The following is a 57,038-nucleotide window of genomic DNA, read 5'->3' on the forward strand; positions in this document are numbered from 1 at the left end:
CCGTAATAGTCTCGCACTGATTTTTATGCGTGCAGCGTGTGATACAGAGTAGGCGTGCAGCATGTGATACAGCCTACCCGTGCACCATGTGATACAGCTTCGGAAGATGACTTGGCTGGACGCTTACGTTGAGCTCTCGCCCATGGCCAAACGTTACGCACCGGCAGGTTGGCGCTGAGCATGGCGAAGCCCAACGGGTACGGCATGAATGTGTCGGGCTTGGCCGCTTCGCGCCTCAGCTAACTCCCTGCCCCGACCTACTGCGCATGCAGCAGGCTATCGGGGCATAACCGACTCAGAATCGCTCGATATCCGCCTCGGCATGCAGCTTCTGGCGATAGGACGCGAAATCCTGCTGCCCGATACGCGAAGCCAGGAAGCGGCGATAGTTCTGCTTCTCCGCCTCCGACAGCGCCGCCTCGGGCTCGTTGACGCCGCTCAGACGCACCACGACATAGTCACCATTGCCCAGGGACACACCGGCATAGCTCGGCTTGTCCTGTTGCTCGGGACGGGGCATGCGAAATACGGCCTGGAGCAACGCCGGGGCGACACCCTCCTGGCTGCGGGTAGCTGCTTCGACAGCCTGCCATTGCCCCTCGGGCTGCTGTCCCTCACGGAGTTGCGCCAGCAGCTCTTCGCCTGCGCTGCGAGCTTTCTCGGCAGCCTGGGCGCGCTGTAGTTGCTGGACGATGCTGTCGCGCACGTCGGCCAATGGTATCGGCGCAGGCTCCAGGTGCTCCTTGACGCGCAGCGCGATGGCGGTATCGGGGTCCAGTTCGATGACGCCGCTGTTGGCCCCATCCACCAGTACCTCCTCGCTGAACGCCGCCTGGATGACCTGGCGGTTGGCGGCAATGCCGTCGCCACCCTCGCGCCCGAAGGCTGTCGTGGTCTGCACCTCTAGCCCCAGTTCCTGGGCCGGCTGGGCCAGGTCGGAAGCTTCGAATGCGGAGTCTTCCAACTGCTTGCTGACTTCGACGAAACGCTGCTCGACCTGCTGGGCCTTGAGTTCGCGTACCAGCTCCGGCTTCATGCTCTCGAACGAGGGGACTTCCGGCGACTGGACGCCCAGCAGCTTGATGATATGCCAGCCGAACTCCGACTGTACCGGCGCGGAAACCTCACCCTCCTGCAGCGCATAAAGCGCCTCTTCGAACGCCGGATCGTAGACACCCGGGCCGGCGAAGCCCAGATCCCCTCCTTCGTTGGCAGAACCCGGATCCTGGGAATACTGCTTGGCCAGCGCGGCGAAGTCTTCACCAGCCTGAACCTTCGCGGCAATCTCCTCGATCTTCGCCTTGGCCTCGGCGTCGCTCAGTTCGCCGCCGGTCTCGACGAGAATGTGCGCGGCCCGGCGTTGCTCGGCCAGGTTGGCGATCTGCTTCTGATAGAGTTCCTGCAGCTCCTCGTCCGAGGTCTCGACCTGGTCGAAGAAGGCTTCTTTCTTCAGCTCGACGTATTCGACGACGACCTGTTCCGGCGTACGGAAACGCTCGGCATTCGCCTCGTAATACTCGCGAATCTGCTCATCGCCGACTTCCACCGCCTCATGCCGGGCCGGCACGGTCAGCGTGGCGAAATCACGGGTCTGCATTTCCAGGCGGGCAAAGTCCTCGACCTGCTGATCGGTCACGAAACCGGTGCCGGAGATACCGGCACGCAGCTGCCCGATCAGCATTTCCTGTTCGAGCAGCTGACGGAACTGCAGACGCGAGTAGCCCATCTGCTGGATCACCTGATCGAAGCGCGCCGAATTGAACGTCCCATCGACCTGGAACTCGGGCGTCTGCAGGATCAGCTGATCCAGTGCCTCACGAGAGAATGCAAAATCTGCGCGCTTGGCGCCTTGCAGGAGCAGCATGCGATCGACCAGCGAACCCAATGCCGAATCACGCAGCATTTTGTCATCCAGCAAGGAGGGATCGAAGTCCCTGCCCAGTTGCTGGGCCAACTGGCGACGCTGCATGTTCATGGCCTGCTCGAGGTCATAGCGGGAGATTTCCTCTCCATTGACCTCTGCGGCATTCTGGCCATTGCTGACGGCGTTGAAGATGGCGTCGAAACCGGTCAGCGCCAACAGCACCACAATGACGCCGATGATGGTTTTGGCAATCCAGCCTTGTGAATTGTCCCTGATGTTCTGAAGCATGCGACCCCCAGGAGTCTGCGGCGCGTGCGCAACGCGGGTGGAAACCGGATAAAAGAAAGGCGCATCCAGGGATGCGCCTTCTCGGAGCTTTTGGAGCGGTTGGGCTTATTCCCCCAAGCCGGACTGAACAGGCGAGCCTGCTCGACAACCGCCCCGCCAGAGCAGCGCTAGCTGACTGGCCGGGTAGAAAAACGCTTAGTTGACAGCGTCTTTCAGAGCCTTGCCAGCTTTGAAACCCGGGATCTTGGCGGCAGCGATGTTGATCGGCTTGCCGGTCTGCGGGTTGCGGCCGGTGCGTGCAGCGCGCTCCTTGACGGCGAAAGTACCGAAACCAACCAGTACCACGGAATCACCAGCCTTCAGGGCGCCGGTGACGGATTCGATCACTGCATCCAGCGCGCGGCCAGCAACAGCTTTTGGGATATCAGCAGATGCAGCGATGGCATCGATCAGTTCCGACTTGTTCACTCTAAGTCCCCTTAATTTCTGTTGAGTCGTATCTTTAATTTTCGGGTGTAAGCAAAGCGGTGCTGGAATGGCACTGACACAAGAGGCCGATTAAACAAGGGCCTCGAAAATGTGTCAACGATACCTTCCAGACTAATGCGTGCTGATTCGCTCCTTGGAATCAGGCTCGCGCTTGTCGTCCTTTGCAACAATCTCAGGAGCCGCATCGGGCAAGGGCTCCGGCGCGTATTGCAGCGCAATTTGCAGGACCTCGTCAATCCACTTCACCGGTTTAATCTGCAGGTCCTGCTTAATATTTTCAGGAATCTCTTTCAGATCACGCTGATTTTCTTCCGGGATGATCACCGTCTTGATACCGCCACGATGCGCGGCAAGTAATTTTTCCTTTAATCCGCCAATGGCCAGGACTTGCCCACGCAAGGTGATTTCGCCTGTCATTGCGACATCGGCGCGCACCGGAATCTGGGTCAACGCAGAAACCAGCGCGGTACACATGCCGATACCCGCGCTCGGCCCATCCTTCGGGGTGGCCCCTTCGGGAACATGAATGTGGATGTCCTGCTTTTCATGGAAATCCACGGCAATTCCCAGGCTCGTCGCGCGACTGCGCACCACGGTCAGCGCCGCAGTGATCGATTCGCCCATGACTTCACCGAGCGAGCCGGTCTTGGTCAGCCGCCCCTTGCCAGGCACCACCGCCGCCTCGATGGTGAGCAGTTCGCCACCAACCTGGGTCCAGGCCAGTCCGGTCACCTGCCCCACCTGATCCTGAAGCTCGGCAAGCCCATAGCGGAACTTGCGCACACCAAGGAAATGCTCCAGCGAGTCGGCACCCACCGTCACCTGGAAGCGCTTCTGCGCAGCATGTTCCTTGACCACCTTGCGGCAGACCTTGGCGAGCTGGCGTTCCAGGCTGCGCACACCGGCCTCGCGCGTGTAGTAGCGGATGATGTCGCGAATCGCCGCTTCCTCGAACTCCACCTCCCCCTTCTTCAGGCCGTTGGCCTGGATCTGCTTGGGCGCCAGGTAGCGGGTGGCGATGTTGACCTTCTCGTCCTCGGTGTAGCCCGGCAGGCGAATGACTTCCATGCGATCGAGCAACGGCGCCGGAATGTTCATCGAGTTGGCGGTACAGAGGAACATGACATCCGAAAGGTCGTAATCGACCTCCAGATAGTGGTCGTTGAAATTGTGGTTCTGCTCCGGATCGAGCACCTCGAGCAGCGCCGAGGCGGGATCGCCACGCATGTCGCTGCCCATCTTGTCGATCTCGTCGAGCAGGAACAGCGGGTTGCGCACGCCGACCTTGGTCATCTTCTGGATCAGGCGCCCCGGCATGGAGCCGATATAAGTGCGCCGGTGCCCGCGGATCTCGGCCTCGTCACGCACGCCACCCAAGGCCATGCGCACGAACTTGCGATTGGTCGAACGCGCGATGGATTCGGCCAGCGAGGTCTTGCCGACACCGGGCGGGCCGACCAGGCAGAGCACCGGCCCCTTGAGCTTCTTGACCCGCTTCTGCACCGCGAGGTATTCGAGGATGCGATCCTTGACCTCTTCCAGGCCGTAGTGGTCGGCATCGAGCACTTCCTCGGCCTTGCCCAAGTCCAGGCGTACCTTGCTCGCTGCCTTCCACGGCACGTTCACCAGCCAGTCGATATAGGTGCGGACCACCGTGGCTTCGGCCGACATCGGCGACATCTGCTTGAGCTTGTTGAGCTCGGCCTGGGCCTTGGCGTAGGCATCCTTGCTCAAGCCGGCATTCTCGATGCGCTTCTTGAGATCATCGATCTCGTTGTGGCCTTCGTCGATGTCGCCCAGCTCCTTCTGAATGGCCTTCATCTGCTCATTCAGGTAGTACTCGCGCTGGCTGCGCTCCATCTGCTTCTTCACGCGCCCGCGAATGCGCTTTTCGACCTGCAGCAAGTCGATCTCGGCATCCAGCAACGCCAGGACATGCTCGACACGAGCGGGCAGCTCGGTAATCTCGAGGATTTCCTGCTTCTGCTCGATCTTCAGCGCCATGTGCGCCGCCATGGTATCCACCAGGCGCGCGGGTTCGTCGATGCTGCTGAGGGACGACAGCACCTCGGCCGGAACCTTCTTGCCCAGCTGCACGTACTGCTCGAACTGGCTGAGCAGGCTGCGAGTGAAGACCTCGGACTCGCGCGCCTCGACCTCGGACTCCTCGATCAACGCCACTTCCGCACGGCAATGGTCGTCCACCTCGAGGAAACGCTCGATGACGCCGCGCTGCTCGCCCTCGACCAGCACCTTGACCGTGCCATCGGGCAGCTTGAGCAGTTGCAGCACGGTGGCCACCGTACCGACACGGTACAACGCGTCCTCGGCGGGATCATCGTCGGCCGGGTTCTTCTGGGCCAGCAGGAGGATCTGCTTATCGCCGGCCATGGCGGATTCGAGCGCTTCGATGGATTTTTCACGGCCAACGAAAAGCGGTATCACCATGTGTGGATAGACCACCACATCGCGCAGCGGCAAGAGGGGCAATTCGATGGTTGTCTTCATAAATTCTGCTCTACGACGGCCATACGGCGGTAAACGGACGGAACACCCTTGCTGCAAAGATGAGGGCATGCCCTGCAAAAAACAAGGAGACGGTACAAATGCAAAGGGGCCCGCAGGCCCCTTCGTTCTATCACGCCTCAGGCGCAGCCTTGGCGGGCGGTTCGCTGTTCTCGTAAATCAGCAGGGGCTGGGACGTGCCCTCGATCACGCTTTCATCGATGACCACCTTGCTGACATCCTTCTGCGAAGGAATGTCGTACATGGTATCCAGCAGCACGCCCTCGAGAATCGAACGCAGGCCACGAGCACCGGTCTTGCGTTCCAGCGCACGCTGGGCCACGGCCTTGAGCGCGTCCGGGCGGAACTCCAGGTCCACACCCTCGAGCTCGAACAGCTTGGCATACTGCTTGGTCAGCGCGTTCTTCGGCTCGGTAAGGATCTGGATCAATGCCGCCTCGTCGAGTTCGTCGAGCGTGGCGATCACCGGCAGGCGGCCGACGAATTCCGGGATCAGGCCGAACTTGACCAGGTCGTCCGGCTCGACGGAACGCAGCGCCTCGCCGATCTTCTTGCCCGGGTCCTTGCTGCGCACCTCGGCATTGAAACCGATGCCACCCTGGGTCGAACGCCCCTGGATCACCTTCTCCAGGCCAGCGAAGGCACCGCCACAGATGAACAGGATGTTGCGCGTATCGACCTGCAGGAACTCCTGCTGGGGATGCTTGCGCCCGCCCTGCGGCGGAACGGAAGCCACGGTGCCCTCGATCAGCTTGAGCAATGCCTGCTGCACGCCTTCGCCCGAGACGTCGCGGGTGATCGAGGGGTTGTCGGACTTGCGTGAGATCTTGTCGATTTCATCGATGTAGACGATGCCCATCTGGGCTTTCTCGACATCGTAGTCGCACTTCTGCAGCAGCTTCTGGATGATGTTCTCGACATCCTCGCCCACGTAGCCCGCCTCGGTGAGGGTGGTCGCATCGGCGATAGTGAACGGAACGTTGAGCAGGCGAGCCAGTGTTTCGGCCAACAGCGTCTTGCCCGAACCGGTAGGACCGATCAGCAGGATGTTGCTCTTGCCCAGCTCGACTTCTTCTTTCTTGTCGCGCTGGTTCAGGCGCTTGTAATGGTTGTAAACGGCCACCGCCAGGATCTTCTTCGCGCGTTCCTGACCAATGACGTACTGGTCGAGAATGCCGCTGATCTCCTTGGGCGCGGGCAGTTTGTGCGCGCTGCTCTCGGCCTGTGCCTCCTGCACCTCCTCGCGGATGATGTCGTTGCACAGGTCGACGCACTCGTCGCAGATGAAAACGGAGGGCCCGGCGATCAACTTGCGTACTTCATGCTGGCTTTTGCCGCAAAAAGAGCAATAGAGCAGTTTGCCGGAATCCTCGCCGTTGCGGGTGTCAGTCATTCGATCGATCCAATCGGGAAGGCTTGAAACACAAGATGAAGGCAATCGTGGGCTTTTTCAAGCCCACGGGGCAGCCGGATATCGCAGGCTGTGGAGATCAGACGGCCAGTTGGCGCTGCGTCAGGACCTGGTCGATCAGCCCGTACTTGACGGCCTCGTCGCCACTCATGAAGTTGTCGCGGTCGGTATCGCGGGCGATCACGTCCAGCGGCTGACCGGTGTGATGGGCCAGCACCTTGTTCAGCCGCTCGCGGATGGTGAGGATTTCACGCGCATGGATTTCGATGTCCGAAGCCTGGCCCTGGAAGCCACCCAGCGGCTGGTGGATCATCATGCGCGAGTGCGGCAGGCAGTAGCGCTTGCCGGCTGCACCACCGGCCAGCAGCAAGGCACCCATGGAGCAGGCCTGGCCGATGCAGATGGTCGACACGTCCGGCTTGATGAACTGCATGGTGTCGTAGACCGACATGCCGGCAGTCACCGAGCCGCCCGGGGAGTTGATGTAGAGGTGAATGTCCTTCTCGGGGTTTTCCGCCTCGAGGAACAGCATCTGCGCGACGATCAGGTTGGCCATGTAGTCTTCGACCTGGCCGACCATGAAGATCACCCGCTCCTTCAGGAGACGGGAGTAGATGTCATAGGCGCGCTCACCACGTGCGGACTGCTCGATCACCATCGGGACCAGGCCACCGGCGGCCTGAATGTCCGGAGCTTGCATAAAAGGATTGCGGGACATGTTCCAACGATACTCCCTATGTCATGCCTCAAAAGACATAAGCCAGCGCGAGGCTGGCTTATGTTTGTGCACTCGAACGTTTGAAGAAATCAGGCTGCTTGCGGGGCTTCCGCAGGCTTGACGGCTTCCTCGTAGGAGACCGACTTGTCGGTCACCTTGGCCTGCTGCAGAACAGTATCCACAACTTGTTCTTCGAGCACAACAGAACGGACTTCGTTCAGTTGCTCGTCGTTCTTGTAGTACCAGGCGATGACCTGTTCCGGCTCCTGATAGGCCGAAGCCATTTCCTCGATCAGCTCACGAACACGCGCCTCGTCGGGCTTGAGTTCCTTCTGCTTGACCACTTCGGCGACGATCAGGCCGAGCACCACACGGCGCTTGGCCTGTTCCTGGAAGAGGTCGGCCGGCAGCTGGTCGGGCTTGATGTTGCCACCGAACTGCTGAACAGCCTGTGCGCGCAGACGGTTGACCTCGTTGTCGATGAGCGCCTTGGGCACTTCGATCGGGTTGCCGGCGACCAGCCCTTCCATCACCTGGTTCTTCACCTTGGTCTTGATGGCCTGGCGCAGTTCGCGCTCCATGTTCTTCTTCACTTCGGCCCGGAAGCCTTCGACGCCGCCTTCCTGAACGCCGAACTGGGTGAAGAAGTCGTCATTCAGTTCCGGCAGCTGGGGAGCCGCGACGCTGTTGACGGTCACAGTGAACTCGGCGGTCTTGCCGGCCAGGTCGAGGTTCTGGTAATCCTCGGGGAAAGTCGGGGTGATCACGCGCTCTTCGCCGGTCTTGGCGCCGACCAGCGCTTCTTCGAAACCGGGGATCATGCGCCCCGAGCCCAGCACCAGCTGGGTGCCCTTGGCCGAACCACCGGCGAAGACCTCACCGTCGATTTTGCCAACGAAGTCGATGTTCACCTGGTCGCCGTTTTCGGCGGCACGCTCGACGTTCTCGAAGCGGGTGTTCTGCTTGCGCAGGATTTCCAGCATGTTGTCGACGTCGGCGTCGACCACCTCGGCCTGCAGACGCTCGATCTCGATGGCCTCGAAGCCTGCGACTTCGAATTCGGGGAACACTTCGAAAGTCGCGACGTACTCGAGATCCTTGCCCTTCTCGAACACCTTCGGTTCGACGGACGGTGCACCGGCCGGGTTCAGCTTCTCGGCAACGATGGCTTCATAGAAGGTCGCCTGGATCAGATCACCCAGGGCTTCCTGACGAGCGGCCTCTTCGTAACGCTGGCGAATCACGCTCATCGGCACCTTGCCGGGGCGGAAACCTGGAATCTTGGCACGGCTGGCGGTCTGTTGCAGACGCTTGTTGACTTCGGTCTCGATGCGCTCGACCGGCACGCCAATGGTCATGCGGCGCTCAAGAGCGGAGGTGCTTTCAACAGAAACTTGCATGGATTTTCCTCGTTGCACAGACATAAGCCGGGCGTTCCGGCCCCAGAATGGGCAAGCATTCTAGTAGCTCGATTGACAGAAGTCACCCCGCCCGGAGAAGAACGAAGAGAGCCCGCCGACAGGCTCGACAAGGCCGCGCGCCGCGCAAAAGCGGCTCACCGCCCCTGCCGAGCGAACCGCGACACCCTCCAGACCCATTCGCCTGCCCCAGAAACGCGAAAGCCCCGGAATCCGGGGCTTTCAGCTGATTACATGGTGCGGACGGAGAGACTCGAACTCTCACACCTTGCGGCGCCAGAACCTAAATCTGGTGTGTCTACCAATTTCACCACGTCCGCCAAGCGGGGTTTCAAACGAAAACGCCAGGCAGCGCCTGGCGTTTTCTGGAATATGGGGTGGACGAAGGGGATCGAACCCTCGACACCAGGAGCCACAATCCTGTGCTCTACCAACTGAGCTACGCCCACCATATTTCACTTTGCTTGTGCCAGAGCCCGAAATGGCGCACCCGGCAGGACTCGAACCTGCGACCATCCACTTAGAAGGCGGATGCTCTATCCAGCTGAGCTACGGGCGCTCTTATCTGCATTCTGTGCGGAGCGCAGACTTGAAGCTCCGGCCGCAGAAGAAGTCACCCCCTTCGAAAGCCATCTTACCCAGCAGCAGGCTGTGCTCGACAAGCGGGGCGAATGTTATAGAGGCGGCGCACACTCGTCAACACCAGAATTAAAAAAATTTCAGTTAGATAAAGGAGTTACGAATGCTACCCAGCGCTTCGCCTTTGCCGTCTCGCCACGGCATGCGAGAATACGCGTCCTTTCTAAATCCTTTCCGGTGGTTAACCAAGCGTCATGACCGCACAACTGATCGACGGTAAAACGATCGCTGCCAATATTCGCCAACAAATCTCCAGCCGTGTTGCCGAGCGCCGCGCTCAGGGGCTTCGCGCGCCGGGCCTGGCGGTGATCCTGGTAGGTAGCGACCCAGCCTCCCAGGTATACGTAGCGCACAAGCGCAAGGACTGCGAAGAAGTGGGCTTCAACTCCATCGCCCACGACCTTCCCGCCGATACCCGCCAGGAAGACCTGCTGGCACTGATCGATCGGCTCAACGACGACCCGACCATCGACGGCATCCTCGTTCAACTGCCACTGCCCCGGCAGCTCGACGCCTCGCAACTGCTGGAGCGTATCCGCCCCGACAAGGACGTGGACGGTTTCCATCCCTACAACGTCGGTCGCCTCGCCCAGCGCATGCCACTGCTGCGCCCCTGCACGCCGAAAGGCATCATGACCCTGCTGGAAAGCACCGGGATCGACCTGCATGGCCTGGACGCGGTCGTTGTCGGTGCTTCGAACATCGTCGGCCGGCCCATGGCGCTGGAGCTGCTGCTGGCCGGCTGCACCACCACCGTAACCCATCGCTTCACCCGCGACCTTGCCGAGCACGTCAAGCGTGCCGACCTGGTCGTGGTGGCCACCGGCATCACCGGTCTGGTCAAGGGTGAATGGATCAAGCCTGGCGCCATCGTCATCGACGTCGGCATCAACCGCCAGGCCGATGGCCGCCTGCTGGGCGACGTGGAGTTCGAGCCGGCCCGTGAGCGCGCCGCCTGGATCACGCCGGTGCCGGGCGGTGTCGGCCCGATGACCCGCGCCTGCCTACTGGAAAACACTCTGCACGCAGCCGAGCACCTGCACGGCTAAACCGGCGCCAGACGCCAGAAACAAGAACGGCACCTTTCGGTGCCGTTCTTGTTTGCATTCAACTCATTCGGCCAGGCGCCAGGTCGTTCCGCCCTTGCCGTCTTCCAGCACCACGCCCATGGCGGCGAGCTGGTCGCGAATACGGTCGGATTCCGCCCAGTTCTTCTCGGCACGCGCCTGCAGGCGCGCAGCGATCAGTGCCTCGACCTCGGCCGCATCGACCCTCCCTGTCGCACCGGCCTGCAGGAAAGCCTCCGGCTCGAGCTGCAGCACACCGAGCACGCCGGCCAGTTCCTTGAGGCGCGCGGCCAGCGCGGCGGCGGCGGCGAGGTCGCTCTCGCGCAGGCGGTTGACCTCGCGGATCATCTCGAACAGCACCGCACAGGCTTCCGGCGAGTTGAAGTCATCGTCCATCGCCGCGGCGAAGCGCGCGACGAACTCCTCACCCCCGGCAGGCATCGCGTCCGGCAGGCCCTTGAGGCCGTTGTAGAAGCGCTCCAGGGCGCCCCTGGCCTCGCGCAGGCTGTCCTCGGAGTAGTTGATCGGGCTGCGGTAGTGGCTGGACACCAGCAGGTAGCGCACCACCTCGGGGTGGTACTTCTCCAGCACCTCGCGGATGGTGAAGAAGTTGCCGAGGCTCTTGGACATCTTCTCGCCGTCGACGCGCACCGCGCCGGCGTGCATCCAGGCGTTGGCATACAACTTGCCGGTAGCCGCCTCGCTCTGGGCGATCTCATTCTCGTGGTGCGGGAACACCAGGTCCGGGCCGCCGCCATGGATGTCGAAGGTCTCGCCCAGGCAGCAGGTGGACATCACCGAGCACTCGATATGCCAGCCCGGCCGACCGAGCCCCCAGGGCGACTGCCAGCTCGGCTCGCCCGGCTTGGCGCCCTTCCACAGGACGAAATCAAGCGGATCCTCCTTGGCCTCGTCGACCTCGATGCGCGCGCCGATCTTCAGGTCCTCGATCCTGCGCCGCGACAGCTTGCCGTAGCCGGCGAACTTGCCGACGCGATAGTAGACGTCGCCATTGCCCGGCGCATAGGCATAGCCCTTGTCGATCAGGGTCTGGATCATAGTGAACATGCCGCCGATATGAGCCGTGGCTCGCGGCTCGAGGTCCGGGCGCAGCACGTTGAGGCGCGCCTCGTCCTCGTGCATGGCGGCGATCATGCGTTCGACCAGCGCCTCGAACGGCTCGCCGTTCTCGTTGGCACGGCGGATGATCTTGTCATCGATGTCGGTGATATTGCGCACATAGGTGACGTCGTAGCCGCGATGGCGCAGCCAGCGAGTGACCACATCGAAAGCCACCATCACCCGCGCGTGGCCGATGTGGCAAAAGTCGTAGACGGTCATGCCACACACATACATACGCACCCGGTTATCTTCCAGCGGCTTGAAGACTTCCTTGTTCTTGCTCAGGGTGTTGTAGATCGTCAACGCCATCATTGACCCCAGGAGTCACGCAGCGTGACGGTGCGGTTGAACACGGGAGCGCCGGGCCGGCTGTCCTTGAGGTCGGCGCAGAAGTAGCCTTCGCGCTCGAACTGGAAGCGCTCTTCCGGGGCGGCATTGGCCAGCGACGGCTCGGCGCGGCAGCCGCGCAGCAGCACCAGCGACTCGGGGTTGATGTTATCGAGGAAGCTGCCGCCCTCCTCGTCCTTCTCCGGATTGGCGGAACGGAACAGCCGATCGTACAGGCGCACCTCGCACTCGACGCTCTCGGCGGCCGGCACCCAGTGGATCACGCCCTTGACCTTGCGCCCCTCGGGGTTCTTGCCCAGGGTGTTCTCGTCATAGCTGCAGCGCAGCTCGACGATATTGCCTTCGGCATCCTTGATCGCCTCGTCGGCGCGAATCACGTAGCTGCCGCGCAGGCGTACCTCGCCGCCCGGGACCAGGCGCTTGTAGCCGGCCGGCGGGACCTCTTCGAAGTCGCCGGCGTCGATGTAGATCTCGCGACCGAACGGCAGCACGCGCACCCCCATGTCCTGCTTGGGATGACGCGGCAGCTCGAGGCTCTCGACCTGGCCCTCGGGATAGTTGGTGATCACCACCTTCAGCGGCCTGAGCACGCACATGGCGCGCGCCGCATTGGCGTCGAGGTCTTCGCGGATGGCGAACTCCAGCATGCCGATATCCACCACGCCGCCGGCGCGGTTCACGCCGATCATGTCGCAGAAATTGCGGATCGAGGCCGGCGTATAGCCGCGGCGGCGGAAACCCGACAGCGTCGACATGCGCGGATCGTCCCAGCCGCTCACGTGCTTCTCGTCGACCAGTTGCTTGAGCTTGCGCTTGCTGGTGATGGTGTAGTTCAGGTTGAGCCGGGCGAATTCGTACTGGCGCGGCTGGGCCGGCACCGGCAGGTTGGCCAGGAACCATTCATAGAGCGGACGGTGATCCTCGAACTCCAGGGTGCAGATCGAGTGGGTGACGCCCTCGATGGCGTCCGACTGGCCATGGGTGAAGTCGTAGCTCGGATAGATGCACCACTTGTCGCCGGTCTGGTGGTGATGGGCGTGGCGAATGCGGTAGAGGATCGGGTCGCGCAGGTTCATGTTGGGCGAGGCCATGTCGATCTTCGCCCGCAGCGCCCTGGCGCCATCCGGGAACTCGCCGGCCTTCATCCGCGCGAACAGGTCGAGGTTCTCCGCCACGCTGCGCTCGCGGAACGGACTGTTCTTGCCCGGCTCGGTCAGGCTGCCGCGGTACTCGCGCGCCTGTTCGGGCGTCAGGTCGCAGACGTAGGCCTTGCCGGTCTCGATCAGGTGAACCGCCCACGCGTGCAACTGATCGAAATAATCGGAGGCGTAACGCTCCTCACCCGCCCACTGGAAGCCCAGCCACTGCACGTCGCTCTTGATCGCGTCGATGTACTCCTGGTCTTCCTTGGCCGGATTGGTGTCGTCGAAGCGCAGGTTGCACTCGCCACCGAACTCCTGTGCCAGGCCGAAGTTCAGGCAGATCGACTTGGCATGGCCGATGTGCAGGTAGCCGTTGGGCTCCGGCGGAAAGCGGGTGACGATCTTGGCGTGCTTGCCGGAATCCAGGTCGGCCTGGACGATCGGACGAAGAAAGTTGCTTGCGGCAGGAGTCTCGGGCTTGCTCATGGTGTCCTTAACGATCAGCGAGTGTGCGGCTTGGAGAGGTTTTACACAAAGTAGCGAGCGATGGTCAGGCAAGGCGCAACGATCAACGGGAGTAACAGCCGAAGGGCGAGCGCTGGCGAGTCAATCAGCCGAAAAGGCGGAATGCACAAAGTTGTACATGAGCATTTCGAGGCTGGGTTCAACGCCGCATGGCCGAGCACAGTAGCTTGCAAATACTCTCTCAGGGTAGGCCGACCAAATCAAAGCGCCTATCATAGCGGACCCGTCACCCCCCTGACAGAGCAAAGCGCCCACCAGCGAATGCCATCAGCGGCTGACGGCACCCGCTATCGACGACCCTTGCAGCGGCCCATCCCGCACTTGGCCTGCCCAACGAAAACGGAATCCCTCCCCGATGATCAAACTGCACACCAACTACGGCGTAATCACCGTCCAGCTGTTCGAAGACAAGGCCCCGGAAACCACCGCCAACTTCAAGGAATACGTGAAGAGCGGCCACTACGACGGCACCATCTTCCACCGCGTGATCAGCAACTTCATGATCCAGGGCGGCGGTTTCGAGCCCGGCATGAAGCAGAAGGCAACCCGCGCACCGATCAAGAACGAGGCCAACAACGGCCTGTCGAACAAGACCGGCACCCTGGCCATGGCCCGTACCATGGAGCCGCACTCGGCCTCCGCGCAGTTCTTCATCAACGTCAAGGACAACGACTTCCTCGACCACAGCGCGCCCACCGTCCAGGGCTGGGGCTACGCGGTGTTCGGCGAAGTGACCGACGGCATGGACGTGGTCGAGAAGATCAAGGGCGTGGCCACCACCATGAAGTCCGGCCACCAGGACGTTCCGGTGGACGACGTGGTGATCGAGAAGGCCGAGATCGTCGAGTGACCTGCGAGTGATCCTGCTGATCTCGGATCTGCATCTCGAAGAGGAACGCCCGGACATCACCCGGGCGTTTCTGCATTTTCTCGAGGCACGTGCCAGCCAGGCCGAAGCGCTGTACATCCTCGGCGACTTCTTCGAAGTCTGGATCGGCGACGACGCCATGACGCCCTTCCAGCGCTCGATCGCCCAGGCGCTGCGCGCCCTGAGCGATCGCGGCACGCGCATCTACCTGATGCACGGCAATCGCGACTTCATGCTCGGCAAGGGCTTCTGCCGCGAGGCCGGTTGCGAACTGCTGGCCGACCCCACGGTGGTCGAGCTCGATGGCGAGCGCGTCCTGCTGATGCATGGCGACAGCCTGTGTACCCGCGACCTGGGTTACATGCGCCTGCGCCGCCTGCTGCGCAACCCGCTCAGTCTGTTCATCCTGCGCAACCTGCCGTTGGCCACGCGCAAGAAACTGGCACGCAAGCTGCGCAACGAAAGCCGTACGCAAACCCGCATGAAGGCCAGCGACATCGTCGACGTCACGCCCGACGAGATTCCACGCACCCTGAACAAATACGGTGTCCGCACGCTGATCCACGGCCACACCCATCGTCCGGCAGTGCATGAGCTGGAACTCGACGGACAGCCGGCCCGGCGCATCGTGCTCGGCGACTGGGACCGGCAAGGCTGGGCGCTGCAGGTGGATGCCAGCGGCTTTCACCAGGCGCCGTTCGAGCTGGATGTCACTTAGAGCCGCTCCCATCCATCGCGCGCACGAAACGGGAACAGCCCCTAGACCGCCAGCGGCACTCCGCTATGGAAGCGGAACTCGCTGTCGGGGCTTTCGATGAGTTCACGCTCGCGCTCGCGCACCTTCAGGATAGTCGCGTCCACATCCGTCGCAGCGCCATAAAGGTAGGCCAGCTTCAGGTAATCCTGGAAGTGCCGCGCCTCGGACTTGAGCAAGCCGCTGTAGAACTTGCCCAGCTCTTCATCCAGATGCGGCACCAGCATGGCGAAGCGCTCGCAGGAGCGCGCCTCGATGAAGGCGCCGATCACCAGGGTATCGCTCAGCCGATAGGGTTCATGATTGCGCACCAACTCGCGCAACCCCGCCGCATAGCGGGAAGAGCCGACGTTGCGCAGGACGATCGCACGCTTGCGAATGATCGCCAGCACCTGCTCGAAATGGCGCAGCTCCTCGCGCGCCAGGCGCGACATCTTGTTCTGCAGGTCGGGCTTGTCGACATAGCGGAACATCAACTGGAATGCCGTGCCGGCGGCCTTCTTCTCGCAATTGCCGTGATCGATCAGCATCACGTCCTGGTTCTGCAACGCAGCATCCACCCAGGCGGCGGGCGTGGCACAACCGAGAAAATCGTTCAGATCGGAGAACATGGCGAATCCTTGGTATTCACAAACAAAATAAGCCAGCGCGAACATGAGGGGATTCGCCGCGGGCGGGCATTATACGAATGCCGCGCGTCCCGGCCAGCCTGGTTTGATTTACATCACGGCCCGTGTCGCAGGCTTGTCTATAGTTGAGCAACCCGTAAAGGAAATGGAGCCGATCATGCAAGCCATTCGCTGCATCCTCGTGGTAATCGACCCGAACCAGCCGCAAGCGCTGGCCCTGAAGCGCGCACGCCTGATTTCCAGCGTGAGCCAGTCTCGCCTGCACCTGCTGGTGTGCGACGGCAAGCATGATCACGACGCCTACCTGGACTCGCTGCGCGAGCAGCTGGAAAGCGAAGGGCATCAGGTCACCACACAACAGGCCTGGCATGACAATCTCCACCAGACCATCATCACCGTGCAACAGGAGGAAGGCTGCGGCCTGGTGATCAAGCAGCACGTGCCGGACAACCCGCTGAAGCGCGCCCTGCTCACCCCCGAGGACTGGAAGCTGCTGCGCTACTGCCCGTGCCCGGTGTTGATGGTGAAAACCGATACCCCTTGGACGGGCGGCAATATCCTCGCGGCAGTCGATGTCGGCAACTCCGACCTGGAACATCGCACCCTGCATGCCACCATCGTCAACCACGGCTATGAAATAGCCAGCCTGGCCGATGGCAAGCTGCACGTCATCAGCGCCCATCCCTCCGCCATGCTTTCGGCGGCCGACCCGGCCTTCCAGCTCAAGGAAACCATCGAGGCGCGCTATCGCGAGGCCTGCAAGCAGTTCCAGGCCGAGTACGGCATTCCCGATGCGCAACTGCATGTCGAGGAAGGCCCGGCCGATGCCCTGATCCCCCGGGTCTGCCAACGGCTCAAGGCGGTGGTGACGGTCATCGGCACCGTGGCCCGTACCGGCTTCTCCGGTGCGTTGATGGGCAATACCGCGGAAGTGGTGCTCGATACGCTGGAAAGCGATGTCCTGGTGCTGAAACCCGACGACATCATCGATCACCTGGAAGACCTGGTTCGCCACTGACCTGCTGGGCGGAAGCTTCCGGCGGCTTGCGCCCTCAGCCGAGGGTCCCCTTGCCCTCGGCGAGGAATCGCGGCGCCATGTAGCGTTCGTAGTGCGCCTCGGAAAGCAGGAAGAACTCGCGATCGATGGCATCCCTCAGCCGTGGCAGCGGCCATCCACGGAATTCAGGAAGCAGCATCACCCCGTAGGCGTCCAATTGCTGGATGACCCGGGCGCCACGGGCGATCAGCTGGTAGGCCCAGCAATAGGGGGACTGTTCGAGCACGAAGCGGACCTGCCGCGCTTCCAGCTGCTGGCGCAGCAACTGGGCATCGAAGACCTCCAGCTTCGCCGCCATCACCTGCGCCAGCAGAATCTCCAGGCGCCGCCATACCGCGCGCTTCTCCTCGTCGCCATAGCCGTTCCAGTTCACCACCTCATGATGGAAGCGCTTGCAGCCGCGGCAGACGTTGTCGCCATAAACGGTCGAGCAGAGGCCGATGCAGGGGGTCTGTATGCGCTGGTTGGACATGGGCAGGACGGGCTATTGATCAGCCGCGCATCTTAGACTTTTGTCCAACCAGGGTCACCCGCCTTCATCCTCGATGACCAACCGCGACCGCCTGCAGCCCAGCCCAGCCGGCCTCCAGACCTTACCCGCAGCAGCCCTGCGTAGCGAGACGGCGCCAGCCGATGCGGGTGCTCGACTTAACTTTACGGGCCCATTCCAGTAGAATCGGCCCGCCGTTTTTGGCGCCACATTCCATACGAAGCTGTTTTCAAAGCGTCACGAGCACAGTTGAACCGGCCGCGTGCCGGGTGCGCGGAACCGCCCGTTCCCTGCCCATCCGGCCTCGCCCATCCGGCGTAAAACTTTGAAAACAGCTTCCGGATGCGCGTCCCGAAACACCCATGGGACCAATGATGAGGGTAAAAACTGTGCTTGAAGCCTATCGCAAACACGTAGAAGAGCGTGCCGCCCAGGGCGTCGTGCCCCAGCCGCTGAACGCCGAGCAAACCGCAGGCCTGGTCGAGCTGCTGAAGAACCCGCCGGCCGGCGAAGAAGAATTCCTCGTTGACCTGATCACCAACCGCGTCCCCGCAGGCGTCGACGAAGCTGCCTACGTCAAGGCCGGCTTCCTGTCCGCCCTGGCCAAAGGTGAAACCTCCTCCCCGCTGCTGAGCAAGCAGCGCGCCGTGGAACTGCTGGGTACCATGCAGGGCGGCTACAACATCGCCACCCTGGTCGAACTGCTGGACAGCGCCGAACTGGGCGCCGTGGCCGCCGAGCAGCTGAAGCACACCCTGCTGATGTTCGACGCCTTCCACGATGTCGCCGAGAAGGCCAAGGCCGGCAACCAGCATGCCAAGGCCGTGATGCAGTCCTGGGCCGAAGGCGAATGGTTCACCAACCGTCCGGCCGTTGCCGAGAAAGTGACTCTGTCGGTCTTCAAGGTGACCGGCGAAACCAACACCGACGACCTGTCGCCGGCTCCGGACGCCTGGTCGCGCCCCGACATCCCGCTGCACGCCCTGGCCATGCTGAAGATGGCCCGCGACGGCATCAACCCGGACGCTCCGGGCTCGGTCGGCCCGATCAAGCAGATGGAAGAACTGAAAGCCAAGGGCTTCCCGGTTGCCTACGTCGGTGACGTCGTCGGTACCGGTTCTTCGCGCAAGTCCGCCACCAACTCGGTACTGTGGTTCTTCGGCGACGACATCCCCTTCGTTCCGAACAAGCGCGCCGGTGGTTTCTGCTTCGGCACCAAGATCGCCCCGATCTTCTACAACACCATGGAAGACGCCGGCGCCCTGCCGATCGAATTCGACTGCACCAACCTGGCCATGGGCGACGTCATCGACGTCTACCCGTACGCCGGCAAGGTCTGCAAGCACGGCACCGATGAAGTCATCACCACCTTCGAACTGAAGACCGAAGTCCTGCTGGACGAAGTCCGCGCCGGCGGCCGCATCCCGCTGATCATCGGTCGTGGCCTGACCGAGAAGGCTCGTGCCGAGCTGGGCCTGGCGCCGTCCACCCTGTTCAAGAAGCCGGAAGCGCCGGCCGACAGCGGCAAGGGCTTCACCCTCGCACAGAAGATGGTCGGTCGTGCCTGCGGCCTGCCGGAAGGCCAGGGCGTGCGCCCGGGTACCTACTGCGAGCCGAAGATGACCACCGTGGGCTCCCAGGACACCACCGGCCCGATGACCCGCGACGAGCTGAAGGACCTGGCTTGCCTGGGCTTCTCCGCCGACCTGGTGATGCAGTCGTTCTGCCACACCGCGGCCTACCCGAAGCCGATCGACGTCAACACCCACCACACCCTGCCGGACTTCATCATGACCCGCGGCGGCGTGTCCCTGCGTCCGGGCGACGGCATCATCCACAGCTGGCTGAACCGCATGCTGCTGCCGGACACCGTCGGTACCGGTGGTGACTCGCACACCCGCTTCCCGATCGGCATCTCCTTCCCGGCCGGTTCCGGCCTGGTCGCCTTCGCCGCTGCCACCGGCGTCATGCCGCTGGACATGCCGGAATCCGTCCTGGTGCGCTTCAAGGGCCAGATGCAGCCGGGCATCACCCTGCGTGACCTGGTCCATGCCATCCCCTACTACGCCATCCAGCAGGGCCTGTTGACCGTCGAGAAGAAGGGCAAGAAGAACATCTTCTCCGGCCGCATCCTCGAGATCGAAGGCCTGAACCAGCTGACCGTCGAGCAGGCATTCGAACTGTCCGATGCCTCCGCCGAGCGTTCGGCTGCCGGCTGCACCATCAAGCTGCCGGAAGACTCTATCGCCGAGTACCTGAAGTCGAATATCACCATGCTGCGCTGGATGATCAGCGAAGGCTATGGCGATGCCCGCACCCTGGAGCGCCGCGCCCAGGCCATGGAAGCCTGGCTGGCCAACCCGCAACTGCTGGAAGCCGACAAGGACGCCGAATACGCGGCCGTGATCGAGATCGACCTGGCCGACGTGAAGGAGCCCGTGCTCTGCGCGCCGAACGACCCGGACGACGCCCGCCTGCTGTCCACCGTTGCCGGCGAGAAGATCGACGAGGTCTTCATCGGCTCCTGCATGACCAACATCGGCCACTTCCGCGCTGCCGGCAAGCTGCTGGACAAGGTCAAGGGCGGCATCCCGACCCGCCTGTGGCTGGCTCCGCCGACCAAGATGGACGCTCACCAGCTGACCGAAGAAGGCTACTACGGCATCTACGGCAAGGCCGGTGCGCGCATGGAAATGCCGGGCTGCTCGCTGTGCATGGGTAACCAGGCTCGCGTGCAGACCGGTTCGACCGTGGTTTCCACCTCGACCCGTAACTTCCCGAACCGCCTGGGTGACGCCACCAACGTCTACCTCGCCTCTGCCGAACTGGCGGCCGTAGCCTCCATCATCGGCAAGCTGCCGACCGTCGAGGAGTACATGGCCTACGCGCAGAACATCGACAGCATGGCTGCCGATATCTATCGCTACCTGTCCTTCGACCAGATCGCCGAGTTCCGTGAAGCTGCGGAAAAGGCCAAGATCCAGGTCGTCGAAGTCGTCTGACGGTGACGCAATGAAAGAACCCCGCTTCGGCGGGGTTTTTTATGCACAACACTTTTCCACCAATGCTCAAGGCGCGGTGGCGACCTCTTCAGCCAGCAGAAAACGTACCCGTTCCTGCGAGCGGATCGGTTTTCCTGCAGACAAAGAAAAACCCGGCCAAGGCCGGGTTTTTCTCGCAGCGGAATTCTCGGGTTACTGAACCTGAGCTTCCACTTCGGCTTCCACGCGACGGTTGATCTGACGACCTTCCTCGGTGGAGTTGTCGGCCACCGGACGGGATTCACCGTAACCTACCGAATTCACGCGACCGCCTTCCACGCCATACTCGTTGACCAGAACGTTGCGCACAGCTTCGGCACGACGCTCGGACAGGCGCTGGTTGTACTGGTCGGTACCGACGGAGTCGGTGTGACCTTCAACCACGGTGGTGGTCTGCGGGTACTGCTGCATGAAGTCAGCGAGGTTGCGGATGTCGCTGTAGCTTTCTTCACGGACACGCGACTTGTCGAAGTCGAACTTGACGTCCAGCTCGACACGGACCACTTCCGGAGCCGGTTCCGGCTCGGTGTCGACGATCGGTGCCGGAGCCGGCTCCGGAGTCGGCTCGACGGCTGCAACCTGACGGGCGCCGCCGCCGAAGTTCAGACCAACGCCAACACCTGCCATCCATTCGGCTTCGTCGGCATCGATGTTGTACATGCCGTCGACGCTGGCCTTGGCGAAGAAGTTCTCGGTGAAGTAGTACTTCAGGCCGGTACCGACGTTGGCGAAGGTGCTGCTGTCACGGCCGCTACGGGCAGCCTGGCCGATGCTCTGGTGCGCGACACCGGCGGAGACGTACGGACGCAGGCCGACACCCGGAGCGCCGAAGTGGTAAGCGGCATCCAGGGAGGTCAGGCTGCCCTTGATGTTCTTGTGGCCGTCCGCGCCAACCGGATCCTCGGAGGTCAGGTCGTGGTATTCGCCATAGGAAAGGCCCAGCGAGACGTCATCGGTGAGGAAGTAGCTGACGCCTGCGCCATAGAGTTCACCGTCGCGCTGTACATCACGCGAGCTATCGGTGAAGTAGTGCTTGCCGAACGCTTCCACTTCAACGGCGCCCTGCCCTTGGGCCAGCGCGCCGACAGAAGTGGCGGCAACCATCGAACCGATTACAACGCCTAAAGTGTTTTTAAGTTTCATCCGTAAATCCCCATCTGGTGGTTGATATCAGAACAATCTAAGGAAACCGGCTGTCTGTATGCCCAAGCTGTTCGTCTGGCATAAGACAGCTTCTTGTCATTAAGTTTCAATCTTCTCGGAAAATTTTTCCCGGAGCTTATCGAGCGCACGTTTGTAACGCATCTTCGTTGCGCTTAGCCCCATATGCATGATGTCGGCAATTTCCTGGAACTCTAATTCGGCGACGAAACGCAACACCAATATCTCCCGATCGATCGGATTGACATGGACCAGCCAGCGATCCAGCCCGCCTTTATCCTCGATCTTAGGCGTCTTCTCCTCGGAAGCCTCCTCAAGCGGATCGAGGCTCAGGGCATCGAGCAAACGCCTCTTGCGACGCTCCTTGCGATATTGAGTGATGCACTCGTTATAAGTGATGCTGTAGAGCCAGGTCTTGAATTTGGATTTACCTTCGAAGTTCTTCAAGCCATAAAGAACCTTGAGCATTACTTCCTGACATACATCGTCGGCGTCACGCTCGTTCCCCAGATAACGCGCACATACATTGAACAACGTGCGCTGATAGCGCCGCATGAGCTCTTCATACGCGCGGGTAATATGAAATAGTTCGCCATGGGCATGCTGCACCAGCTCCTCATCGGTGAGCTGGCGAGGGTCGTAGCGCGGAATGGACGTTTGGGTTTTAGTCAAGACGCTTCGAGCCGGCAGACATGGTCACGGCCGCCAAATCATGGAAACCGAAAAAAGGCGACGTACTTTACCAGAAATGCAGGGCTAACGGCTGGCAACACGCTGTTCCAGCAGCACTTTGTTGGCTACCGAAGCGAGCTCGCCATCATCGGTAAGCAGCAGGGTCTTGACCGTCCCGATTTCCTCGATCTGCCCTTCGACATCCGCCAGTTTCACATACTGCCCCACCTCGTAAAGCTCGCGCACGTAGATGCCGGCAAGAATCTGCCCAACCAGCTCGCGACTGCCCAAACCGAATGCCAGCGCGACCGCCAGGCCAACGGTGATCAGCACGATCGCGATCACATAGTTCAGCAGCTCGGTCTTGACCTCGAGTTGCCCGATGGCCACGGAGATGCTGATGATGATGACCAGCCCCTGCGCTATCCGGGCGAGCCCGTTCGCATAATCCAGCCCTACCCCTTCCGCGGCGCCGCGCACCAGCCCGCTGAGCAACTGCGCGAGCAGCACGCCCGCCAGCAGAATCAACGCCGCACCGAGCACCTTGGGCACGTAGAGGGTCAGCATGTCGAGCGTTGCGGAAACACGCTCCAACCCCAGAGATTCGGCAGCCGAGACCAGGAAGATCAGCAGCACGAACCAGTAGACGACCTTGCCGATCAAGGCGGAAACCGGGATACGGATGCCCGCCCGCCCCAGCAGCTTGGTGAGCCCCGTGCCGGCCATCAATCGATCGAGGCCGACCTTGGCGAGTACCTTGGAAAGCAGCGTATCGAGCAGCTTGGCCACCACGAAGCCAAGCAGTACCACGACCAGGGCGCCGAACAGACGAGGAATGAAGGCCGCGACAGAAGCCCAGAGCGAGCTCATCGCCGACAGCAGACTTTGAGTCCAGGGATCGAATTCCATGATCAATCAGCCTTATCGAACGAAGGGTTGGATGGTTCTCGGCGCGAAACCGGGGAGAGATGCCGCGAGCCGCTATTGAACGCCATCATCAGCGCCGGCAGCCACTGGCCGATCAGGCCGAACAGATCACCGGCTCCCACCTGCCGGTTGGCCGTTTTGAGGACGCGCCCCAGACAAGCATCGTCATCGTGAATCGATGGCTTGTTGAGGAGATCTCGCAGGGATTCTTCGAAGGGATCGCGCATGCAAACCTCGCTGGAGTATTCCGTCTAGACGGCCTGTGGGCGGTTGAGAGTCACATTCAGAGCCAGCGCAGACGGCGGAACACCCACCACTGGCACAGTGCAACGGTACCGATGATCAGGCAGGCCAGGATGAACCCATAGGGATTCTCGGCTCCCGGAATGCCGCCAACGTTGATGCCGAGCAGGCCGGTCAGAAAGCTCATGGGCAGGAAGAAGCCGGTGATGATCGCCAGAAGGTACATCGTCCGGTTCATCCGTTCGCTGAGCCTGCGCTGCTCCGACTCCAGCACCAGATTGATCCGTTCGCGAACCAGGTCGAGCTCTTCGAGATAGCGCATCAGGCGGTTGCTCAGCTCGTTCCAATACTCGGCATCGTCGTCAGCGAACCAGCTCAGGCGACTGCGCGTCAGCTGGCCGTAGAGTTCGCGCTGGGGGAGCAGAAAGCGCCGCAGGCCGGCGGCACGCCGCCGCAAAGCGAGCATCGAATCATGCTCCGGCGTATAACGCTCGTTGCCCTCCAGCTCTTCCTCTTCCGCATCGACCCGCTCGGCCAGTTGGGCAACCAGGTCGTCGACACGATCGGTCATCGATTCGGCCAGGTACAGCAGAAGCTCGGAGGCGGTCTTCGGCCCCCTGCCCTCCGCCAGCAGCTGGATCACCACCTCGATGGAACGCAACGGCCTGAGTCGCAGGGAAATCACGCGACGCGGATCGGCGAACACCCGCACCGACACCATGTCTTCCGGCTCAGCATCCGGGTTCAGGTTCACCCCGCGCAGGAACAACAACAGCTCCTCGCGCGGCAAGGTCAGCATGCGTGGACGGGTATTTTCCTCGAGCAGCACGTCGCAGGCGAACGCGCTCAGGCCACTTTGCGTACGCAACCAGGCTTGCGCCTTTTCATGGCTGCGATCCCAGTGCAACCAGAGACTCTCGTTCTCGGAGAGTTGCAGGCCAGCCAGGTCATCGTAGGCGATAACCCGGGCGCCACCACTGCCGTCGAGGAGGAAGGCATGAATCAGCCCCCGCTGCTCGCTGTCAGTCACCAGCATCAGTCTGTTCCGTCGATGTTCACGAAAAGCCCGGCAGGGCCGGGCTCAGAAGTACAGCGAACGCCCCCGCTGTTGCCGAAGGCAGTTACTCCGGCATGGACAGTGGCTGGGGCGACACGATGATTCCATTGTTGTCGGCGTATACGTATTCGCCGGGGCGGAACGTCACGCCGCAGAAGGTCACCGGCACGTCGAGATCGCCGATACCACGCTTGTCGGTCTTCATCGGATGGCTGGCCAGCGCCTGGACGCCCAGTTCGGTCTGCGCGATGACATCGACGTCACGGATGCAGCCATAGATGATCAGTCCTTCCCAGCCGTTGCGCGCCGCTTTCTCGGCCAGCATGTCGCCCAGCAGGGCACGCCGCAATGAGCCGCCACCATCGACCACCAGCACCTTGCCGGCACCATCGACTTCGACCTGTTCCTTGACCAGGGAATTGTCCTCGAAGCATTTGATGGTGACGATTTGCCCACCGAAGGAATCGCGTCCACCGAAGTTGCTGAACAGCGGCTCGACCACCTGTACCAGGTCCGGATAGGCATCGCACAGATCAGGGGTGACGTATTGCATGGGAAGCTCCTTTGCTTGGGAAAACGGCTCGAATACCGGTTCATGCATGCGCGTCATGATACAGCGCATGCGCCCGGAGAAGGCAGGCGACGCCTCATCACTAGCGAAAACGGGGCCTGAGGCCCCGTTTTCGCTTAACGCTTATCGATAATCAGATTTGACGATCGGCCAGGAAGAACCAGGTATCGAGCACCGAATCCGGGTTCAGGGACACGCTTTCGATGCCCTGTTCCATCAGCCATTTGGCCAGATCCGGATGATCGGACGGGCCCTGGCCGCAGATGCCGATGTACTTGCCGGCCTTGGTGCATGCCTGGATGGCATTGGCCAGCAGCTTCTTCACCGCCGGATTACGCTCGTCGAACAGGTGCGCGATGATGCCGGAGTCGCGGTCCAGGCCCAGCGTCAACTGGGTCATGTCGTTGGAACCGATGGAGAAGCCGTCGAAGTATTCGAGGAACTCATCGGCCAGCAGCGCGTTGGACGGCAGTTCGCACATCATGATGACGCGCAGGCCGTTCTCGCCACGCTTGAGGCCGTACTTGGCCAGCAGGTCGACCACCTGCGAGGCTTCGCCCAGGGTACGCACGAAGGGCACCATCAGCTCGACGTTGGTCAGGCCCATGACGTCGCGGACCTTCTTCATCGCCCGGCATTCGAGCTCGAAACAGTCGCGGAACGAGTCGCTGATGTAGCGCGAGGCGCCACGGAAGCCGAGCATCGGGTTCTCTTCTTCCGGTTCGTAGAGCTTACCGCCGATCAGGTTGGCGTATTCGTTGGACTTGAAGTCCGACAGACGCACGATGACCTTCTTCGGCCAGAAGGCCGCAGCCAGGGTGCTGACGCCCTCGACCAGCTTCTCGACGTAGAAGTCGACCGGATCGCTGTAGCCGGCGATGCGCTTCTCGACGCTGCTCTTGACGTCGGGCGGCAGGCCGTCGAAGTTCAGCAGCGCCTTGGGGTGTACGCCGATCATGCGGTTGATGATGAATTCCAGGCGGGCCAGGCCCACCCCTTCGTTCGGCAGATGGGCGAAGTCGAAGGCGCGATCCGGGTTACCGACGTTCATCATGATCTTGAACGGCAGTTCCGGCATGGCATCGATGGAGTTCTGGCGCACGTCGAAGCCCAGCTCGCCGTCGAAGATCAGGCCGGTGTCGCCTTCGGCGCAGGAAACGGTCACGCGCTGGCCATCCTTCAGTTGCTCGGTGGCATTGCCACAGCCGACGACGGCCGGGATGCCCAGCTCGCGGGCGATGATCGCCGCATGGCAGGTGCGGCCGCCACGGTTGGTGACGATGGCGCTGGCGCGCTTCATCACCGGCTCCCAGTCCGGGTCGGTCATGTCGGAAACCAGCACGTCGCCCGGCTGCACCTTGTCCATCTCGGTCACATCGTGGATCACCTTGACCGGGCCGGCGCCGATGCGCTGGCCGATGGCGCGCCCCTCGACCAGCACGGTGCCTTTTTCCTTCAACAGGTAACGCTCCATGACGTTGGCGCTGCTGCGGCTCTTCACGGTTTCCGGACGCGCCTGGACGATGTACAGCTGGCCGTCGTCACCGTCCTTGGCCCACTCGATGTCCATCGGGCGGCCGTAGTGCTTCTCGATGATCATCGCCTGCTTGGCGAGGTTGGTGACTTCCTCGTCGCTCAGGCAGAAACGCGCGCGATCGGCGGCGTCGACTTCCACGGTCTTGACCGACTTGCCGGCCTTGGCTTCGTCGCCGTAGACCATCTTGATCGCCTTGCTGCCCAGGTTACGGCGCAGGATCGCCGGGCGGCCGGCCTGCAGCGTCTGCTTGTGGACGTAGAACTCATCGGGGTTGACCGCGCCCTGGACGACGGTCTCGCCGAGGCCGTAGGCGCCGGTGATGAAGACCACGTCGCGGAAACCGGACTCGGTATCCAGGGTGAACATCACGCCGGCGGTACCGGTTTCCGAGCGCACCATGCGCTGCACGCCGGCGGACAGGGCGACCAGCTTGTGGTCGAAGCCCTGGTGCACGCGGTAGGCGATGGCACGGTCATTGAACAGCGAAGCGAAGACTTCCTTGGCGGCACGGATCACGTTGTCCACGCCACGGATGTTGAGGAAGGTTTCCTGCTGGCCGGCGAAGGAGGCATCCGGCAGGTCTTCGGCGGTAGCCGAGGAACGTACCGCGACGGCCATGTTGTCGTTGCCGCCGGACATTTCGGCGAAGGCCTTGCGGATGTCGGCGTCGAGCTGCGGCGGGAACTCGGCATCCATGACCCATTGGCGGATCTGCGCGCCGGCCTTGGCCAGGGCATTGACGTCATCCACGTCCAGCGAGTCGAGCAGCGCATGAATCTGGTCGTTCAGGCCGCTCAATTCGAGAAAGTCGCGATAGGCCTGGGCCGTAGTGGCGAAACCGCCCGGTACGGAAACGCCGGCACCGGCGAGGTTGCTGATCATCTCGCCCAGGGAGGCGTTCTTGCCCCCTACACGCTCAACGTCATGATTGCCGAGCTTATCGAGGGAAACTACGTACTCTACCAAGGTGATCTCTCCACATTAGTGTTGGAAACTCGACCGGAGCCAGCCCGTACGGCTGTGGCCTGGCCCTGCAAAATAAGTAACAATGCCCGCCAACCGGGCTCGGCGAAGGGCCTACTATAGCTGGGAACCGTTCTCGACTTAAGGCCCAAGGTACATGAAACGAACCGCTTTCTTCATTTCAGACGGCACAGGCATTACTGCGGAAACCTTGGGCCAGAGCCTTCTGGCCCAGTTCGAGAACATCACCTTCACCAAACTGACCCGCCCGTACATCGACACCGCGGAAAAAGCGCGGGCCATGGTACAGCAAATCAACCATGCCGCGGAGAAGGACGGCGGCCGGCCGATCATCTTCGACACGCTGGTGAACCAGGAAATCCGCGACATCCTCGCCGAATCCAATGGTTTCATGATCGACATCTTCTCCTCGTTCCTCGCGCCGCTGGAGCATGAACTGATGTCGCGCTCCTCGTATTCCGTCGGCAAATCCCATTCCATCGGCCACAACACCAACTACATGGAGCGGATCGAGGCGGTGAACTTCGCCCTCGACAACGACGACGGTGCCCGCACCCGTTATTACGATAAGGCCGACCTGATCCTGGTCGGCGTGTCCCGCTGCGGCAAGACGCCGACCTGCCTCTACATGGCGATGCAGTACGGCATCCGCGCCGCCAACTACCCGCTGACCGAGGACGACATGGAGCGCCTGCAGCTACCCAGCGCCCTCAAGGACTACAAGGACAAGCTGTTCGGCCTCACCATCGACCCCGATCGCCTGGCCGCCATCCGCAACGAGCGCAAACCCAACAGCCGTTACGCCAGCTTCGCCCAGTGCGAATTCGAGGTCCGCGAGGTGGAAAACCTGTTCCGCCGCGAGAACATCAACTACATCAACTCGACGCACTTCTCCGTGGAGGAAATTTCCGCCAAGATCCTGGTGGAGAAAGGCGTCGAGCGTCGACTCAAGTAACCGCCGCTTCGCTAGACAACAAAAAGTCCGCTTGGTGCGGACTTTTTGCCTTTTCAGCCACGGGAATTCACGGCTCGGCCCAAACGCGATTCATCGGCACCGCGCATCAGAGCGTATCGGCCGGCACGCGCACCCAGCCCTCCATCAGCACCCGGGCGCTGCGGCTCATGATCGCCTTGGTCACCGTCCATTCTCCGTCGACCTGCTTCGCCTCGGCGCCGACGCGCAGCGTGCCGGAAGGATGCCCGAAACGCACGGCCTGACGCTCGCCACCACCGGCGGCCAGGTTCACCAGCGTGCCGGGGACCGCGGCGGCCGTGCCGATGGCCACCGCACAGGTTCCCATCATGGCGTGGTGCAGCTTGCCCATGGACAGTGCACGGACGAGCAGATCCACTTCACCCGCGTCGATGGTCTTGCCGCTGGAGGCACGGTAGCTTTTCGGTGGCGACACGAAAGCGATCTTCGGCGTGTGCTGGCGGGTCAGCGCTTCTTCGGGCGTCTTGATCAGGCCCATGCGCAACGCGCCGGCAACGCGAATCGCCTCGAAGCGAGCGAGCTGCGCAGGGTCGCCGTTGATGTCGTCGCGCAATTCGGTGCCCTGATAGCCGATCTCCTCGGCATTGACGAACACCGTCGGAATACCCGCGCTGATCATGGTCGCCGCGAACGTGCCGACACCCGGCACCTCCAGCTCGTCAACCAGATTGCCGGTGGGGAACATCGAACCGTCGCCGTCATCGGACGGATCGAGGAACTCCAGCACGATCTCGGCGGCCGGGAAGGTGACGCCGTCCAGCTCGAAATCACCGATCTCCTGCACCTGGCCGTTGACCACCGGCACGTGGGCGATGATGGTCTTGCCGATATTGGCCTGCCAGATGCGCACCACGCAGGTACCGTTGTCCGGGATACGTGCAGGGTCGACCAGTCCGGCGTGCAGGGCGAACGCGCCGGCGCCGGTGGACAGGTTGCCGCAATTGCCGCTCCAGTCGACGAAGGGCTTGTCGATGGACACCTGACCGTAGAGGTATTCCACGTCATGCTCCGGTCGGCTGCTTTTCGACAGAATCACGCACTTGCTGGTGCTGGACGTCGCGCCGCCCATGCCGTCGATCTGCGCCGAGTAGGGATCGGGGCTGCCGATCACGCGCATGAACAGCTTGTCACGCGCGGCCCCCGGCACCTGGCAGCTTTGCGGCAGGTCCTGCAGGCGGAAGAACACGCCCTTGCTGGTGCCGCCGCGCATGTAGGTGGCGGGGATCCTGATCTGGGGAAGGTGAGCCATGGGAATCTTGTCCTCATGAAGCTGCGCCACCGGACGGCAGCGCAGGAATGAAATGTCGCTGCTCCGCACGCGCCCCACGGACAAGCCGCGGAGCGCGTGCTGAGCGGGCGTGACTCAGGCCTGGCCGAGGAAATCCTTGGCAAACCGCTGCAGCACGCCACCGGCCTGGTAGACGCTGACTTCGGCTGCGGTGTCGAGACGGCAAGTGACTGGCACGCGGGTCTCTTCACCGTTCTTGTGGTGAATGACCAGGGTCAGGTCGCAACGCGGCGACAACGCACCCTCGATGTCGTAGGTCTCGGTACCGTCCAGGCCGAGGGTCAGGCGGGTGGTGCCCGGCTTGAACTCGACCGGCAGCACACCCATGCCGACCAGGTTGGTGCGGTGGATGCGCTCGAAGCCTTCGGCGACGATCACCTCCACACCGGCCAGGCGTACGCCCTTGGCCGCCCAGTCGCGCGAGGAGCCCTGGCCGTAGTCGGCACCGGCGACGATGATCAGGTTCTGCTTGCGGTTCATGTAGGTTTCAATGGCTTCCCACATGCGCATGACCTGGCCTTCCGGCTCGACGCGCGCCAGCGAACCCTTCTTCACCTCGCCGTCGACCACGGCCATCTCGTTGACCAGCTGCGGGTTGGCGAACGTGGCGCGCTGGGCGGTCAGGTGGTCGCCGCGGTGGGTGGCGTAGGAGTTGAAGTCCTCCTCCGGCAGGCCCATCTTCGCCAGGTATTCGCCGGCCGCGGAGCTGGCCAGGATGGCGTTGGACGGCGACAGGTGGTCGGTGGTGATGTTGTCCGGCAGGATCGCCAGCGGGCGCATGCCCTTGAGCGTGCGTTCGCCAGCCAGCGCGCCTTCCCAGTACGGCGGGCGGCGGATGTAGGTGGACATCGGGCGCCAGTCGTACAGCGGGCTCTTGGCTTCCTCGATGCTACCCAGGTCGAACATCGGGATGTAGACCTGCTTGAACTGCTCCGGCTTGACCGAGGCGGCGACGATGGCGTCGATCTCCTCGTCGCTCGGCCAGAGGTCCTTCAGGGTGACCGGGTGGCCGTTCTTGTCGGTGCCCAGCACGTCCTGCTCGATATCGAAGCGCACGGTGCCAGCGATGGCATAGGCCACCACCAGCGGCGGCGAGGCCAGGAAGGCCTGCTTGGCGTACGGGTGGATACGGCCGTCGAAGTTGCGGTTGCCCGACAGTACCGCCGTGGCATACAGGTCCCGATCGATGATCTCCTGTTGGATCTTCGGATCCAGTGCACCGGACATGCCGTTACAGGTGGTGCAGGCATAGGCGACGATGCCGAAGCCGAGCTTCTCCAGTTCCGGCAGCAGGCCGGCTTCCTCCAGGTACAGCTTGGCCACCTTGGAGCCCGGGGCGAAGGAGGTCTTCACCCACGGCTTGCGTACCAGGCCCAGCTCGTTGGCCTTCTTCGCCAGCAGACCGGCGGCGACCACGTTGCGCGGGTTGGAGGTATTGGTGCAGCTGGTGATGGCGGCGATGATCACCGCGCCATCCGGCAACAGGCCTTCGGCCTCTTCGGCACGCGCGGCGGCCAGCTTGGACTCGTCCGCGATGCCGCGCTCGTGCAGTGCCGAGGTCGGCAGGCGCTTGTGCGGGTTGCTCGGGCCGGCCATGTTGCGCACGACGCTGGACAGGTCGAATTCGAGCACGCGCTCGTACTCGGCGCCTTCCAGGGCAGTCGCCCACAGCCCGGTTTCCTTGGCGTACTGTTCGACCAGGGCAACCTGCTCCGGCTCGCGACCGGTCAGCCTGAGGTAGTCGAGGGTCTGCTGGTCGATGTAGAACATCGCCGCGGTGGCGCCGTATTCCGGGCACATGTTGGAGATGGTCGCGCGGTCGCCGATGGACAGGCTGTCGGCGCCTTCGCCGAAGAACTCGACCCAGGCCCCGACCACACGCTCCTTGCGCAGGAACTCGGTCAGCGCCAGGACGATATCGGTGGCGGTGATGCCCGGCTGGCGCTTGCCAGTCAGCCGCACACCGATTATGTCGGGCAGGCGCATCATCGAAGGCAGGCCGAGCATCACGGTCTCGGCCTCGAGGCCGCCGACGCCGATGGCGATCACGCCCAGTGCATCGACGTGCGGCGTGTGTGAATCGGTGCCCACGCAGGTGTCCGGGAAGGCTACGCCGCCGCGGGCCTGGATCACCGGGGACATCTTCTCCAGGTTGATCTGGTGCATGATGCCGTTGCCGGCGGGGATCACGTCGACGTTCTTGAACGCGGTCTTGGTCCACTCGATGAAGTGGAAACGATCCTCGTTGCGGCGCTCCTCGACGGCACGGTTCTTCTCGAAAGCCTGCGGATCGAAGCCGGCATATTCCACCGCCAGCGAGTGGTCGACGATCAGCTGGGTCGGCACCACCGGATTGACCTTGGCCGGGTCGCCGCCCTGCTCGGCGATCGCGTCACGCAGGCCGGCGAGATCGACCAGCGCGGTCTGCCCGAGGATGTCATGGCAGACCACGCGCGCCGGGTACCAGGGGAAGTCCAGATCGCGCTTGCGCTCGATGATCTGCTTGAGCGAATCGGTCAGCGCGGCCGGCTCGCAGCGCCGCACCAGCTGTTCGGCCAGCACGCGGGAGGTATAGGGCAGCTTGTCGTAGGCGCCCGGCTGGATCGCTTCGACCGCCTCGCGGGTGTCGAAGTAGTCAAGCTGGGTGCCGGGCAGAGGTTTGCGGTGTTCTGTATTCATGCCGGAAGAACTCAATCCAGTAATGTTCCGAGGAGCAAGGCAGGGGGCGTCCGCTCACGGGCGCCCCTCTTCCGATCAGCGTTCGGCGATCGGCACGACCTTGCGCTGCTCCGGACCGATGTAATCGGCGCTCGGCCGAATGATCCGGTTGTTGCTGCGTTGTTCGAACACATGGGACGCCCAACCGGTAACGCGCGAGCAGACGAAGATCGGCGTGAACAGCTTGGTGGGGATGCCCATGAAGTGGTAGGCGGAGGCGTGGTAGAAGTCGGCGTTGGGGAACAGCTTCTTCTGCTCCCACATGGTCTCGTCGACGGCAACCGACACCGGATAGAGCACGCTGTCGCCCACTTCGTCGGCGAGCTTCTTGGCCCAGACCTTGATCACCTCGTTGCGCGGATCGGAGACGCTGTAGATCGCGTGACCGAAGCCCATGATCTTGTCCTTGCGCGCCAGCATGCCAAGGATGCCTTCGCGAGCCTCTTCCGGGCTCTTCCACTGCTCGATCATGTCCATCGCCGCTTCGTTGGCGCCGCCGTGCAGCGGGCCGCGCAGCGAGCCGATGGCACCGGTCACGCAGGAATAGAGATCGGACAGGGTCGAGGCACAGACCCGCGAGGTGAAGGTCGAGGCGTTGAACTCGTGCTCGGCGTAGAGGATCAGCGAGACGTTCATCACCTTGACGTGCAGGTCGCTCGGCTTCTTGCCATGCAGCAGCGCGAGGAAGTGCCCGCCCAGGGTGTCTTCGTCGCTGGTGCAATCGATGCGCACACCCTCGTGGGTGAAGCGGTACCAGTAGCACATGATCGCCGGGAAGGCGGACATCAGGCGCTCGGCGACGTCACGCTGCTGGTCGAAGCTGAGCTCCGGCTCCAGCGTGCCGAGCACGGAAGCGCCGGTCCGCATGACGTCCATCGGGTGGGCGCTGGCCGGGATGCGCTCGAGCACTTCCTTCAATGCCTGCGGCAGGTCGCGCATGGTCTTCAGGCGATTCTTGTAGGCCGCCAGTTGCTCCACGGTGGGCAGTTCACCGTAGAACAGCAGATAGGCAACCTCTTCGAAATCGCACTCGGCCGCCAGGTCGCGGACGTCGTAGCCACGGTACGTCAGCCCGGCGCCGGTCTTGCCGACGGTGCACAGGGCGGTCTGTCCAGCAATCTGACCGCGCAGGCCCGCACCGCTCAATACTTTTGCTTCAGCCATTGCTATCTCCTTCTTGGATTTGTTGTGGATACTGCAAATCACGTCGAAAAATGGATCGGAAAAAACCCGAGGGCAAATCGGGATTGGCTCAGTCAGCTTTTCTTCTGGGCGAACAGCGCATCGAGATGCTGCTCGAAGGCGTGGTAGTTGATGCGATCGTAGAGTTCCATGCGGGTCTGCATGGTATCGATCACGTTCTTCTGGGTGCCGTCACGGCGCAGCGCGGTATAGACATTCTCGGCCGCCTTGTTCATGGCGCGGAAGGCCGACAGCGGATACAGCACCAGCGACACATCGACGCTGGCCAGCTCCTCGGTGGTATACAGCGGCGTCGCGCCGAACTCGGTGATGTTGGCCAGGATCGGCGCCTTCACACGGTCGGCGAAGGTCTTGTACATGGCCAGTTCGGTGATGGCCTCCGGGAAGATCATGTCGGCGCCCGCCTCGATGCAGGCGGCGGCGCGATCCAGCGCGGCGTTCAGGCCTTCCACGGCCAGCGCGTCGGTGCGCGCCATGATCACGAAGCTGTCGTCGGTGCGCGCATCCACCGCCGCCTTGATGCGGTCGACCATCTCCTGCTGGGAGACGATCTCCTTGTTCGGGCGATGGCCGCAGCGCTTGGCGCCGACCTGATCCTCGATGTGGATCGCCGCCGCGCCGAACTTGATCATCGACTTGACGGTACGCGCCACGTTGAACGCCGAGGAGCCGAAACCGGTGTCCACGTCCACCAGCAGCGGCAGATCGCAGACGTCGGTGATGCGGCGCACATCGGTCAGCACGTCGTCGAGCCCGGTGATACCCAGGTCAGGCAGGCCCAGCGAACCGGCCGCGACACCGCCGCCGGACAGGTAGATAGCCTTGAAGCCGGCGCGCTTGGCCAGCAGCGCATGATTGGCATTGATCGCACCGACGACCTGCAGCGGATGCTCACTGGCCACGGCGTCACGGAAACGCTGACCGGCGGTAGGAAGAGTCATGCATTACCCCTTTATGTGTGGTGTTTGCTCTAGAGCGCTACTGAAGTGGCGCTCGACGTTGCGCTTGGAAGCGGCGATATGGCGGCGCATCAGCAGCTCCGCCAGCTCGCCATCGCGGTCGGCGATGGCGTCGAGGATTCGATGGTGTTCGGCGAAGGCCTGATGCGGCCGGTTCGGCGTGGTGGAGAACTGGATGCGGTACATGCGCACCAGTTGATAGAGCTCGTCGCAGAGCAGCTTGGCCAGCGTGCGATTGCCGCTGCCCTGGATGATCCGGTAGTGGAAATCGAAATCGCCTTCCTGCTGGTAATAGCCGACACCGGCCTGGAACGCTTCATCGCGCTCGTGCGTGCTCAGCACACGGCGCAGGTCGTCGATCTCGGCCTCGCTCATACGCTCGGCCGCGAGGCGACAGGCCATGCCCTCCAGGGATTCGCGGATCTCGTAGAGCTCGATCAGCTCGGCATGGCTGAGCGAAACCACCCGCGCCCCCACATGGGGCACGCGCACCAGCAGCTTCTGGCCTTCCAGCCGATGGATCGCCTCGCGCAGCGGCCCACGGCTGATGCCATAGGTCCGCGCCAGCTCCGGCTCGGAGATCTTGCTACCCGGGGCGATGTCACCCTTGACGATCGCCGCCTGGATCAGGCGAAACACGTGCTCGGATAGCGTTCCGCTGTCCAGCTGCTGCGTGCTCGGTGGGAGTTCGAGTGAATCCAGCATGATTGTCGACACTTGAGCTTCTCGATGCGGTGAAATTACGCCACGAATCCCGTATCGTCAATTCATCACCCCATGGATTGTCGACAATATAACTAAAGTCGTAGCCGAACCCATTGGCAGCATGCAGCAGGATGGCAGGCTCCGATGCTGTCGCGACCCCGAAACTGCCATGCTAGAATGCCGGCCTTTCGCAGCGTCGGCGCCCGCCTGCTGCCGCAATCAAAGCGCATGGGCCGAGCTCCGGCCACTCCGATCCTCACTCCTCAAGACATCAGGTTTCATGAGAGTCAAAGCCTACTCCCTGCTGCTCTGCGCACTTCTCTTGCCTGTTACCAGCCCGGCTGCCGAGAAAGCCATCTATGGCCTGACGGAACATGTGGCGCTGCCGGATTTCGGTCTCGAGGTAGCCGCCAAGCTCGATACCGGCGCACAGACCGCCTCGCTGAGTGCGCGCGACGTCACCCGCTTCAAGCGCGGCGGCGAATCCTGGGTGCGTTTCTATCTGGCCCTGGACAGCGCCCATACCCACCCTATAGAACGTCCGCTGGCACGCATCAGCAAGATCAAGCGCCGCGCCGGCGACTTCGATCCGGAAGAAGAAAAGACCTACACCGCACGGCCGGTCATCGAACTCGATCTGTGCATGGGCAAGGCAAAACGCACCATAGAAGTGAACCTCACGGACCGTACCGCTTTCCAATACCCGCTCCTGATCGGTTCCGACGCGCTTAGCCGCTTCGGCGCCCTGGTCGATCCAAGTCGCACCTACATTGCCGGCAAGCCCGGCTGCCTCAACGAATCCGACGCTGACGAGTAATACCCATGCGCGCTCTCACTCTGCATCTGAAAATCCTGATCTTCCTGCTCGTCGCCCTGGGAATTTCGATCACGGCCTACCAGATCTTCATCCTCGGCATTCCGGTCACCGAGGATGAAACCGATGACCTGTGGAACATCGACGCCAAGGTCGAGTTCCAGGCCAGCCCGCGCGAGCCGGTCAAGCTGCAGATGTACGTGCCGCCGCTGAACCAGGAATTCGTCAGCCTCAACGAAAGCTTCATTTCCAACAACTACGGCGTCAGCGTCAACCGCGTCGACGGCAACCGACGCGTGACCTGGTCGGCGCGTCGCGCCAGCGGCAACCAGACGCTCTACTACCGCCTGGTGCTGACCAAGCGCTACAGTGGCGAGCAGACCAAGGCCAGCGGCCCGATCTTCCGCGACAGCATCCCGGTCGAAGGCGCCGAGAAGATCGCCGCCGAAGCCCTGCTCTCCCCCATCCGCCAGCACTCGGCGGACGTCGAAACCTTCATCAGCGAAGCCATCAAGCGAGCCAACAACCCGAACGACGACAACGTCAAGCTGCTGCTGGGCGGCGACGCCTCCATCGCGAACAAGGCACGCGTCGTCGAGCTGCTGTTGTCCATCGCGCACGTGCCGATGGAGCGCGTGCACACCATCCGCCTGAACGCCGATCAGCCGCAAACGCCGGAGCTCTGGCTGCGCAGCTTCAACGGTGACAAATGGCTGTACTTCAATCCCGGCACCGGCGAACAGGGCCTGCCGACCGATCGCCTGGTCTGGTGGACCGGCGACGAGCCGCTGGTCACGCTGGAAGGCGGCCGCAACCAGCAGGTCACCTTCACCCTGAACAACAGCGAGATGAACGCCATCCGCCTGGCGAAGCTGACCGACGAGAATACCGACGCGGACTTCCTCGAATACTCGCTCTATGGCCTGCCGCTGCAGACCCAGCAGACCTACCAGATCATGATCATGATCCCGATCGGCGTGCTGGTGATCCTGATCCTGCGCAACCTCGGCGGCCTGCAGACCCTCGGCACCTTCACCCCGGTGCTGATCGCCCTGGCCTTCCGCGAAACCCAGATCGGTTTCGGCATCATCCTGTTCACGCTGATCACCGCACTCGGCCTGTCGCTGCGCTCGTACCTGGAACACCTCAAGCTGCAGATGCTGCCACGCCTGTCGGTGGTGCTGACCTTCGTCGTGGTGCTGATCGCGGTGATCAGCCTGCTCAGCCACAAGCTCGGCCTCGAGCGCGGGCTGTCGGTGTCGCTGTTCCCGATGGTGATCCTGACCATGACCATCGAGCGCCTGTCCATCACCTGGGAAGAGCGTGGCGGCGGCCATGCCTTCAAGGTCGCGGTCGGCACGCTGATCGCCGCAAGCCTGGCCTTCATGCTGATGAACATCCGGGAGCTGACTTACTTCATCTTCACCTTCCCGGCCGTGCTGCTGATCATGGTGGGCTTCATGCTGGCGATGGGTCGCTACCGCGGCTACCGCCTGACCGAGCTGTTCCGCTTCAAAGCCTTTCTGAAGGATTGAGCCATGTTCGGTCTGATCAAGACGTGGAAGGCCCTGGAAGCCAAGGGCATCATGGGCATCAACCGCCGCAACGCGGATTACGTGCTCAAGTACAACAAGCGCAGCCTGTACCCGATCGTCGATGACAAGATCATCACCAAGCAGCGCGCGATCGAGGCCGGCATTCACGTGCCGGAGATGTACGGCATCATCGAGACCGAAAAGGACATCGACAAGCTCAAGGACATCGTCAAGGACCACACCGACTTCGTCGTCAAGCCGGCCCAGGGCGCTGGCGGCGACGGTATCCTGGTGATCGCCGACCGCTTCGAGGGGCGCTACAAGACCGTCTCCGGGAAGATCATGACCCACGAGGAGATCGAGCATCAGATCTCCAACATCCTCACCGGCCTGTACTCCCTCGGCGGCCACCGCGACCGTGCGCTGATCGAGTACCGCGTGACGCCCGACCCGATCTTCAAGAGCATCAGCTACGAAGGCGTACCGGACATCCGCATCATCGTGCTGATGGGCTACCCGGTCATGGCCATGCTGCGCCTGCCCACCCGCCAGTCCGGCGGCAAGGCCAACCTGCACCAGGGCGCCATCGGCGTCGGCGTGGACCTGGCCACCGGCATCACCCTACGCGGCACCTGGCTGAACAACAAGATCTCCAAGCACCCCGACACCACCAATGCCGTGGACGGCGTACAGCTGCCCAACTGGGACGGCTTCATGAAGCTGGCCGCCGGTTGCTACGAGCTGTGCGGGCTCGGCTACATCGGCGTCGACATGGTGCTCGACCAGGACAAGGGCCCGCTGATCCTCGAACTCAACGCGCGCCCCGGCCTGAACATCCAGATCGCCAACGACTGCGGCCTCACCCACCGGGCGCACGCGGTGGAAAACCGGTTGGCGGAGCTCAAGGCGAAAGGTATCCAGGAAACGGTCGAGGAGCGGGTGAAATTCGCCCAGGAGCTCTTCGGACATATTCCGGCGCATGCCTGAATGACTCGCAGCGAGCTGGGCCCGATTTCTGCAATGGAACGGGCCTTCGAGCGTAGGAGCCCGGAGGAACGCCGAGTCCTTGCCGGCGATCGACGGGCGTCATTGCAACTGGATCGCCAGCAAGCTGGCTCCTACAACAAGCGCTTATGCTTCACAAACACCTAGACCCCAGCCCATGCCCACCTGCACGCTGCACGCCCTGCCCTATCGAGCCGACCCCGGCCACTGGTTCGAGCGCATACGTCACGCGCCCGGCGCGGTGCTGCTGGACTCGGGCCGCCCCAATGCCGAACGCGGCCGCTTCGACATCCTGAGCGCCTGGCCGCTGGAGCTGCTCGAACCAGGCCCCGCTGAACCCGCCAGCGCATACTTTCAGCGCCTGCGCCAGGCCCTGCAGCGACTCGGCCCGGCCAGCGTTCCCGAAAGCTGTGAAGTACCCTTCGCCGGCGGCCTGATCGGGCTGCTGAGCTACGATTTCGGCAAGCGCTTGGAAACCCTGCCGCATCAGGCGAAGAACGACACCGGCCTGCCTTTGGCACGCCTCGGGCTCTATGGCTGGGCACTGATCAGCGATCACCATCGGCAAAGCAGCCAGCTGGTGTTCCATCCGGCGACGACAGCAGCCGAGCGCCAGCGCCTGATCGACGTGTTCGATTCAGCCGTCGCCGGCGAGCACGCGCCGTTCGAGCTGCGCGGTCGTTTCACCGCCGACCTCTCGGCCGACGACTATCGCCGCGCCATCGAACGTATCCAGGCCTACATCCAGGCCGGCGACTGCTATCAGGTCAATTTCACCCAGCGCTTTCGCGCCGCGTGCAGCGGCGACGCCTGGACGGCCTATCGTGCACTGCGGGCGGCCTGTCCGACACCCTACGCCGGCTTCGTCACGCTGGAGGATGGCGCCATCGCCAGCCTCTCCCCCGAGCGCTTCCTGCGCCTGAGCCGCGGCGAAGTGGAGACCCGCCCGATCAAGGGCACCCGCCCCCGCGGCCACGACGAGCGCAGCGACGCCGCACAGGCACAGGCGCTGCTTACCAGCGAAAAGGATCGCGCCGAAAACCTGATGATCGTCGACCTGTTGCGCAATGATCTCGGCCGCAGCTGCCGGATCGGCAGCGTACGCGTGCCGGAGCTGTTCACACTGGAAAGCTACCCCAACGTGCATCATCTGGTGAGCTGCGTCACCGGGCAGCTGGCCGACGGCAAGGACGCCTTCGACCTGCTGGCAGGCAGCTTCCCCGGCGGCTCGATCACCGGGGCGCCGAAGATTCGCGCCATGCAGATCATCGACGAACTGGAGCCCACCTGCCGCTCCATCTATTGCGGCTCGCTGCTGTATGTCGATGTCAGGGGCGAAATGGACAGCTCCATCGCCATTCGCACGCTGCTCATCCAGAAGGAGCACGCCAGCTGCTGGGGCGGCGGCGGCATCGTCGCCGACTCCGACTGGCAGGCGGAATACCAGGAGTCGATCGACAAGGTGAGCATTCTGCTGAGAACGCTGGAGGCGCTTTAAGCTGGAAGCTGTGAGCGTCAGGTTTGCAGAGGCCTGGGTCAAGGCTTAGCTTCAGGCTTCCAGCTGCTTTTTTAAAGCGCCAGCTTGCGGTTGGAGGCCTTGATGAACTCCTGCTTGAGCGCGTCGAAGGTGTGCACCGCCGGGAACTGCGGGAATTCGGCGATGACATTGTCCGGCGCATGGAACAGGATGCCGGCATGGGCTTCGCCGAGCATGGTGGTGTCGTTGTAGGAGTCGCCAGCTGCGATCACACGGTAGTACAGGCTCTTCAGGGCGATGACCGACTGGCGCTTGGGGTCCTTCTGGCGCAGCTGGTAATCCACCACGCGGTCCGATTCGTCGGTGATCAGGCGATGGCAGAGCAGCGTCGGGAACCCCAGCTGGCGCATCAGCGGTTGCGAGAATTCGTAGAAGGTGTCCGACAGGATCACCACCTGGAAGCGTTCGCGCAGCCAGCCGACGAACTCCACCGCGCCCTCCAGCGGCTTCAAGGTGGCGATGACCTGCTGGATGTCGGACAGCTTCAGGCCATGCTCGTCGAGGATACGCAGGCGCTGCTTCATCAGCACGTCATAGTCGGGAATGTCCCGCGTGGTCGCCCGCAGCGACTCGATTCCGGTGGCCTCGGCAAAGGCGATCCAGATTTCCGGAACCAGCACACCTTCCAGGTCGAGACAGGCTATTTCCACGGGCCACTCCTCAAAGCAGAAAATTGAAGGCGGCACTCTAACGGCACGGCGCGGGCGAAGCAACGCAAGGCTTATACCCTAAACAGCTGATTGACGTACCCAAACGTTATTTAGCGGCATAAACCGCTTTTGTTACCATCCGCGACCTCAGAGCGCCGAAGCGCCGCACGCCCTATATGAAGGAAGCCGCCCGATGAGCCCAGCTATCGACGTCGCCGCATTGGCCGCCGCCTATGCCGACAAGTCCCCGCAAGACGTCCTCAAACTCGCCTTCGACCTGTTCGGCGACGAGTTGTGGATCTCGTTCAGCGGCGCCGAGGACGTGGTGCTGGTCGACATGGCCTGGAAACTGAACAGGAACGTCAAGGTATTCACCCTCGACACCGGGCGCCTGCACAGCGAAACCTACCGTTTCATCGAGCAGGTACGCGAGCACTACGGCATCGCCATCGAAATCATGACGCCGGACCCGGCGCTGCTGCAGCCGCTGGTCAGCGAGAAAGGCCTGTTCAGTTTCTACCGCGACGGCCATGGCGAATGCTGCGGCATCCGCAAGATCGAACCGCTACGCCGCAAGCTCGCCAATGTCCGCGCCTGGGCGACCGGCCAACGTCGCGACCAGAGCCCCGGCACGCGCAGCCAGGTCTCGGTGCTGGAAGTCGACACGGCCTTCTCCACACCGGAAAACACCCTGTACAAGTTCAATCCCCTGGCGCAAATGACCAGCGAGGAGGTCTGGGGATACATCCGCATGCTCGAGCTCCCCTACAACAGCCTGCACGAACGCGGCTTCATCAGCATCGGCTGCGAACCCTGCACCCGCCCGGTGCTGCCCAACCAGCACGAGCGCGAAGGCCGTTGGTGGTGGGAAGAAGCCACCCATAAGGAATGCGGGCTGCATGCAGGCAACCTGATCGCGAAAAGCTGAGAAGGCGGGACGCTCAGGCAAGGCCCACACGCTGGGCTTCAGCGCTGCGCCCCTCAACCCAACCTACCATCCGCAGATTTGAGCTGAGTGCAGCCCAACGCGCGGCAACGCTCAGTAAGTCGGCAACACCACATCGTCGAACAGCTCGTCCAGCTCTGCCTTGTTCCGGCACTGGATGGCTTTCTCCAGCATTTCACGGTTCAGATGCGGGGCGAACTGCTGGATGAAATCGCACATGAAGCCACGCAGGAAGGTACCGCGCCGGAAGCCGATCTTGGTCACGCTGGACTCGAACAGCTCGCTGGCATCCAGCACCGCCAGGTCGCTGTCGAGCTTGGCATCCACCGCCATGCGCGCGACGATCCCCACACCCAGCCCAAGCCGTACGTAGGTCTTGATCACGTCGGCGTCGGCTGCAGTGAACACCACTCGGGGCGACAATCCCCGGTGACCGAACGCTTCGTCGAGCTTCGAACGGCCGGTGAAGCCGAACACGTAGGTTACGATCGGATGCTCGGCCAGCGCCTCGAGCGTAAGCTTTTCCAGTTTCGCCAACGGATGCCCCTGGGGCACGATCACGCAGCGGTTCCAGCGGTAGCACGGCATCATCACCAGGTCGCCGAACAACTCCAGCCCCTCGGTGGCGATGGCGAAATCGACCGTTCCGTCGGCGGCCATCTCCGCAATCTGCATCGGCGTGCCCTGGTGCATGTGCAGGGAAACGTCCGGGTACTGCTTGATGAAACTGCTGATCACCTGGGGCAGCGCATAGCGCGCCTGGGTGTGGGTCGTGGCGATGCTCAGCGTGCCCTTCTTCTCGTTGGAGAACTCCTGGGCGATCTGCTTGATGCTTTCGCACTTGCGCAGGATCTCGCCCGCCGTGGTGATGATCCGCTCCCCCGCCGGCGTCACACGGGTCAGGTGCTTGCCACTGCGGGCGAAGACCTCGACGCCGAGCTCATCCTCCAATAGACGTATCTGCTTGCTGATGCCGGGTTGCGAAGTGAAAAGGCTCTGCGCTGTTGCCGAAACATTGAGGTCATGGTGCGCCACTTCCCAGATGTAACGCAGTTGCTGAAGCTTCATAGAAATCCCTCAAAAGGCACACCGCTGCGCCTGCCGCCATTCTTATAACTATATGAACGGTTCTTCACTAGAAGATAGATCTTTTTACCGATTTTGTTATGCGATCCTGCCAGACAGGTTGTCGCGCCTGGCAAGCATGAGCTTAGCAGGGCTATGTAATCTGCACCGAGCCACTCAGCCCCGGCCGCGCGCCTCGACGAAGCGCAGCGCGTGGTACAGCAGCTCGGTCCTGGGCATCGCGACACCCACCTCGGCCGCCGCCGCCAGTGGCGCGGCATAGATGGCATCGAGTTCCATCGGACGCCCGTGCACATGATCGTGATACATGCTGGGCAGGTAGTCCGCCATTCGCGCCGTACCCAGCAGCAGCTTTTCCGGCAGCCCCTCGGGCAGCGAAAGCCCTCGGGCCCGCGCCGCGTCACAGACTTCCTGCATGATGGCCTTGATCTGCTCGCGGCTGTCGGCATTGCCGATCAAGGCCTCGGTCCCGGCATCGAGCAGCGCCGACAGCCCGTTGAAGGGTACGTTCCACACCAGCTTCAGCCAGCGCGCCTGCTCCAGGCTCGGCATCGCCGAGGAGTCCACACCGGCCTTTCTGAACATCTCGACGATCTGGTTCAGCAGCGCGGCGCGTGCCTCGTCATCCGCCGGGCCCGAATGATAGCCGAGATTCACCCCGCCCAACGCCTGGTGCTCCACCACCCCCGGGGCCGAGCGATGGGCGCAGATCGCGCAAAGCCCACCCAGCAGGTGGACGTCCGCCGGCAATTGCGGACGCAGGGCGTCTTCCACAGCCAGCCCGTTCTGCAGCAACACCACCTTGCAATCCGGGGCCGCCGCCTGGGCGATCAGCGGGGCCAGGACCTGGTTGCTCGTGCTCTTGGCGCCGACCAGCAGCCAGTCGCACGGCGGCATCTGCGCGGCATCGCGATAGATCTGCGGGCGCGCCAGGAGCAACGGTCCGTGTACCGCGCTGTTCACCCGCAAGCCATGCTCGGCGACCGCGGCATACTCGCTGCGCAACAGGAAATGCACATCGTAGCCGGCACGCGCCAGTATCAGCCCGTAGAAACCGCCGATGGCACCGGTACCGATGATTCCAATACGTGGATTTGCTGCAGTCATATGCGCTCCATGGCAGGACATGGTTGCCGCGCGGGCGCCAACCGATTGAAAAACCGAACGATAGCAGACCGGACACCTGGCACAGGAGGCTCCTCGCCGCCATTGGCGGCCGACACCGGAGAATGGCAGGAGATGTGCCGCCATACGCCATCAATCTCGTTGTCGAGCCCGCTCAATAGCGCTAAGGTTCCGTTTCCCCGCTGCGCCCCTATGCTCTGCTCCGCCGCACCGGGATGGCTGGCGGACGGCTCCCGCGACCTCTGACGAGTAACAAATGGCTGATTTACCCATCGACGACCTAAACGTTGCCTCCAACGTGACCCTGATCACGCCGGAGCAACTGAAGCGTGAACTCCCGCTGACCGCCTCGGCATTGCAGACCGTTTCCCACGGGCGCCAGGTCGTCCGCGACATTCTCGACGGCAAGGACCACCGCCTGTTCCTGGTGATCGGCCCCTGCTCCATCCACGACCTCAAGGCGGCGCACGAATATGCCGAGCGCCTCAAGGTACTGGCGGAAAAGGTATCCGACAGCCTGTTCCTGGTCATGCGGGTGTACTTCGAGAAGCCTCGCACCACCGTCGGCTGGAAAGGCCTGATCAACGATCCGTACATGGACGATTCGTTCAAGATCCAGGACGGCCTGCACATCGGCCGCAAACTGCTGCTCGACCTGGCCGAAATGGGACTGCCCACCGCGACGGAAGCCCTCGACCCGATCTCCCCGCAGTACCTGCAGGACCTGATCAGTTGGTCGGCCATCGGCGCGCGCACCACCGAATCCCAGACCCACCGCGAAATGGCCTCGGGCCTGTCCTCGGCGGTCGGCTTCAAGAACGGCACCGACGGCAGCCTGACCGTGGCGATCAATGCACTGCAATCGGTTTCCAGCCCGCACCGCTTCCTCGGCATCAACCAGGCCGGTGGCGTCTCCATCGTCACCACCAAGGGCAACAACTACGGCCACGTGGTTCTGCGCGGCGGCAACGGCAAGCCCAATTACGATTCGGTCAGCGTCGCGCTGTGCGAGCAGGAGCTGAACAAGGCCGGTATCCGCCCGAACATCATGATCGACTGCAGCCACGCGAACTCGAACAAGGATCCCGCACTGCAACCGCTGGTGATGGACAACGTCGCCAACCAGATCCTCGAAGGCAACGACTCCATCGTCGGCCTGATGGTCGAAAGCCATCTCGGCTGGGGCAACCAGCCGATTCCCAAGGACCTTTCCGAGCTGAAGTACGGGGTCTCCATCACCGACGCCTGCATCGACTGGGAAACCACCGAGAAGGCGGTCATGAGCATGCACGACAAGCTCAAGGACGTGCTGCCCGGACGACAGCGCGGCTGAAACGAAAAAAACGCCGGTTCACCGGCGTTTTTTTCAGGAGTTGCGCTAGGTCTTCTCCGGCTTCGGGCGGTTGCGTTCGATGTAGCGCTCCACATAGGAGCACGAAGGAATCACGCTATAGCCTTCGCGCTCGGCATACTCCAGCGCGTGCTGCGCGAGCACCCCGGCGATACCGCGGCCGCGCAGGGCATCCGGAACGAAGGTGCGGTACATATCCAGTGTCTGCTTGCCCAGATCCATGTAGGCCAGGTACGCGCAATGGCCATCGACGATGGCCTCGAAGCGGTGCCCGGCCCGGTCATGGCGAACGCTAACCTTGTCGCTCATTTCGACTCCTCAGCAGGATTCCCCTGTCTTCTTGTTCTTGCCTGCCGGCTCGCACGGCCCTTTGGCACACGAGTGGGGTAATGCAAACGCCGGTGAAAATACCTTTTCTACCTGTTTCGACAGATTTCGGCCAGCGTCTTGCAAACAAACATTAACATCAGGCGCAGCGGGAACTTTTAACCGCCAGGACGATCTGGCATTGATGAGACTTGCCTTTGGGCAGACCGCGCTGGGTATTTTTTATACAACTTCTCGAACATGAGAGCCAAAGCAACGGCAGTTTGAAAAAAAACCTGTAGCGCCCCTGCCAGCTCAGTTTACTTAGGCAAAGTTATAGGTAGTATGTGCGCGCAAACTTTCCATATCGGAAGTTGCTTTATGGATTTCCACCTAAGGGGAACAAGATGAACAACGTTCTGAAATTCTCTGCTCTGGCTCTGGCCGCAGTTCTGGCTACCGGTTGCAGCAACAGCATGACCAAAGAAAGCGAAGCTCGCCTGACCGCGACCGAAGACGCTGCCGCCCGCGCCCAGGCCCGTGCCGACGAAGCCTACAGCAAAGCCGACGAAGCCCTGGCCGCCGCTCAGAAGGCTCAGCAGACCGCTGACGAAGCCAACGAGCGTGCTCTGCGTATGCTGGAACGCGCCAGCCGCAAGTAAGCTTGCAGAAATGAAAAAAGCCGACCTGCATGCAGGTCGGCTTTTTTTATGGGCGTTCGTTCGGCTTCGACGAGCAGGAATCAGAACAGCTGATCCTCATGAGCGACTACTTGAGTTCGCTGCTCGGCAATCTGGATCGGCAAGCCATCTTCTCCGGCGATGATCTCGCGCACCATCTCCCAGTCGAGGTGCAGATTGCCGAGCGTATCGTCACGCTTGAGCAGCGTATTGATGACCACTGCATGCTTGTCCATCAGCGTGAGCGTCTTGGTTTCGTCGTCTTCCAGCGGCGCATGGGCCTCCAGGTAAACCTTGCCGTCGCTCACACCAAACTTGTAAGGCTCGTCGATGATGCGCACCGGCGTGCCCACCTTGACCATCTTCGCCAATTCCAGAACGTTGTGATTGAGCATGCGGAAACAGCCATGGCTGACGCGCATGCCAATGCCGAACTTCTTGTTCGAGCCATGAATCAGGTAACCCGACAGCGCCAGGTTCATTTTGTATGGCCCCAGGGGATTGTCCGGCCCGGGCGGCACCACGCTGGGCAGCGGATCGCCGTCGGCGGCATGCTCGTCGCGGATCGACTGCGGCGGATACCAGGCGGGGTTGCTGGTCATCGCGGAAATCCGCGTGGTGCCAACCGGGGAGCCCCAGCCCTCGCGACCGATACCGAGGGGATAGGTATGCACCACGCTCTCGCCCTGCGGATAGTAGTACAGGCGATACTCGGCAAGGTTGATCACCACACCCTCGCGCGGCCCCGACGGCAGGATGAAGCGCGTCGGCAGGATGATGTCCGTGCCCTCGCCCGGCAGCCAGGGATCGACGCCCGGGTTCGCCGCCACCAGTTCCAGATAGCCGAGGTCGTAGGTTTCACCGATGGCGGCGAAGGTGTCTTCGTACTTGGCCTTGATGACTTGGATCTGACCCACGACATCGTCGCCCTCGGGTGGCAGCGGCAATTCGAGAGCAGCACCGGGGCCTGCCCAGAACAATGCAGCGAATGACAAACAGGAAGCGACCGCAGACGCGCGCGAGAGCATTCAGAAAATCCTTGAACATGGATCATGGAGGAGGTGGCCATTGTACTTGAAGCCACGCAAGCCGTGAGCTACCAGGCGAGCACGGCAGACGGAAGGCCCTTGCGCCGCGCCTCCAGCAACTGCCGGCAGCTCGGGCACAGGCGCCGGTCCTTCAGCGTGGCGCGCTCGAGCTCCTGCCAGCGCGGCTGCGCCGGCAGCAGGCCGCCGCACAGCGTACGGTCCGCGTTGCCGCTCAGTTCCAGTTGCCGCAACGCCAGGTGCAGGCGATTCTCGCGGCAGGCGAACAGGTCGAACTGCTCGTCCGGCACGATGAGTCGATAAGCGTAAAGGGTCCTGGTTGAGCGCGACATCTGAGGCTCCAATCGAGGGCGCGACAGTAGCTGCGCGCACGCCTCAAAGCAAGGGTTCGAGCACCGGCCAGACGGTCTCCAGCAAACGCACCTGCGCCTCGGCCGTCGGGTGGATGCCATCGGCCTGCATCATGCCGTCGACTCCACCCACGCCTTCGAGCAGAAAAGGCACGTAGGCCACCGCTTTTTCCTGCGCCAGCGAGTCGAACGCGTCGGCGAAAGCACGGGTGTAGCGTTGCCCCAGATTGGGCGGCATGCGCATCCCCAGCAACAGAACCTCGGCGCCGGCTTCGCGGGCCCGGTCGATCATGCCGGCAAGATTCTGTTTCAATTGCGCGGGGGGCTGGCCGCGCAGGCCGTCGTTGCCGCCCAACTCGAGAATCACCACATCCGGACGATGTTCATCGAGCAGCGGGGCCAGCCTGGCGAGCCCGCCGGCCGTGGTGTCGCCGCTGATCGAGGCATTCACCACGCGGCGTGCGCCATCCCTCTCGGCAAGCCGTTCCTGCAGCAAATGCACCCAACCCTGGCTGGTTTCCAGGCCGAAAGCGGCGCTGATACTATCCCCGACCACCAACACGGATCCGGCCAGGGCTCCCTGAGCCCAGAGCAGCAGCGCCAGAACCCCGCCTTTCAGCCACCTATGCATCGGACTCTCCCTTGAACGCCAGCATTCTCAACGCCCGGCACCTTAGCAAAGTGGTCCCCAGCGCGGAAGGCGAGCTGAGCATCCTTGCCGACCTCTCTCTGGAACTGGACAAAGGCGACAGCCTGGCCATCGTCGGTACCTCCGGCTCCGGCAAGTCCACCCTGCTCGGCCTGCTCGCCGGCCTCGACCTGCCGAGTTCGGGCGAAGTGCACCTGGCCGGCCACGCACTCACGCAACTCGACGAGGACCAGCGCGCCCGCGTGCGCGCCGAGCACGTCGGTTTCGTCTTCCAGTCCTTCCAGTTGCTCGACAGCCTGAACGCGCTGGAGAACGTCATGTTGCCGCTGGAGCTCGAAGGCCGTCGCGACGCCCAGGCCCGCGCCAGCGAATTGCTGGAGCGGGTCGGCCTCGGCGCACGCCTGCACCATCACCCGCGCCAATTGTCCGGCGGCGAGCAGCAGCGCGTCGCCCTGGCGCGCGCGTTCGCCGCGGAGCCCGACGTCCTGTTCGCCGACGAGCCCACCGGCAACCTGGACAGCCACACCGGCGCGCACATCACCGAACTGCTGTTCGAACTCAATCGCGAGCGTGGCACCACCCTGGTCCTGGTCACCCACGACGAGCGGCTGGCGCAGCGCTGCCATCGCCTGCTGCGCCTGGAAGGCGGCCGGCAGGTCGACACCAGGCCTGCCGAACGAGCCGTATGCCAATGACCCGCCTGCCGCTCCTGGCCCTGCGGCAACTGCTGCGCGATACCCGCGCCGGCGAGTTGCGGGTACTGTTCTTCGCCCTGCTGGTCGCGGTGGCGGCCAGTACCGCCATCGGCTATTTCAGCGCACGGCTGAACGGCGCCATGCTACTGCGCGCCAGCGAATTCCTCGGTGCGGATCTGGTCCTCAGCGGCAGCGCCCCCGCCGCACCCGGGCAGCTCGAAGCCGGCCTGCGCCGCGAACTCGAACATGCGCAGGTGGTGGAATTTTCCAGCGTGATCGCCACCGACGAGGCGCTACAGCTCGCCAGCGTCAAGGCGGCCGACAGCCGCTACCCGTTGCGCGGCTCGCTGCGCAGCGCAGCCCAGCCCTACCAGGCCGAAGAAACCACCGCCGGCCCCGGCCCGGGCGAAGCCTGGGCCGAGGCCCGGCTGTTCGCCGCCCTCGGCCTGGCGATCGGCGACCGCATCGAGGTCGGCAGCAAGGCGCTGCGCCTGACCCGCGTGCTGACCTACGAGCCGGACCGGGTCGGCGACTTCTACAGCCTCACGCCGCGGGTACTGATGCACCTCGACGACCTGGCCGCCACCGGCGTCGTCCAGCCCGGCAGCCGGGTGCGCTACCGCGAACTCTGGCGCGGCGAAGGCGAGGCGCTGGCCGCCTACCAGCGCGAATTGAAAACCGGCCTGCAGGCGCACCAGCGCATCGAGACCGCCAGCGACAGCAACCGACAGATCGGCGGCGCCCTGAGCCGCGCCGAACGCTACCTGAACCTGGCCAGTCTGGCAGCGATCCTCCTGGCCGGGGTTGCCGTCGCCCTCTCGGCCGCCCGCTTCGCCGCCCGCCGTTTCGATGCCAGCGCCCTGCTGCGTTGCCTCGGACTCTCCCGCCGCGACACCCTGCTGCTGTATGCCCTGCAACTGGCCATGCTCGGCCTGCTGGCCAGCCTGGCCGGCGCGCTGCTCGGCTGGATCGCCCAGCATGGCCTATTCTTTCTCTTGCGCGACCTGCTGAACCAGGAAATCCCCCCAGGCGGGCTCTGGCCGGCCGTCGCGGGCATCGCCACCGGCCTGGTGGCCCTGGCGGGCTTCGCCTTGCCGCCGCTCGCCGCCCTCGGCCGGGTGCCGCCGCTGCGCGTTCTGCGCCGCGACCTGCTGCCCGTGCCGCCCAGCGCCTGGCTGGTCTACGGCGCGGCGATCCTGGCCCTCGGTCTGATCATGTGGCGCCTGAGCCTGGACCTGAAGATCACCCTGGCCCTGCTCGGCGGCGGCCTGCTCGCCACGCTGCTGCTGGGCGGTTCGCTGTTGCTGGGCCTGAAGGGCGCGCGGCGCCTGCTAGCCGGCGCCGCGCTGAGCTGGCGGCTCGGCCTGGGCCAGCTCCTGCGCCATCCGCTGGCGGCCGCCGGACAGGCGCTGGCCTTCGGCCTGATCCTGCTGGCCATGGCGTTGATCGCACTGTTGCGCGGCGAACTGCTGGACACCTGGCAGGACCAATTGCCGGACGACGCCCCCAACCATTTCGTACTCAACGTGCTGCCGGCCGAGAAGGATGCCTTCGCCGAGCGCATCGCCGCCCTGTCCGACCGCGCCGCGCCGCTGTACCCGGTGGTTCCCGGGCGCCTGGTGGCGATCAACGGCGAGCCGGTGCGCCAACTGGTCAGCAAGGACTCCCAGGGCGAACGGGCCATCCGCCGCGATCTCAGCCTGACCTGGGCGGCCGAGCTGCCGAAGGACAATCGGCTGGCCGCCGGGCAGTGGTGGAACGCGCGCGGGCAGACGGAGCTGCCCGGCGTCTCGGTGGAAGCCGAGCTGGCCGAGAGCCTGGGACTGAAGCTGGGCGACCAGCTGCGTTTCAGCGTCGGCGGCCTCGACCGCGAAGCGCTGGTGGGCAGCCTGCGCGAGGTCAACTGGGACAGTTTCCAGCCGAACTTCTACATGATCTTCGAGCCCGGCACCCTGCAGGACATGCCCGCCACCTACATGACCAGCTTCCACCTGCCGCCCGGCAAGGACCGCGAACTGGTCGAGCTGGCGCGCGCCTTCCCTTCGGTCACCCTGCTGCAGGTCGAGGCCCTGCTCGCGCAACTGCGCAGCATCCTCGCGCAGGTTTCCCTGGCAGTGGAATATGTGCTGCTATTCGTGCTGGCAGCGGGGCTCGCCGTGCTGTTCGCCGGCCTGCAGGCAACCCTGGACGAGCGCATCCGCCAGGGCGCGCTGCTCCGTGCGCTGGGTGCCGAGCGCCTCCTGCTGCTCAAGGCGCGACGTGCCGAATTCGGCCTACTCGGCGCCGCCAGCGGCCTGCTCGCCGCGCTCGGTTGCGAACTGGTCAGCGCCCTGCTCTACCACTATGCCTTCGATCTGCACTGGCAACCGCACCCCTGGTTGCTGCTGTTGCCCTTCCTCGGTGCCCTGCTGATCGGTAGCGCAGGCACCCTTGGCACGCGCCGGGCGCTGAACGCCAGCCCGCTGGCGGTGCTGCGCGAGAGCTGAGCAGGTAGAATCGGCGCTTTTCAGCCAAGCCGGAATCCCATGAGCCGCTACCGTCCGCCCCGCCCCGCTGGCACGCCGCTGATCACCCCCGAAGGCGAAGCGCGGCTGCGCGCCGAACTGCACGAACTCTGGCACGTCAAGCGCCCGCAGGTGACGCAGTCGGTAAGCGAAGCTGCGGCGCAGGGCGATCGCTCGGAGAACGCCGAATACACCTACGGCAAGAAGATGCTGCGCGAGATCGACAGCCGGGTGCGCTTTCTCAGCAAGCGCCTGGAAAAACTCAAGGTGGTCAGCGAGCGCCCCAGCGATCCGAACAAGGTGTATTTCGGCGCCTGGGTCACCCTGGAAGACGAAGACGGCGAACAGGCCCGCTACCGCATCGTCGGCCCCGACGAGCTGGACCTCAAGCAAGGCCTGATCAGCATCGACTCGCCCCTGGCGCGCGCCCTGGTGGGCAAGGTGCTGGATGCGGAAGTCCAGGTGCACACGCCCACAGGCGCGAAAACCTGGTACGTGGTCGCCATCGACTACCCGTGACCGAGCAGTTCTAATCCGACCAAACAGTCACGATATTCGCCGAAATATGCACTAAAAAGCGGGCTTACGCGCAAAAAAAACCAACAAACATCACTTTCCCACCCATAGCGCCGTTTCGCTCGGTAACAGGCGCGGCGGTAGCGAACCGGTTCACGGCTAGCCACTCATGGCAATCGGGCATCCTAGGGTCTATTGACGTTCATCGCGAGCCGCGTTGCTGCGCCAAATGGCGCCAGGCAAGGCGCGGCCGCAAATGAAGCGTCAACAGACCTTGAAGCGGTACGTTCCTGGCGACAGGGCCTGGCACGAATACTGCCTTTGCGCTGACGCAGTACGCGCCACGCGCGGTGACCCGGCAAGGGACTGCCCCACATGCCCGATTCACCTACCCAAAGAGTGCGTCCATGAACAACAACAAAACCTTGCTCGCCCTTTGTCTCGGCAGCGCCCTGGCGCTCAGCAGTCAGGCACAGGCTGCGACGGCCGGCTCCGGCTACACCGAAACCCGCTACCCCATCGTGCTGACCCACGGCATGCTCGGCTTCGACAGCCTGCTCGGCATCGATTACTGGTACGGCATCCCCACCGCGCTGCGCCGCGACGGCGCCCAGGTCTACGTCACCGAAGTCAGCCAGTTGAACACCACCGAGCTGCGCGGCGAAGAACTGCTGGCCCAGGTCGAGGAAATCGTCGCCATCAGCGGCAAGCCCAAGGTCAACCTGATCGGCCACAGCCATGGCGGGCCGACCGTCCGCTACGTCGCCGGGGTGCGCCCCGACCTCGTCGCTTCGGTGACCAGCGTCGGCGCGCCGCACAAGGGCTCTGACGTCGCCGACCTGTTGCGCCAGATCCCGGAAGGCTCCGCCGGCGAAACCATCGCCGCCGGCCTGGTCAATGCCATGGGCAGCCTGATCCACTTCCTGTCCGGCAGCCCGAGCAACGCCCCGCAGGACGCCCTGGGCTCGCTGGAATCGCTCAATAGCGAGGGCGCTGCGCGCTTCAATGCGAAGTTCCCCCAGGCCATACCGACCACCGCCTGCGGCGAAGGCGCCTACAAGGTCAACGGCGTGCATTACTACTCCTGGAGCGGCACCAGCCCGCTGACCAACCCGCTGGACATCAGCGACGCGATGATGGGCGCCGGCGCGCTGGCCTTCGACGGCCCCAACGATGGCCTGGTGGGGCGCTGCAGCTCGCACCTGGGCATGGTCATTCGCGACAACTATCGGATGAACCATCTCGACGAGGTCAACCAGGTCATGGGCCTCACCAGCCTGTTCGAAACCGACCCGGTCAGCATCTATCGCCAGCATGCCAACAGGCTGAAGAACGCCGGTCTCTAAACGCCTGGCCGGGACTGGCGATCCCGGCCGGCTCTCAGGACGTTGCCCATGAACAGATTCACCGTTCTGCTGGTTCTCGCCAGCGCGCTGGGCCTGGCCTTCATGCTGGGCCGATCCGAAACCACCGTCGAAGCGGATACCACCTCGCCAGCGCCCCCGGCACCGGCCGAAGCCGCCAGGCTCTCGGCACCGGCCGGCACACGAGCGCAAGACAAACGGATGCCCACGGCAAGCGACAGCCTGCCAGCCTCGCTCAAGGGCACCCGGATCGACGGCCGGTTCCGCCTGGATGCCGACGGCAACCTGGCCATCGATGGCGAAATTCGTCGGGTCTTCGATTACTTTCTCAGCACTCTCGGTGAAGAGCCGCTCAAGCACAGCCTCGAGCGCCTGCGCCGTTACATCGCCGCGCAGTTGCCCGAGCCCGCCGAAGGACAAGCCCTGGCCCTGTTGAAGCAGTACCTGGACTACAAGCGGCAGTTGCTCGAGCTGGAGGCGCACGTCCCCCGCAGCACCGACCTGCCGGCGATGCGCCAGCGCCTGACGGCGGTCCAGGCATTGCGTGCGCGGGTTTTCGAGCCGCCGGTGCATCAGGCTTTCTTCGGCCTGGACGAGGCCTACGACCGCTTCAGTCTGGAGCGCCTGGCGATCCGCCTCGATCCCGCCCTGGACAGTGCCGCCAAGGGCCGCGCCATCGATCGGCTGCGCGCCGGCCTGCCCGAAGGGTTGCAGGACCTGCTGCTGCCCCAGCTGCAGAGCGAACTGCGCGAACGCAGCGCCGCCCTGCAGGCTCGTGGCGGCAGCGCGGAGCAGCTCAGGCAGTTGCGCCAGCAACGGGTGGGCAGCGCCGCGGCCGAGCGCCTGGAAGCCCTGGACCGCCAGCGCCACGCCTGGCAGCAGCGGGTCGCCGCCTACCGGCGAGAGCGCCAGCGCATAGAAGCCAGCCGCGGGCTGGACGATAGCGACCGACAAGCGGCCATCGCGCAACTGGAGGCCGAGCATTTCGATGAAAGCGAGCGCCTGCGCCTGCTGGCCGCCGGACAACTGGCGCAAAGCCGGCCCGGGCAATGATCGCAGCGGATCAGTTGGCGGCGGTCTTGCGGTCGGCCTCCAGCAGGTAGCGCTCGCGCTGGTAGGCCAGGTAGTACTTGTTGACGCTGTTGACATAGGCCACCACGCCCATGCCGACCGTCTCCATGGCGATGCGCTCGACCTGGAAGAACCACTGATCGGGGTTGAGGCCGCGTCGCCGCGCTTCGGCGCGCATGCTCTGCACCCGCTGCGGCCCGAGGTTGTAGGCGGCCAGCACGAAGGCCATGCGTTCGCGCTCGTTCAGCCGCGGACTGGAGAAGAAGCTGCGCCGAATGCTCGCCAGGTATTTCGCGCTGGCCTGCACGTTATTGTCCAAACGCTGGATATCGCTCACGCCCATCGCCCGGGCCGTCGCCGGCGTGACCTGCATCAGCCCCGTGGCCCCGCCGGCACCGCGCGCGGCGGGATTGAGCGTGGACTCCTTGAATGCCAGGGCGGCCAGGTTCAGCCAGTCCAGCTCGATCTGTTCGGCATAGCGCTGCAGGGTCGGGCGCACCTTCTCCAGGCGCTGCCGGCCGATGCGATCGAGCGGCTGCTGCACCTTGTACAGCCGCCGGTAGACCCGCACGAAAGCCGCGTCCTGGTTGTCCGGCAGCGCATGCCCCTTGAGGAAGCGATCGGCGCTGGCGCGCAGCATGCTCGCCTCCTTGCGCACGAACCAGTGCATGCTGGCCTTGTCGCCAAGGCTCAGCTGTGGCTCGATGCGCAGCCTGGGCATGACCTTGCTCCAACGCTCGGCGATGGTCCGCTCCACCACGGTAGCCGGGTAGATGCCGGCGTGGACCATCTCCAGCACATCCTCCACCGCCAGGGTCGGATCGACCCACTCGGCGACGATCGGCGCCAGCTTGCGTTCCATCAGTTGCTTGTTGAGCCGTGCCAGCAGCGGTCCGGCGGCGCTGCCCGGCGGCAAGGCGAGGCTGCGCCCGGACAGCTGTTCCAGGCGCTGGTAGCGCGGACCACCCTGGCGGCCGACCAGCACCAGCGACACATCGCTGACCACCGGCCGGCTGCGGCTGATGCCTTTCATCCCGGCCAGCGGCAGCAGTTCGCCGGGCGCCACCAGGTCGCCCTCGCCGCGCTGCAAGGCGCCGAGCAGCTGGTCCTTGGCCTTGGGAATGATCTTCAGGGTGATGGTGCGCCCGGACGCGGCGTCGCGGTTCAGGTACTGTTCGAAGGCGCGCAGGCGTGCGTACTCGACGCCGATGGCCTCGCCCTTCACTTCACCCGCGCTGTTGCGGCTCTGGTTGACCAGCACCCGCAGCACGCCGCTGCGGCGGATCTCGGCCAGGTCACGTACCGCGGCCGTCGACTGCCAGGCCTCCGGCCCCGCCACCCGCGCGCTCGCGGTCACTGGCAACAGCGCCAGCAGGCAGAACAGAAGGGGTAGCAATCGTGACATGGAAGACGCACCGGACCGTAGACGAAGAGAATCCAATGCGGTGCTCCCTGCCGCAAAGGTGGCAAAGACTCTCACAGCACGGCGCTTCTGCCAATTTCACTTTCGATGGGTGGTTTAGCTATATATTCCATCCCGCTGTTTTCATTGAACATTCAGCATGCAGGAGATCTTCATGCAGCTCGTCGACATCGGCGTCAACCTGACTCACCCGACATTCGCCGCCGACCCGCGCGCGGTGGTCGAGCGCGCCCGGGCGGCCGGCGTGGCGCAGCTGCTGCTGACCGGCACCAGCCTCGGCGAGAGCGAGGCCGCTTTACAGCTGTGCCGGGAACTGGACGAAACCGGCCAGAGGCTCTTCTGCACCGCCGGCGTCCACCCGCATGATGCCAGCCAGTGGAGCACCGACAGCGCCAGCCAGCTGCGCGGGCTGCTGGGCGAGCCGCAGGTGCGCGCGGTCGGCGAATGCGGCCTGGACTTCAACCGCGACTTCTCCCCTCGCCCCCAGCAGGAGCGGGTGCTGGAAGAGCACCTGCAGCTGGCGGTGGAACGGCACCTGCCGGTGTTTCTCCACGAACGCGATGCCAGCGAGCGGCTGGCGGCGATCCTGCGTCCCTTCCGCGACCGGCTCGAGGCCGCCGTGGTGCACTGTTTCACCGGCGACAAGCGGGCGCTCTACGCCTACCTCGATCTGGACCTGCACATCGGCATCACCGGCTGGATCTGCGACGAACGCCGCGGCACCCATCTGTACCCGCTGGTACGTGAAATCCCCGAGGGCCGCCTGATGCTGGAAAGCGACGCGCCCTACCTGCTGCCGCGCACCCTGCGACCGAAGCCCAAGAGCGGCCACAACGAACCGGCCTACCTGCCGGAGGTCCTGCGCGAAGTGGCGCGCCATCGCGGCGAGAGCGAAGCGTGCCTGGCCGCCCACACCACGCGCTGCGCACGCGCCTTCTTCGGGCTGCCCATGCTCGATTGATTCACAAAA

At 63.4% G+C, this 57,038-nt stretch carries 50 protein-coding genes and 3 tRNA genes; 20 read left to right on the forward strand and 33 right to left on the reverse strand.

Annotated features, from left to right (window positions below):
* Positions 1 to 295: 295 nt before the first annotated feature.
* The 9 genes from CXK94_RS09060 to CXK94_RS09100 all read right to left on the reverse strand — a co-directional run bounded on the left by CXK94_RS09060 (position 296) and on the right by CXK94_RS09100 (position 9,273).
* On the reverse strand, positions 296 to 2,152 hold the full coding sequence (locus CXK94_RS09060) for a SurA N-terminal domain-containing protein (RefSeq protein ID WP_102894077.1): 1,857 nt from the start codon (positions 2,150 to 2,152) through the stop codon (positions 296 to 298).
* A 195-nt stretch (positions 2,153 to 2,347) separates the two neighbouring features.
* Positions 2,348 to 2,620 (reverse strand): nucleoid-associated protein HU-beta, encoded by a 273-nt coding sequence (hupB, locus tag CXK94_RS09065; RefSeq protein WP_003282502.1) that lies wholly within the window; start codon positions 2,618 to 2,620, stop codon positions 2,348 to 2,350.
* 132 nt (positions 2,621 to 2,752) lie between these two features.
* Positions 2,753 to 5,149, reverse strand: coding sequence for an endopeptidase La (gene lon / locus CXK94_RS09070; protein WP_102894078.1), 2,397 nt, complete (start codon positions 5,147 to 5,149; stop codon positions 2,753 to 2,755).
* Between the two features lie 130 nt (positions 5,150 to 5,279).
* On the reverse strand, positions 5,280 to 6,560 hold the full coding sequence (gene clpX, locus CXK94_RS09075) for an ATP-dependent Clp protease ATP-binding subunit ClpX (RefSeq protein ID WP_102894079.1): 1,281 nt from the start codon (positions 6,558 to 6,560) through the stop codon (positions 5,280 to 5,282).
* 97 nt (positions 6,561 to 6,657) lie between these two features.
* Positions 6,658 to 7,296 carry an ATP-dependent Clp endopeptidase proteolytic subunit ClpP gene (gene clpP / locus CXK94_RS09080; protein ID WP_102894080.1) on the reverse strand — a complete coding sequence of 213 codons (639 nt, stop codon included), beginning with the start codon at positions 7,294 to 7,296 and terminating at the stop codon, positions 6,658 to 6,660.
* Positions 7,297 to 7,385: 89 nt separating this feature from the next.
* Positions 7,386 to 8,696, reverse strand: a complete 1,311-nt coding sequence (gene tig / locus CXK94_RS09085; protein ID WP_102894081.1) for a trigger factor — start codon at positions 8,694 to 8,696, stop codon at positions 7,386 to 7,388.
* Positions 8,697 to 8,949: 253 nt separating this feature from the next.
* Positions 8,950 to 9,034: transfer RNA gene (locus CXK94_RS09090), tRNA-Leu, on the reverse strand.
* Between the two features lie 53 nt (positions 9,035 to 9,087).
* A tRNA-His gene (locus tag CXK94_RS09095) sits at positions 9,088 to 9,163 on the reverse strand.
* 33 nt (positions 9,164 to 9,196) lie between these two features.
* Positions 9,197 to 9,273 (reverse strand) — tRNA-Arg (locus CXK94_RS09100).
* 274 nt (positions 9,274 to 9,547) lie between these two features.
* On the opposite strand from CXK94_RS09100, the gene folD reads away from it, so the two are divergent.
* Entirely contained in the window at positions 9,548 to 10,402 is an 855-nt protein-coding gene (gene folD / locus CXK94_RS09105) for a bifunctional methylenetetrahydrofolate dehydrogenase/methenyltetrahydrofolate cyclohydrolase FolD (RefSeq protein WP_102894082.1), read from the forward strand.
* Between the two features lie 63 nt (positions 10,403 to 10,465).
* On the opposite strand, the gene cysS is transcribed toward folD, so the two are convergent.
* Positions 10,466 to 11,851, reverse strand: coding sequence for a cysteine--tRNA ligase (gene cysS, locus CXK94_RS09110; RefSeq protein ID WP_102894083.1), 1,386 nt, complete (start codon positions 11,849 to 11,851; stop codon positions 10,466 to 10,468).
* Positions 11,851 to 13,518, reverse strand: a complete 1,668-nt coding sequence (locus CXK94_RS09115; RefSeq protein ID WP_102894084.1) for a glutamine--tRNA ligase/YqeY domain fusion protein — start codon at positions 13,516 to 13,518, stop codon at positions 11,851 to 11,853. Before CXK94_RS09115 ends, cysS begins: the two co-directional genes overlap by 1 nt.
* A gap of 394 nt (positions 13,519 to 13,912) precedes the next feature.
* On the opposite strand from CXK94_RS09115, the gene CXK94_RS09120 reads away from it, so the two are divergent.
* Together CXK94_RS09120 and lpxH are read left to right on the forward strand one after the other, a co-directional pair.
* Positions 13,913 to 14,407 (forward strand): peptidylprolyl isomerase, encoded by a 495-nt coding sequence (locus tag CXK94_RS09120; protein WP_037037288.1) that lies wholly within the window; start codon positions 13,913 to 13,915, stop codon positions 14,405 to 14,407.
* 7 nt (positions 14,408 to 14,414) lie between these two features.
* Entirely contained in the window at positions 14,415 to 15,143 is a 729-nt protein-coding gene (gene lpxH / locus CXK94_RS09125; RefSeq protein WP_102894085.1) for a UDP-2,3-diacylglucosamine diphosphatase, read from the forward strand.
* Positions 15,144 to 15,184: 41 nt separating this feature from the next.
* On the opposite strand, the gene CXK94_RS09130 is transcribed toward lpxH, so the two are convergent.
* Positions 15,185 to 15,790: a tRNA-(ms[2]io[6]A)-hydroxylase gene (locus CXK94_RS09130; protein ID WP_102894086.1), complete on the reverse strand. Its 606-nt coding sequence runs from the start codon at positions 15,788 to 15,790 to the stop codon at positions 15,185 to 15,187.
* A gap of 175 nt (positions 15,791 to 15,965) precedes the next feature.
* Here CXK94_RS09130 and CXK94_RS09135 point away from each other — a divergent pair, with 175 nt between their 5' ends.
* A complete protein-coding gene (locus CXK94_RS09135) occupies positions 15,966 to 16,826 on the forward strand; it encodes a universal stress protein (protein ID WP_102894302.1) in 861 nt (286 codons plus the stop codon).
* 34 nt (positions 16,827 to 16,860) lie between these two features.
* On the opposite strand, the gene CXK94_RS09140 is transcribed toward CXK94_RS09135, so the two are convergent.
* Positions 16,861 to 17,337, reverse strand: a complete 477-nt coding sequence (locus CXK94_RS09140; protein ID WP_102894087.1) for a DUF1289 domain-containing protein — start codon at positions 17,335 to 17,337, stop codon at positions 16,861 to 16,863.
* 407 nt (positions 17,338 to 17,744) lie between these two features.
* Here CXK94_RS09140 and acnB point away from each other — a divergent pair, with 407 nt between their 5' ends.
* Positions 17,745 to 20,357, forward strand: coding sequence for a bifunctional aconitate hydratase 2/2-methylisocitrate dehydratase (gene acnB, locus CXK94_RS09145; protein ID WP_102894088.1), 2,613 nt, complete (start codon positions 17,745 to 17,747; stop codon positions 20,355 to 20,357).
* Between the two features lie 10 nt (positions 20,358 to 20,367).
* On the forward strand, positions 20,368 to 20,556 hold the full coding sequence (locus CXK94_RS22260) for a hypothetical protein (protein ID WP_128576017.1): 189 nt from the start codon (positions 20,368 to 20,370) through the stop codon (positions 20,554 to 20,556).
* Here the strand turns inward: CXK94_RS22260 and CXK94_RS09150 are convergent.
* The 7 genes from CXK94_RS09150 to ppsA form a co-directional block, all read right to left on the reverse strand.
* On the reverse strand, positions 20,550 to 21,539 hold the full coding sequence (locus CXK94_RS09150) for an OmpA family protein (RefSeq protein ID WP_037037274.1): 990 nt from the start codon (positions 21,537 to 21,539) through the stop codon (positions 20,550 to 20,552). The genes CXK94_RS22260 and CXK94_RS09150 overlap by 7 nt on opposite strands.
* A 99-nt stretch (positions 21,540 to 21,638) precedes the next feature.
* Entirely contained in the window at positions 21,639 to 22,229 is a 591-nt protein-coding gene (gene sigX, locus CXK94_RS09155; protein WP_102894089.1) for an RNA polymerase sigma factor SigX, read from the reverse strand.
* Between the two features lie 84 nt (positions 22,230 to 22,313).
* Positions 22,314 to 23,138, reverse strand: coding sequence for a mechanosensitive ion channel family protein (locus CXK94_RS09160; RefSeq protein ID WP_102894090.1), 825 nt, complete (start codon positions 23,136 to 23,138; stop codon positions 22,314 to 22,316).
* 2 nt (positions 23,139 to 23,140) lie between these two features.
* Entirely contained in the window at positions 23,141 to 23,383 is a 243-nt protein-coding gene (locus tag CXK94_RS09165; RefSeq protein WP_037037268.1) for a hypothetical protein, read from the reverse strand.
* A gap of 56 nt (positions 23,384 to 23,439) precedes the next feature.
* Positions 23,440 to 24,435, reverse strand: coding sequence for a zinc transporter ZntB (locus CXK94_RS09170; protein WP_102894091.1), 996 nt, complete (start codon positions 24,433 to 24,435; stop codon positions 23,440 to 23,442).
* 85 nt (positions 24,436 to 24,520) lie between these two features.
* On the reverse strand, positions 24,521 to 25,009 hold the full coding sequence (gene rraA, locus CXK94_RS09175) for a ribonuclease E activity regulator RraA (protein ID WP_102894092.1): 489 nt from the start codon (positions 25,007 to 25,009) through the stop codon (positions 24,521 to 24,523).
* Between the two features lie 151 nt (positions 25,010 to 25,160).
* Positions 25,161 to 27,530: a phosphoenolpyruvate synthase gene (gene ppsA / locus CXK94_RS09180; RefSeq protein ID WP_102894093.1), complete on the reverse strand. Its 2,370-nt coding sequence runs from the start codon at positions 27,528 to 27,530 to the stop codon at positions 25,161 to 25,163.
* A 154-nt stretch (positions 27,531 to 27,684) separates the two neighbouring features.
* Between ppsA and ppsR the strand changes: the two genes are divergently transcribed.
* Positions 27,685 to 28,503: a posphoenolpyruvate synthetase regulatory kinase/phosphorylase PpsR gene (gene ppsR, locus CXK94_RS09190; RefSeq protein WP_037037264.1), complete on the forward strand. Its 819-nt coding sequence runs from the start codon at positions 27,685 to 27,687 to the stop codon at positions 28,501 to 28,503.
* Positions 28,504 to 28,609: 106 nt separating this feature from the next.
* Here ppsR and prpF read toward each other — a convergent pair whose 3' ends face one another.
* The 5 genes from prpF to CXK94_RS09215 form a co-directional block, all read right to left on the reverse strand.
* Positions 28,610 to 29,791, reverse strand: coding sequence for a 2-methylaconitate cis-trans isomerase PrpF (gene prpF, locus CXK94_RS09195; RefSeq protein WP_037037439.1), 1,182 nt, complete (start codon positions 29,789 to 29,791; stop codon positions 28,610 to 28,612).
* A gap of 114 nt (positions 29,792 to 29,905) precedes the next feature.
* The gene (acnD, locus tag CXK94_RS09200; protein ID WP_102894095.1) at positions 29,906 to 32,509 is read right to left on the reverse strand and encodes a Fe/S-dependent 2-methylisocitrate dehydratase AcnD; all 2,604 of its coding nucleotides are present in this window, start codon (positions 32,507 to 32,509) and stop codon (positions 29,906 to 29,908) included.
* A gap of 75 nt (positions 32,510 to 32,584) precedes the next feature.
* On the reverse strand, positions 32,585 to 33,712 hold the full coding sequence (gene prpC, locus CXK94_RS09205) for a bifunctional 2-methylcitrate synthase/citrate synthase (RefSeq protein ID WP_102894096.1): 1,128 nt from the start codon (positions 33,710 to 33,712) through the stop codon (positions 32,585 to 32,587).
* Between the two features lie 92 nt (positions 33,713 to 33,804).
* Positions 33,805 to 34,692, reverse strand: a complete 888-nt coding sequence (gene prpB, locus CXK94_RS09210) for a methylisocitrate lyase (protein ID WP_037037256.1) — start codon at positions 34,690 to 34,692, stop codon at positions 33,805 to 33,807.
* 3 nt (positions 34,693 to 34,695) lie between these two features.
* Positions 34,696 to 35,415 carry a GntR family transcriptional regulator gene (locus CXK94_RS09215; RefSeq protein ID WP_102894097.1) on the reverse strand — a complete coding sequence of 240 codons (720 nt, stop codon included), beginning with the start codon at positions 35,413 to 35,415 and terminating at the stop codon, positions 34,696 to 34,698.
* 280 nt (positions 35,416 to 35,695) lie between these two features.
* Here CXK94_RS09215 and CXK94_RS09220 point away from each other — a divergent pair, with 280 nt between their 5' ends.
* The 4 genes from CXK94_RS09220 (at position 35,696) to pabB (ending at position 40,267) form a co-directional block, all read left to right on the forward strand.
* Positions 35,696 to 36,232 (forward strand): ATP-dependent zinc protease, encoded by a 537-nt coding sequence (locus tag CXK94_RS09220; protein WP_037037250.1) that lies wholly within the window; start codon positions 35,696 to 35,698, stop codon positions 36,230 to 36,232.
* A gap of 5 nt (positions 36,233 to 36,237) precedes the next feature.
* Positions 36,238 to 37,764 (forward strand): inactive transglutaminase family protein, encoded by a 1,527-nt coding sequence (locus CXK94_RS09225; protein WP_102894098.1) that lies wholly within the window; start codon positions 36,238 to 36,240, stop codon positions 37,762 to 37,764.
* 3 nt (positions 37,765 to 37,767) lie between these two features.
* Positions 37,768 to 38,751: an alpha-L-glutamate ligase-like protein gene (locus CXK94_RS09230; RefSeq protein ID WP_102894099.1), complete on the forward strand. Its 984-nt coding sequence runs from the start codon at positions 37,768 to 37,770 to the stop codon at positions 38,749 to 38,751.
* A gap of 175 nt (positions 38,752 to 38,926) precedes the next feature.
* The gene (gene pabB / locus CXK94_RS09235; protein WP_102894100.1) at positions 38,927 to 40,267 is read left to right on the forward strand and encodes an aminodeoxychorismate synthase component I; all 1,341 of its coding nucleotides are present in this window, start codon (positions 38,927 to 38,929) and stop codon (positions 40,265 to 40,267) included.
* 71 nt (positions 40,268 to 40,338) lie between these two features.
* Here the strand turns inward: pabB and thrH are convergent, their stop codons facing one another.
* Positions 40,339 to 40,956, reverse strand: a complete 618-nt coding sequence (gene thrH / locus CXK94_RS09240; protein WP_102894101.1) for a bifunctional phosphoserine phosphatase/homoserine phosphotransferase ThrH — start codon at positions 40,954 to 40,956, stop codon at positions 40,339 to 40,341.
* Positions 40,957 to 41,149: 193 nt separating this feature from the next.
* On the opposite strand from thrH, the gene CXK94_RS09245 reads away from it, so the two are divergent.
* Positions 41,150 to 41,884, forward strand: coding sequence for a phosphoadenylyl-sulfate reductase (locus CXK94_RS09245; RefSeq protein ID WP_102894102.1), 735 nt, complete (start codon positions 41,150 to 41,152; stop codon positions 41,882 to 41,884).
* Between the two features lie 111 nt (positions 41,885 to 41,995).
* Here the strand turns inward: CXK94_RS09245 and cysB are convergent, their stop codons facing one another.
* A complete protein-coding gene (gene cysB, locus CXK94_RS09250) occupies positions 41,996 to 42,970 on the reverse strand; it encodes an HTH-type transcriptional regulator CysB (RefSeq protein ID WP_037037240.1) in 975 nt (324 codons plus the stop codon).
* A 174-nt stretch (positions 42,971 to 43,144) separates the two neighbouring features.
* Positions 43,145 to 44,095, reverse strand: coding sequence for a putative 2-dehydropantoate 2-reductase (locus CXK94_RS09255; protein WP_102894103.1), 951 nt, complete (start codon positions 44,093 to 44,095; stop codon positions 43,145 to 43,147).
* A 274-nt stretch (positions 44,096 to 44,369) separates the two neighbouring features.
* Between CXK94_RS09255 and CXK94_RS09260 the strand changes: the two genes are divergently transcribed.
* Complete coding sequence (locus CXK94_RS09260; protein WP_037037235.1) at positions 44,370 to 45,446, forward strand: 3-deoxy-7-phosphoheptulonate synthase; 1,077 nt, start codon at positions 44,370 to 44,372, stop codon at positions 45,444 to 45,446.
* Positions 45,447 to 45,491: 45 nt separating this feature from the next.
* Here CXK94_RS09260 and CXK94_RS09265 read toward each other — a convergent pair whose 3' ends face one another.
* Positions 45,492 to 45,773 (reverse strand): GNAT family N-acetyltransferase, encoded by a 282-nt coding sequence (locus CXK94_RS09265; RefSeq protein WP_102894104.1) that lies wholly within the window; start codon positions 45,771 to 45,773, stop codon positions 45,492 to 45,494.
* Positions 45,774 to 46,177: 404 nt separating this feature from the next.
* Here CXK94_RS09265 and CXK94_RS09270 point away from each other — a divergent pair, with 404 nt between their 5' ends.
* The gene (locus CXK94_RS09270; RefSeq protein ID WP_003294452.1) at positions 46,178 to 46,432 is read left to right on the forward strand and encodes an Lpp/OprI family alanine-zipper lipoprotein; all 255 of its coding nucleotides are present in this window, start codon (positions 46,178 to 46,180) and stop codon (positions 46,430 to 46,432) included.
* Positions 46,433 to 46,512: 80 nt separating this feature from the next.
* Here CXK94_RS09270 and CXK94_RS09275 read toward each other — a convergent pair whose 3' ends face one another.
* The 3 genes from CXK94_RS09275 to CXK94_RS09285 form a co-directional block, all read right to left on the reverse strand.
* The gene (locus tag CXK94_RS09275) at positions 46,513 to 47,478 is read right to left on the reverse strand and encodes a L,D-transpeptidase family protein (protein ID WP_102894105.1); all 966 of its coding nucleotides are present in this window, start codon (positions 47,476 to 47,478) and stop codon (positions 46,513 to 46,515) included.
* Positions 47,479 to 47,546: 68 nt separating this feature from the next.
* Entirely contained in the window at positions 47,547 to 47,828 is a 282-nt protein-coding gene (locus tag CXK94_RS09280; RefSeq protein WP_037037230.1) for a hypothetical protein, read from the reverse strand.
* Positions 47,829 to 47,871: 43 nt separating this feature from the next.
* Positions 47,872 to 48,477 carry an arylesterase gene (locus tag CXK94_RS09285; protein WP_037037229.1) on the reverse strand — a complete coding sequence of 202 codons (606 nt, stop codon included), beginning with the start codon at positions 48,475 to 48,477 and terminating at the stop codon, positions 47,872 to 47,874.
* Positions 48,478 to 48,488: 11 nt separating this feature from the next.
* On the opposite strand from CXK94_RS09285, the gene CXK94_RS09290 reads away from it, so the two are divergent.
* The 5 genes from CXK94_RS09290 (at position 48,489) to CXK94_RS09310 (ending at position 54,627) form a co-directional block, all read left to right on the forward strand.
* Complete coding sequence (locus CXK94_RS09290; protein ID WP_102894106.1) at positions 48,489 to 49,190, forward strand: ABC transporter ATP-binding protein; 702 nt, start codon at positions 48,489 to 48,491, stop codon at positions 49,188 to 49,190.
* Positions 49,181 to 51,676, forward strand: a complete 2,496-nt coding sequence (locus CXK94_RS09295; protein WP_102894107.1) for an ABC transporter permease — start codon at positions 49,181 to 49,183, stop codon at positions 51,674 to 51,676. The genes CXK94_RS09290 and CXK94_RS09295 overlap by 10 nt, the downstream gene beginning before the upstream one ends.
* Positions 51,677 to 51,715: 39 nt before the next feature.
* Entirely contained in the window at positions 51,716 to 52,213 is a 498-nt protein-coding gene (gene greB / locus CXK94_RS09300) for a transcription elongation factor GreB (RefSeq protein WP_102894108.1), read from the forward strand.
* 404 nt (positions 52,214 to 52,617) lie between these two features.
* A complete protein-coding gene (locus CXK94_RS09305) occupies positions 52,618 to 53,556 on the forward strand; it encodes a triacylglycerol lipase (RefSeq protein ID WP_102894109.1) in 939 nt (312 codons plus the stop codon).
* Positions 53,557 to 53,604: 48 nt separating this feature from the next.
* Complete coding sequence (locus tag CXK94_RS09310) at positions 53,605 to 54,627, forward strand: lipase secretion chaperone (protein WP_102894110.1); 1,023 nt, start codon at positions 53,605 to 53,607, stop codon at positions 54,625 to 54,627.
* Between the two features lie 10 nt (positions 54,628 to 54,637).
* Here CXK94_RS09310 and CXK94_RS09315 read toward each other — a convergent pair whose 3' ends face one another.
* Positions 54,638 to 56,050: a transglycosylase SLT domain-containing protein gene (locus CXK94_RS09315; RefSeq protein ID WP_102894111.1), complete on the reverse strand. Its 1,413-nt coding sequence runs from the start codon at positions 56,048 to 56,050 to the stop codon at positions 54,638 to 54,640.
* A 172-nt stretch (positions 56,051 to 56,222) separates the two neighbouring features.
* On the opposite strand from CXK94_RS09315, the gene CXK94_RS09320 reads away from it, so the two are divergent.
* Positions 56,223 to 57,029: a TatD family hydrolase gene (locus CXK94_RS09320; RefSeq protein ID WP_102894303.1), complete on the forward strand. Its 807-nt coding sequence runs from the start codon at positions 56,223 to 56,225 to the stop codon at positions 57,027 to 57,029.
* Positions 57,030 to 57,038: the final 9 nt, after the last annotated feature.

Source organism: Stutzerimonas stutzeri (genome assembly GCF_002890915.1).
GTDB lineage: Bacteria > Pseudomonadota > Gammaproteobacteria > Pseudomonadales > Pseudomonadaceae > Stutzerimonas > Stutzerimonas stutzeri_AF.

Bases quoted from the DNA above. Each gene is read 5' to 3' on its own strand.
- CXK94_RS09060 (WP_102894077.1), bottom strand. From the start codon at position 2,152: ATGCTTCAGAACATCAGGGACAATTCACAAGGCTGGATTGCCAAAACC.
- lon (WP_102894078.1), bottom strand. From the start codon at position 5,149: ATGAAGACAACCATCGAATTGCCCCTCTTGCCGCTGCGCGATGTGGTG.
- clpX (WP_102894079.1), bottom strand. From the start codon at position 6,560: ATGACTGACACCCGCAACGGCGAGGATTCCGGCAAACTGCTCTATTGC.
- clpP (WP_102894080.1), bottom strand. From the start codon at position 7,296: ATGTCCCGCAATCCTTTTATGCAAGCTCCGGACATTCAGGCCGCCGGT.
- tig (WP_102894081.1), bottom strand. From the start codon at position 8,696: ATGCAAGTTTCTGTTGAAAGCACCTCCGCTCTTGAGCGCCGCATGACC.
- folD (WP_102894082.1), top strand. From the start codon at position 9,548: ATGACCGCACAACTGATCGACGGTAAAACGATCGCTGCCAATATTCGC.
- cysS (WP_102894083.1), bottom strand. From the start codon at position 11,851: ATGGCGTTGACGATCTACAACACCCTGAGCAAGAACAAGGAAGTCTTC.
- CXK94_RS09115 (WP_102894084.1), bottom strand. From the start codon at position 13,518: ATGAGCAAGCCCGAGACTCCTGCCGCAAGCAACTTTCTTCGTCCGATC.
- CXK94_RS09120 (WP_037037288.1), top strand. From the start codon at position 13,913: ATGATCAAACTGCACACCAACTACGGCGTAATCACCGTCCAGCTGTTC.
- CXK94_RS09130 (WP_102894086.1), bottom strand. From the start codon at position 15,790: ATGTTCTCCGATCTGAACGATTTTCTCGGTTGTGCCACGCCCGCCGCC.
- CXK94_RS09135 (WP_102894302.1), top strand. From the start codon at position 15,966: ATGCAAGCCATTCGCTGCATCCTCGTGGTAATCGACCCGAACCAGCCG.
- CXK94_RS09140 (WP_102894087.1), bottom strand. From the start codon at position 17,337: ATGTCCAACCAGCGCATACAGACCCCCTGCATCGGCCTCTGCTCGACC.
- CXK94_RS22260 (WP_128576017.1), top strand. From the start codon at position 20,368: ATGAAAGAACCCCGCTTCGGCGGGGTTTTTTATGCACAACACTTTTCC.
- CXK94_RS09150 (WP_037037274.1), bottom strand. From the start codon at position 21,539: ATGAAACTTAAAAACACTTTAGGCGTTGTAATCGGTTCGATGGTTGCC.
- CXK94_RS09160 (WP_102894090.1), bottom strand. From the start codon at position 23,138: ATGGAATTCGATCCCTGGACTCAAAGTCTGCTGTCGGCGATGAGCTCG.
- CXK94_RS09165 (WP_037037268.1), bottom strand. From the start codon at position 23,383: ATGCGCGATCCCTTCGAAGAATCCCTGCGAGATCTCCTCAACAAGCCA.
- CXK94_RS09170 (WP_102894091.1), bottom strand. From the start codon at position 24,435: ATGCTGGTGACTGACAGCGAGCAGCGGGGGCTGATTCATGCCTTCCTC.
- rraA (WP_102894092.1), bottom strand. From the start codon at position 25,009: ATGCAATACGTCACCCCTGATCTGTGCGATGCCTATCCGGACCTGGTA.
- ppsR (WP_037037264.1), top strand. From the start codon at position 27,685: ATGAAACGAACCGCTTTCTTCATTTCAGACGGCACAGGCATTACTGCG.
- prpF (WP_037037439.1), bottom strand. From the start codon at position 29,791: ATGGCTCACCTTCCCCAGATCAGGATCCCCGCCACCTACATGCGCGGC.
- acnD (WP_102894095.1), bottom strand. From the start codon at position 32,509: ATGAATACAGAACACCGCAAACCTCTGCCCGGCACCCAGCTTGACTAC.
- prpC (WP_102894096.1), bottom strand. From the start codon at position 33,712: ATGGCTGAAGCAAAAGTATTGAGCGGTGCGGGCCTGCGCGGTCAGATT.
- prpB (WP_037037256.1), bottom strand. From the start codon at position 34,692: ATGACTCTTCCTACCGCCGGTCAGCGTTTCCGTGACGCCGTGGCCAGT.
- CXK94_RS09215 (WP_102894097.1), bottom strand. From the start codon at position 35,415: ATGCTGGATTCACTCGAACTCCCACCGAGCACGCAGCAGCTGGACAGC.
- CXK94_RS09220 (WP_037037250.1), top strand. From the start codon at position 35,696: ATGAGAGTCAAAGCCTACTCCCTGCTGCTCTGCGCACTTCTCTTGCCT.
- CXK94_RS09225 (WP_102894098.1), top strand. From the start codon at position 36,238: ATGCGCGCTCTCACTCTGCATCTGAAAATCCTGATCTTCCTGCTCGTC.
- CXK94_RS09230 (WP_102894099.1), top strand. From the start codon at position 37,768: ATGTTCGGTCTGATCAAGACGTGGAAGGCCCTGGAAGCCAAGGGCATC.
- pabB (WP_102894100.1), top strand. From the start codon at position 38,927: ATGCCCACCTGCACGCTGCACGCCCTGCCCTATCGAGCCGACCCCGGC.
- CXK94_RS09245 (WP_102894102.1), top strand. From the start codon at position 41,150: ATGAGCCCAGCTATCGACGTCGCCGCATTGGCCGCCGCCTATGCCGAC.
- cysB (WP_037037240.1), bottom strand. From the start codon at position 42,970: ATGAAGCTTCAGCAACTGCGTTACATCTGGGAAGTGGCGCACCATGAC.
- CXK94_RS09255 (WP_102894103.1), bottom strand. From the start codon at position 44,095: ATGACTGCAGCAAATCCACGTATTGGAATCATCGGTACCGGTGCCATC.
- CXK94_RS09260 (WP_037037235.1), top strand. From the start codon at position 44,370: ATGGCTGATTTACCCATCGACGACCTAAACGTTGCCTCCAACGTGACC.
- CXK94_RS09265 (WP_102894104.1), bottom strand. From the start codon at position 45,773: ATGAGCGACAAGGTTAGCGTTCGCCATGACCGGGCCGGGCACCGCTTC.
- CXK94_RS09270 (WP_003294452.1), top strand. From the start codon at position 46,178: ATGAACAACGTTCTGAAATTCTCTGCTCTGGCTCTGGCCGCAGTTCTG.
- CXK94_RS09275 (WP_102894105.1), bottom strand. From the start codon at position 47,478: ATGCTCTCGCGCGCGTCTGCGGTCGCTTCCTGTTTGTCATTCGCTGCA.
- CXK94_RS09280 (WP_037037230.1), bottom strand. From the start codon at position 47,828: ATGTCGCGCTCAACCAGGACCCTTTACGCTTATCGACTCATCGTGCCG.
- CXK94_RS09285 (WP_037037229.1), bottom strand. From the start codon at position 48,477: ATGCATAGGTGGCTGAAAGGCGGGGTTCTGGCGCTGCTGCTCTGGGCT.
- CXK94_RS09295 (WP_102894107.1), top strand. From the start codon at position 49,181: ATGCCAATGACCCGCCTGCCGCTCCTGGCCCTGCGGCAACTGCTGCGC.
- greB (WP_102894108.1), top strand. From the start codon at position 51,716: ATGAGCCGCTACCGTCCGCCCCGCCCCGCTGGCACGCCGCTGATCACC.
- CXK94_RS09305 (WP_102894109.1), top strand. From the start codon at position 52,618: ATGAACAACAACAAAACCTTGCTCGCCCTTTGTCTCGGCAGCGCCCTG.
- CXK94_RS09310 (WP_102894110.1), top strand. From the start codon at position 53,605: ATGAACAGATTCACCGTTCTGCTGGTTCTCGCCAGCGCGCTGGGCCTG.
- CXK94_RS09315 (WP_102894111.1), bottom strand. From the start codon at position 56,050: ATGTCACGATTGCTACCCCTTCTGTTCTGCCTGCTGGCGCTGTTGCCA.
- CXK94_RS09320 (WP_102894303.1), top strand. From the start codon at position 56,223: ATGCAGCTCGTCGACATCGGCGTCAACCTGACTCACCCGACATTCGCC.